Here is a 54251-nt window from a genome sequence, read left to right on the forward strand (position 1 = left end):
TCCGCCGTCTTCTGCAAAATCTTCTTCCTTTCCGAGGCATACTTGTTTATGTGCTGCCTTATGCCGGCAAGGATTTTTGACGGCGAAGTGGGCGCCCTGATTATCTTGGGGGTCCAGCCGGTTTCAAGGATTATGCGCTTCGAAGTTTCGCCGCCCTTGCCAATGACCAGGCCGGGCTTTATCGATTCTATGACGACCTCGGAGAACGCATCCGTGAAAGTTATGTCCTTTATCTGCGCGTCCTCGGGCACGATTTCAATGATTTTTTTCTTCGCCTGCTCGGGCTCAAGCAAAAGGCTCTTGTCCGTCCTGATGTTGACCCTCTTTTTCAGCTCGAACGCGAGCTTTGCGACAAAATTCTCGTCCTCGAAAAAGGCCTTCGGGTTTGTCGTGTAAATGGCGACTTCCGGCCCCTCCATCTCGATCTTCTTGACCTGGCACTTGTCCGGAAGGACAGCTGAAACCTTCGCCTTGATTTCATCCAAGATTTTCATGCAATATCACTGAATCGTAAAAAAGGATTTTCCTTGGGCGTTTCATGAAACCGAACCGTTTTTTGGACCGCCCAATCGTTTATGCAAAACCGATGCCAACCATGAAGGCAAATAAAATTCCTTGTTAAAATGAAAAAAGCGCTGGGTTGCCGGATTGGCTGAAACAAAAATCCTCAGGCGCCGAGCTTCGGCTGCCTGTCAAGCACCTTCAGGACTTCCGGCTGGGACAAATGCCTGACGCCTTTTGCGTCGACAACGCAAAGCGAAATCGACTTGCCGCCGGAATAAATGTCCCTTTTGGTTGCCGCCTTGACCGCCTTTGCCGCCAAGGACAAGGCCTCTTCCTCTGAAAGGTTGGACCTGTAATTCGAGTCAAGAACTGACAATGCGAGCTCCGTGCCCGAGCCTGAAACCGCGTACTTTGGCCTTTCCAGGACGCCGCCGAACGGCTCCAATTCGAAAATTTCGGGCCCGCTGTTCACGCCTGCAATCAAAAACTGTGAAATGAAAGGATAATAGCGGTTCGCATTCATGACATTCGAAAGGAACGTTGCAAGGGCCTGCGGAGTCATCTTCGCCTGCCTTTCAAGCTCGTAGCTCAAAACCTGGCTTTTCATGAAGCGCACTATGACCTGGCTGTCCCCGACACTGCCGGCGTTTGTGACTGCAATCTTGTCGCTGATCGTGTAGATTTTCGGGCTTTCCTCGTCGTAAGCCAGATGGCCCATTGACGCGCGCTGGTCCGCGCCCAGGACAACGCCCTGGCCGAAAACAATCGCGACAGTCGTGGTGCCGGTTTTAAGCTCGTTCAATTCCTGCGTCAAAGCTGACCACCAAAAAAACTGAAAAAATTCGTTTTGAGCCTACCTTAAAACGTAAAGAGTATTGCTTTCACAAATGTTTAAAAAGCTACGCGTTTTCCGGGCCAGCGGTGCAGTTTGCCCTGCAGCCGCAGGCAGGCCCGGCCGGCAGATTTGTCAGATGTCCTCGTTGCTTTCGCTTGCCGGCTTTTTCTGCCTGGGCTTTTGCGCGGCTTTGGCGCGGGGGCTTTCTTCTGCCTGAGCAGGCGTTGGGTTTGCTTCCTTGCCTGCCGCGCCGGAGATTTCTTCGCTTCCTGCCCCGCTTTCACTTGCGCCTTTGCCTTCGCCTTTTTCCTCTTTGGGCATTTCCGAGAACTTCACGGCTTCGAGCGCGGGACAGCTTTTTTCCACGAGCTTGGAGAACAAAACCTTGAAGGGTTCGAATGCCTTGCTGAAGCGCTGGGACAATTGCACTTCCACTCCGCCGCCCTTGATTGAAAGCGTTTTCTCCTTTTCCGGCACGCCGGAAAAATATTTTTCAAATAGCGATTCCACTTTTTTCCCGTCGCCGGCGATTTTTTCCCTGACCTCGACTTCGTATTCTATTTCCTTGCCTGCCAATGGGCTGTTGAAGTCAACCCTGACGCGCCCGCCTGAAACGCTCTGGACGCGCCCCTGCCTGCCGTTCATTTCAATTACAAGGCCCTTCACCGGGTTGATTTTCCTTGAAATGAATTCTTTTGTGGAAATTATCCCGATTAGTTCCTGGCTCCTTTCGCCGAAAGATTCCCTGGGTGAAAGCGTGAAGGATTTTTTTTCGCCCGCCGACAATGATTTGATGTGCTGTTCCAGGGCGGGAAAGACTTCCTTTGCGCCCAAAACTATCGGAAAGGGCTTGTACTGCCTTTCTTTCTCGAAAAAGCCGTGCTCTTTTGCGACGCTTTCAAGAGTCGAATCGAATACCTCGCCGCCCTTCACCTTTGACGTGAGGTTGATCAGAAGAACGTCGTTGTCGTTGAAAACCATAAAAAAATCACCTTAAAGGCAGACAACAAAGCCGGGCACGGAAAACCCGTTCCAGCAAAAACTTTTAATTTTGTTGGCTAAGCTATTCTTGTCTGGCAAACTATTTTAAGGTTGATTTTTTGGCAAAACCCGGAAAGAAGAGGATAAGCTGGGCGCAGGCGGGCGCGCTTTTCGTCATAGTCTTCATGGTGGGCTCGACGATCGCGTTCGGCGTGCTGTCCAGCGACGACAGCGGCAACGGCAACACGCCGCAGGACGGCCCGCAGCCAAGCCAGCAGCAAACCACAATAGCCTACGAGGCGGACAATGTTGACGCTTCAATCCAGCAATTGCTTCCATCCGTGCGGATTGTGGGCAAGACACAGGACTATGATTTCGCGAAAATCGACAAGGCGGTTTATGCCGTTGCCGGAGTGAAAAAGGTGCAGTCAGGCTACCAGCCGAACGCCGACACGAACGGCGGGTATTACCTTGCCGACATTTCTTTCAGCCCCGACTACAACGTCGGATTCATTGCGGAGCAATTGCAGGAAAAAAGCGGCCTGGATGGCCTGGAAGTCTACTCCTACGCCATAGTCGAAGTGCCGAAAAAGGTTGGGCTGCAGAACAAGGCCTTGAACATTTCAAAGGAATACGAGTTTTCCGTGCAGAGGCTCACGGGCCTTGTCGGCACTAGTTCCATGCCATTGGACAAGATCAAGATGCTGTTGAGCGTTTCCCTGTCCGGAGAAAAGCTTGTCAATGCGACTGCGATTGAAACCGAAAACTCTTCAGCACAGCCGGTTGCACATTCCACAAAAGCAAGCCTGCAGGTTTCAGGCCTTGAAAACGAGATTGTCTTTTCAGGCGAATACGCGCTTCCATCCGGCATCACTGAAAAGGACCTCAACTCCGCGCTTTCCGGCATAGCCGACGTCAACGCAGTTTCAATCTACCTTTCACAGCCGGCTCCTCTGGGCATTGAAATCTTTGCGGATGAAAACAGCCTGGAAGGCATTGCACAGGACGTGAACGCACTGCTTATTTCGGATTATGCGGTCAGCGCGGAAATATCGGTTGACTTGAACGCTGTCACGGTTTCAGTCGGAGCGGAAGAGGCAGGCCTGCAAAAAATAGCCGAAGGCGTGAACAAAATGCTTTCGGCAAAGTATCCAGGCGCCGAGCCTGAAACCCAATACCCCAAAGTGCTGCTTGAGGGCAGCCTGAGCCTTGAAACCGGAAAGGCTGAAACCGCTGCAAGCCAGGCGAAAAGCCTGCTTGAAGGCAAAGGCGTTTCAGTGAAAAGCCTTTTCAGGCTCGCCCGGCTGTCCGCCCAAACCATTGAAAGCGAAGGCATAGTGTATGCCAACGATTCGGGCTTCATTCCCGCGCTCGTGAAGCCGGAGAGAAAGGAAAACGAAACCGTTGGGTTTGAAGTCTCGTTCTATTCGGTGCGCGGCAAGGCAGTGTATGCGAACGCTGTCGAAGCCGGCCAAGTCCTGACCACAGCAGGCAGCCAATAAGCCAATAACTTCGTTGTTTGACGAAAAAAAGCATTGTAATGGGCGTTGGCTTTAAATATTGCTTTTCGGATGATGGCTATACACTAAACCGCTTTTTGCGGTCTGGAGGTTGAAAAAATGGCTTCATTGGAAGAAATCGGGACATGGGCTTTCATTCTCGGCGTAGTGATAGCGGTTCTTGCCGGCGCAGCGGTCAGCTTTACAGCCGTCAACGGCACAGTAATCGCGTACGTCGTCGGCGCCCTGGTAGTCCTGGGATTAGTCGTCGGCTTCCTGAACATCACCGACAAGGAAACAAACAAGTTCCTCATAGCAGCGGTTTCCCTGGTAATCGTTTCAGGCCTCGGAAGCAGCCTGTTGTCGCAGGTCCAGATAATCGGAGCTGCATTGGGCAATATCCTCGGCAACATCCTTACTTTCGTTGTGCCGGCGGTAGTTGTCGTGGCATTGAAGTCAATCCATGACATAGCCTCCTCAAAGTAAACTAATACAGCGGGGGCGAAGAGCCCTCTTTTTTCTTCTTTTTTCATTTCCTTTTTCTGGCAATCGCCGAAACCAAGACAAACGCATTAAAAGCGTCGCACGAAAAATTCCGGCATGATTGACGACGCAATGCTCTGCAGGATTTCGCTTGTCGTTGCGCTTGCAGGGATCGCCTTCCTTTTCGCGCTCGACTTTCTTGACAGCCAAAATTATTCGACAATCACCCAAGCCGAAGGCATTGCCGGCGCAAAAGCCTGGGTGAAGGCAAAAGCCGCATGGACGAAAGAGCAGGGCAATTCGACATTCTTCGGCCTTGAGGACAGTGAAGGCGGCAGGATTACGGCAACAATCTTTCGGCCAAGCGCGGAGGAAAAAGAACTGTTGAAAGGCAAAGGCGTTGTCCTTGTGAAGGGCGTTGCCAAAAAAAGCGGCAACGGCTTCATTTTCATTGCTGAGGAGATCAAGGCATGGAAACCCTGATCTGGATTCTGATCGGATGCGGGCTCGGCACGCTCACCGGCTTCGCGCCAGGCCTGCACGTGAACTCAATTGCGGTAATTGCGCTTGCATTCGGCTGGAACGATTTCAACATTGCCGCCATGGTTTGCGCAATGGCGATCGTGCACACTTTTGTGGATTTCCTGCCCAGCATTTTCCTGGGCGCGCCCGACTCGGACACGTTTCAGGCTGTCCTTCCCGGCCACAGGATGCTCTTGGAAGGAAAAGGGCTTGAGGCCGTCAGCCTGACGGTTGCGGGCGGCCTATTCGGCGGAATGATTGCTATTGCGTTGTCGCCGGTTTTTTCGGAATTCGCATTGCAGGCATTCGGCTTCCTTCCCGCAATCATTCCGTTTGCCCTCATTGCAATAATGCTTTCAATGGCGTTCGAGGAAAAAGGCAATAAAAGAAAAAACGCGCTGATTGTTCTGGCTTTGTCCGCCGCAATCGGGGTCATTGCATTGCAGGGCAGCCTGCAATTCAGCGAGCCTCTTCTTCCAATGGTTTCAGGCTTTTTCGGGGCATCTGGATTGCTTTACAGCCTCAAGGAAAAAACCATTGTGCCGGAACAGGAAAGCTTTGAAGGAAGCCTTGGCGGACAGGACGTGCAGAAAGGCTCGCTGCTCGGCATTGCGTGCGGAGCAATGGTCGCAACCATGCCCGCAATCAGCACTGCGCAGGCGGCGTTCATAGCAAAAAAAATCCGCGGAAAGTCCGGGCCAAAAGAATTCCTTGTCCTGCTGGGGTGCGCGAACACTGCCGCAATGATTCTTTCTTTTTCAACTCTGTTCGCTGTCGGAAAGGCGAGGACGGGTGCGGCGGCCGCGGTTGGCGAAATGGCCGGCGAAAGCACGGGGTTTCCGTTGAGGCTTCTGGCGGCGAGCGCCATTGCCCTTGGTGCCGGGGCAATCCTGACGCTTGCATTGGCAAAACCTTTCCTTGCATGGCTTGCAAAGGCGGACTACAAAAAAACGAATGCGTTAGTGCTTGTTTTTGTGGCAATTCTTGTCTTTGCGCTCTCAGGCTGGAAGGGAATGATTGTTTTTGCGGCTTCTGCCGCGGTCGGGGTTTTCGCAATCGCCTCCAAAACGAAAAGGAGCGCGATGATGGCATGCCTCATGATGCCAACGGTTTTAATCTATTTGAACATTTGAATTATCCGATGGCGAAATTCAGTGTGAAAAAAATGGTTGTCGAAAGCATCATTGTCGCGGCACGCAACGTTTATCCTAATGAGTTCATCGCCTTGCTCGGAGGAGACCGCGAGAAAAAGATTGTCGACGAGATTGTCGTCCTGCCGGCAGTTTTCGGAGAAATGCATTCCATTATCCGGTCCGACCTGATGCCGTTCGACAAGCGCATTCTCGGCAGCGTGCATTCGCATCCATCCGAGTATGCCGTGCCTTCCGACGCGGATTTGCAGGCGTTCGGCCATTTCGGGGAAATAAATATAATAATCGCTTTTCCCTACACTCTTGACAGCATGAAGGCTTTCGACCAGAAGGGAAAAAAGATTACAATAGAGGTTATGGCATGAGGGCAAAAACACAGAAAAGGGAACGGCTTCGTATGGAACGGGCAAATCCTGTCGACCTGCCGGAAAAACTCCATATTAACACCTACTACTTCCCGAAACTGAAACTATACAGTGCAACAATAGGCAGCGAAAAATTCCATTTTGCGCTTTTTCAAAACACAAATACTGTTGAAATTCTTGATTCGATTGGCCAGGTAATAGGCAGCATTACTTCTGCGGTTCGCGGACCGGTGGACTTTGCGGCTAATGAACGGCGCGAAATCTGGGATAGGGAACACAGGGGCAAAGGCCTCGGCTCTGCCGCCCTCAAATTGCTCGAAAACGCGATTTTTGAAAAGAATGGCGAGGCCACAACGCTGAGCGGCGGCACGGTAAAAAAATCTGTCCTGCTTATGTTTCTCAGGAACGGTTACGAGTTGAGCGATGCCGACGCCGGACTGCTTTGCCAGCACCTGTCCGTGACTTTAAGAAAGCCAGTTGCGCGGGATGGAATTGCGTCCGCTTTGAAGGACAGGCACGTACTGGAAAGTCTGCCTGCGCGTATAGGTTTTTCAAAAACAATTGTTAGGCCAAATGACTTATTTTGGGGGGAATGAATGGAACACGCTGAAATTTCTCGGAAAGTTGTTCTCATCGTCCTCGACGGCTGGGGCATCGGAAAGAAGGGAGATCCCGGCAACTGCGTGGAGCAGGCGAACATCCCCAATTTCACGAAATACTGGAATGGCTTTCCGCACTGCGAAAACGATGCGAGCGGCGAGGCTGTCGGATTGCCTGCGGGCAGCCAGGGCAATTCCGAGGTCGGGCACTTGCACATGGGCGCCGGACGCATTGTATGGCAGCCTTTTGAAATGATTAACCGGAAGATCCGGAGCGAAGAGTTTTTCAAAAACCCTGCCCTGAAAAAGGCCATGGAAAATGCGCGGAAGAAAAACTCGAAACTGCATTTGATGGGATTGTGCTCCGATGAAGGGGTGCATGCGCACGTCAACCATTTGCTTGCACTGCTGGAAATGGCGAAACGCGAAAAGGTTCCGGGTGAAAAGGTTTTCGTGCACTTTTTTTCGGATGGAAGGGACGTGCCGGAGAAAAGCGCGGAAAAGTATGCCAAAGCTATTGAGGAAAAATGCGCGCAGCTTGGCTTTGGCGAAATCGCAAGCGTTTGCGGCCGCTACTATTCTATGGACAGAGACAACAACTGGGACAGGACACAGAAGGCGTTCGAACTGCTGACGGAAGGCAGGGGCAAGACCGCCAAAAGCGCATTGCAGGCAATCCGAAATGCGTATGCGGATAACGTGAAAACAGACTATTATATTGAGCCGACCGCAATTGTTGCCGGGAACGGAAAGCCGAAGGCGGTTGTCGGAGACAATGACAGCATCATCTTTTTCAATTTCCGCACGGATAGGGTGAGGCAGCTGACAAAGGCGTTTGTCTCGGGAAATTTTGATTTGTTTGAAAGGAAAAAAGCGCCAAAGGTTTTTTTCGCGTGCTTCGGCTCAAGTGACAAGAGCGTGAAAGTGGACACGGCATTTTCCGAAACGCATGTGAAAAATTGCCTCGGCGAAGTGCTTGCAAAAAAAGGCTTGAAACAGCTGCGCATGGCTGAAACGGAAAAGTACGCACACGTCACATACTTTTTCAATGCGCAAGTTGAAGCGCCCTTCAAGGGCGAGGAACGGCTGCTTGTGCCCTCCGCCAAAGTGCCGAGCTATGATTTGAAACCGGAAATGTCCGCAGCGGAAATAGCAGAGAATGCGTCGGGGGAAATTGCCAAAAAAGAGTTTGCCTTTGTTCTCATAAATTTCGCCAACGGCGACCTGGTCGGCCACAGCGCTGTAATTCCTGCAGTCGTGAAAGGCATTGAAGCCATGGACAAAGCGCTTGGCGTGGTTGTTGAAACCTGCCTTGCAAACGGTTACACTGCAATAATCACGGCCGACCATGGCAGCGCGGAGGAAAAGCTGTACCCTGACGGCACGCCAAAGCCGTCGCACAGCACAAACAGGGTGCCGTTCATTGCCGTTTCAAATGACAAAAGCCTTGCAGGCGCAAAATTCCTGTCCGGCGGGCAGAAGGACGTCGCGCCGACGGTGCTGGAAATAATGGGTTTGCCGAAGCCGGCTGAGATGACAGGCAGAAGCCTTTTGCGGAAAATATAAAAATAAAACAGCTGGGTATCGAGCAACGCGAGCTTCCCGTGTAGGGGGCCCCCCTCACAACCCCGAATGTTTAATGCGAAAATAAAGCAGATGGGTACTGAGCAATAGCGAAGTACCCGTCGTCGAACCCGGCGGACGAAACCGCCGCGCACCAGCCGGGCGCGACGGCTGCGGAGACATTTTAATATAGGGATTTGTTTCATAATATAGGGTTTTTATCATGCGGCAGAAAGGGCAGCTGAGCCTTGACTATATCCTTGCGTTCCTTGTCCTCATTGTCTTTGTCATAGGCTTCCAGGCGCTGTCAAGGGAGATAACCAAAAACCAGCAGGTTTCAGGCCTCATAAACCAGGAAACGATTATCGGGAACAACGTTGCGCATCTCATGGCTTCGGCAAAGGCCTTGTCGGGAAACGACGGTCTTGTAATCGAATACTACGTTCCGGCTCTGCAGGTTGCAGGCGCGGGCGGAGTTGGATGCGACATAACGATTGCCGGCGGCCAGATAACCATCACTCCGGCAATTGGCGCTTTCGGGCTCAATGAAACGGACGCAATGAAGCGCATTACATTTTCTCCGCCAGGCGGAATAAATTTTCCGTCAAATGCCAAATGCGGGGAAAAGATTTCAATAACGAAAACGTGAGTTGGAAAAATGCAGAAAGGCCAGATTGCATCGCTTGATTTCCTGATCGGGCTGTCACTCGTCATTCTTGCGACCGGCCTCATGCTGCGGTTCATGGAATTCCAGGGATACGACTTGAAGGAAAGCGTTGCCTCCGCCGAACTTCGCGGAGTAGCGGAAACCGCTTCGGATTTGCTTGTAAGCAATCCCGACTGGAACTGCAAAATAACCAGTGCTGTTGGGGGCGCAACGCTCTTGTCTTTGAGCAATTGCCTGACAAACCAGAGCAAAAGCACCATAAACGACAAAACCAAGCTCGGCATTTCTTCAGGCTATGGCTGCAGCATAACCGACGATGCAGGAAATTACTTTTTGGCGTCGGCCTGCAAGGATGCCGTGCCATCGAACGCGCCCGATGTCGCAAGCGTGGATAGGGAAATAAACCTAGTTGCAATCAATGGCACGTTGAACGTGCCAAAGGCGGCGATTGAAAACTGCATGTCCGGCGCGGACACGGCAACCTGTGCGCCCAAGACTTTGAGGGTGAAAGTTTGGCGCGCTTGAACCAGAAAGGCGTTTTTTCCGCGCTCATAGCGGTTGTAGCGGTTGTCCTGCTCGTTTCCACGATTTACAATTCGCAGGCGCTTGGAAGGCAGGCAAATCAGGCGATTAGCAGGCAGAACATCCTGCCGGCAAACGCGCAATTGCAGCAGACCGTGTTCCTGCTTGACAAGGCGGCAGGCGACGCATTGGCCGACCAGGCATACCAGCATCTTGTTGCACAGGGCGGAACCCAGTGCTACAGCCCCAACTTTCCGTCGCCGTTGTATGAGACGAGAGTCAGGGATTACTTCACCAATGTTTTTGCACAGACCGGCAGCGGAATAGAATGCAAGATTGATTCATTGGAATTTGACGGAAATCCGGCCGGCACGGACAGCCTTGGCACGCCATCCTTGCACCCAGGCAGCTGCGAGGCCGGCAACAAGTGCACTTCGTTCATAAGGATAAGCCCGGTCGTGTCATGCGAAATCAGGAATACCGGCTTCAGGGCGCGGGTTTCAAAGAACGCGGTTTTCGAGAAAGAGCTGTTGTATTACAAGGAAGGCGCGGACTGCAAAATCGAAGTCTTGGACTTGCAGAGCGGCCTGCTTGACGTACTGCCATGAAAAGCCGCTGAATCAAACTTCTTTTTTGCGCGCACTGCTTTCCGTTAAAAGCTTTTGGGAAACCAAAATATCCTATGCAATTGTCCATTGCGAAGAAACGGATTGCCGTCATCGACTATGATAAATGCGACCCCGTCAAATGCGGCGGCTATTACTGCGAAAGGGTCTGCCCGGTCAACAGGACGGACAAGAAATGCATTTACCATGAAGGCAAGGAAAAGCCGCTCATCTCGGAAGAGCTTTGCATTGGCTGCATGATTTGCGTGAAGGCCTGCCCTTTCGGCGCGATTTCAATAATCAACCTTTCAATCGACCCCGGATATGTTTTGCACCAGTTCGGCCAGAACCTTTTCAGGATCCACGGCGTCGCCCTGCCTAAGCAGGGGAAGGTTGTCGGCCTGCTGGGAAGGAACGGCACGGGCAAGACGACCATAACGAAAATTTTGTCCGGACAGGTCGTGCCCAACCTCGGCGCATATGACGGCGATGGAAGCTGGGAAACCGTTCTGGAGTTTTTCCGCGGAAAGGAGATAAGGGAATTTTTTGAAGGGGTCAGCGCCGGGAGCGCGAGGGTTTCAATCAAGCCGCAGAACGTCGAGGCGATTCCGAAGAATTTCAGGGGCAGCGTGCAGGAACTGCTCGAAAAGGTTGACGGAAAAAATGCCGTTCAGGAAATCTCCGGCCGCCTTGGATTGAATGGCATCCTCGCCAGGCCGATTTCCAAGGTTTCGGGCGGCGAACTCCAGAAGGTCGCGATTGCCGCGGCAGCGCTCAAGGACGCAGACCTGTATTTTTTCGACGAACCCTCGTCGTATCTTGACATCCGCGAAAGGCTGAAGGTCGCGGAGTTCATTTCGGAAATCGCTGAAAGCGGAAAGTCTGTCATGGTTGTCGAGCACGATCTTATCATCATGGATTTCCTGACGGATTTCGTGCATTTGATGTACGGCGCGCCGGGCGTTTACGGAATGCTGTCGCAGATCAAGAATTCGCGCGAGGGCATAAACGATTACCTTGAAGGTTACAGCCGCGAGGAAAACTACAGGTTTCGCGACAAGCCCATAAAGTTTGACGTGAAGGGCGCCAAGGAAATGAAAAGGCTTGAACTGCTCGCCGAATGGCCGGAGCTGGAAAAAAGGCTTGACGGGTTTGAATTGAAGGTCGAGGCGAACCGCATCAACAAAAACGAAGTTGTTGGAGTGTTGGGGCCGAACGGCATCGGAAAAAGCACTTTTGCGAAAATGCTTGTCTCGGAAATAAGGCCGGACAACACCGGGCTTGATGTGAAGCGGACCATTTCGTACAAGCCGCAGTACATTGCGATGGAATCGGATAAGACCGTGCTGGAGCTCTTCAAGGAAAACGGCGCCGAAATATCTGATCCGGACATAAAGAGCACCATCACCTCCCCTTTGGGCGTCGACGAACTCCTGGAAAAAAGCGTTTCAACGCTTTCAGGCGGGGAAATGCAGCGCGTTGCCATTGCATTGTGCCTTGCAAGAAAATCCGATTTGATTCTGATGGACGAGCCTTCCGCGCACCTGGACATCGAGCAGAGGCTGAACGTTGCAAAGGTAATAAGGAACATTGTCGAGGGAAAAGGCGTTGCCGCGCTCATCATAGACCACGATCTTCTGTTCCTGGACTACATTTCCGACAGGCTCATGGTTTTTTCCGGCGAACCATCGAAGAAGGGCCTTTGCCAGGGGCCGTTTCCGATGGAGAAGGGCATGAATCTTTTGCTCAAGGAGCTTGACATTACTCTCAGAAGGGATGAAAGGACGAAAAGGCCGCGCATCAACAAGCGCGATTCGGTCAAGGACAGGGAGCAGAAGAAAAGCGGAAAATACTATTATGAGTGAAATGGTTCGGCGACGGAAAGTGAATTTGAATGAAAGTCCTGAAAGCAGACCAGAAGCTCGGATTGCTTGAAATCGTGCCGGAAGTGCCTGACGATTTGTGGCATCTTGAACGGATAATCGAGAAAGGCGACGTTGTTTCCGGCGAAACCGACCGCAAGATAAAGGGAAACGAGGGCGAGCAGGCAAAGCGCGTAAAGCTTTTTGTTGAACTGGAAGTCGAAGGCGCCGAATTCCACAAATTTTCCGGCCTGCTGAGGGTCAACGGCACAATTGTTGCCGGAAAGCCCGAGGAATTCATAGAACAGAAAGCGCACCAGAGCCTGGACCTTGAGCTTGGAAAAAAAATTTCCGTGAAAAAGAAGAGCCTCAAGGCATATCAGCTTGAACGCCTCAAAAAGGCGCAGAAGGCCACGCGCGGAAGCGTCCTGCTGGTTGTATTGGACGATGAAAGCGCAAGCTTTGCCGTGCTCAAGGAATTTTCACTTGAGGAGAAAGCTTCCATACGCGGAAGCAGGAAAGGCAAACAGCTTGAAGGCGAGGAAGGCGAAGAAGCCTTTTTCTCGGAGATACTTGAAAAGGCAAAGCAGTCCGGCCTTGAAAAAATCGTGTTCGCCGGCCCGGGCTTCACAAAGGACAAGCTGAAGGCGTTTCTTGCAGGAAAAGGCGAACTGAAGCCGACGCATTTTTTTGAGCCCTCCAACAGCGTTGGAAGGACCGGCCTCAACGAGCTTCTGAAAAGCGACGCATTGCAGAAAATCGTGCAGGAAATGCAGGTTTTGAAGGACGCAAGGCTGCTGGAAAAGATTCTCGCGGAACTCGGAAAGAACAGCGGCATGGCCTGCTACGGCCTGAAGGAAATAAGCGGGGCGGTTGATGCCGGAGCGGTTGAAATTCTTCTCGTCTCCGACAAAATGCTTCTTTCAAACAGGGAGAAGGCAGAAGCGCTCATGGACAAGGCGGAAAAAAGCAGGTCCGAAGCGCACATTGTGAGTTCGGAAACCGAAGCCGGGAAAAAGCTGGACTCTTTCGGCGGAAGCCTGGCATTGCTGCGCTACAGGCTGAACTATTGAATATTGAAGGCAGATCGGAAAAAACCAGGCGAAAAAAGTCAGTCCGCCCTGAACTCAAGCCATTCAACGTTTCCCGATTCGACGAGGTCTTTGATGCGCTTTTGCTCCAGGCTCAGCTGCGAGGAAGCCGCCTTGAATTCCACAAAAACAATCCTGTCGTCAAGGAATGCTATGCCGTCAACCGGCTGGCCGAGAAACCTGAATTTCGAAGCGTCGTATGGAAATTTTTCCGACAATGGAATCCACTGCTCGGACAGCATTCCGTAGCGCACGGATTGCGAGCCCTTCTCGAAGGCAAGCCTTGAAACCCGCTGTTCAAGTTCCTGCGAGCGCCTGAAAAAAAGGAACGTGGCAACCGCAAGCACGATGGCCAGGACTGCAAGGAAAACTTCAAGCATGCAGAAAATTAGGGCGGCGCGGTTAATAATTTTTTAGTAGGCAGATGCCGGCCCAACCCGAAAACATTCATGTCAGGCGCATGCCCTGCTTTGCCTTCGAATACTTTGCAAGCAAATCCGAGCCAAGCACGGAGCAGACAAAAAAGACCTTGTTTGAGAGGGCGAGCCTTTCCGCAAGGCCTGCGCTGGCAAGCGAGCCGATAATCTGTTCCAGGTCATCAGGGTCGATTTCCGGAAAGCTTGACTGGAGATCAAAAATGGTTTTGGCGTTGCCTTCAATGAGTTTCAGGATGCGCAGGTGCAGCACGGATTTCGAGAAGACCGCCACCTCCGGGTGTTCCTCCAAAAAAAGGATGAACTCCTTTTCCGCGTCCATGCAAAAGATAGGTGCGGCAAATATTTTAAGGTTTGCCGGGGCAAATTGTTTCATGGACAGGAAACGGCTCGCCGCGCTTGTGGCCGAGAGCATAGACTCCGGCTCAGTCTCCACCAGGGACGGAATCAACCGCCTGAAAGCCAGGCTGGGCAAAAAAAGCCTCAAAGAACTGCCAAGCAACCCGGACCTCCTGGCTTTGGTTGAAAAGCCCAGCGTTAAGGCAAGGCAACTTCTCGGCGCAAAGCCGACCAGGACCATTTCAGGGGTTGCGGCTGTCGCAATAATGACAAGGCCGAAGGACTGCGCGCATGGCACGTGCATTTTCTGCCCAGGCGGGGAGAACAGCTTTTTCGGAAACGTGCCAAAAAGCTACACCGGAAACGAACCCGCGACAATGAGGGCAATTGCAAACAGCTTCGACCCATACCTGCAGGTGAAAAGCAGGCTGATGCAATACGTTTTGACCGGCCACAGCCCGCAGAAAATCGAACTCATCGTCATGGGCGGAACATTCCCAAGCTTTGATTGGAATTACCAGAAAGGCTTTGTTGCAGGCGCGTTCAGGGCAATGAACGATTTTTCCAGGGAATTTTTTTCGCATGGAAAGCTGGAATTTGAAAAAGCCGTGCAGGCGCAGGGCAAAAAAATTGCTGCGCCCGAAAATACCGGCACCGGCCTTGAAGCAGAAAAAGAGGACAACGAGCATGCGAATGTGAAATGCGTTGCGCTCTGCATTGAAACAAAGCCGGACTGGTGCATGGAACCGCACATAGACCGGATGCTTGAACTTGGCACTACGCGGGTCGAACTCGGCGTACAGAGCCTTGACGACAAGGTTTTGAAATTTGCGAACCGCGGCCACACTGCCAGGGAAAGCGTGGAAGCCACGCGGCTGTTGAAGGATTCCGGCCTCAAGGTTACGTATCACATGATGCCGGGCCTGCCCCTGTCAAGCCGCGAAAATGACCTCGCCGATTTCCGCGAACTGTTCGAAAACCCGGATTTCCGGCCGGATGCGCTGAAAATTTATCCGTGCATGGTCATGCCTGGAACTCCGCTTGAAAGGCTGTGGAAGGAAGGAAAATTCACGCCGCTTTCAAATGAGGATGCCGCGGAAATAATCGCGGAGGGAAAGCGCTTTGTTCCGAAATGGTGCCGCATCCAGCGGATTCAGCGTGACATTCCAAGCAAGCTTGCGGTTGCCGGAAAATTCGACAACAACCTGAGGCAGGTCGTCGAAAAGAAAACGCGCGAAAAGGCAATTGAATGCCAGTGCATTCGTTGCAGGGAAATCGGCTTGAAGGCGAGGGACGGGAAAATCGACGAAGAAAAACTCAAACCGGAAATCGTTATTGAAGAATACGAGGCAAGCAACGGAAAAGAATTCTTCATTTCATTCGAGGACGAAAAGCAGAGCGCATTGCTCGGCTTTTGCAGGCTCAGGCTTCCGTCCAGGCCGTTCAGGAAGGAACTTCAGGGCGAAACCGCGGTTGTAAGGGAACTGCACGTTTTCGGAAAAGCCGCGGCATTGGGGGAAACCAACGAAGGCGGGGTACAGCACCACGGAATAGGCAAGGCCCTGCTTGCGAAAGCGGAGGAAATCGCTTTCGATGAATCCGGCAAAAAAAGGCTGTGCGTGATTTCAGGGATTGGAGCGCGCGAATACTATTACCGGCTCGGATACGAAAAACTCGGCGCGTTTGTTGTCAAGGATTCTGCTGGCCGCACGCTAATTCAAGACAAAAGCGACAGCACTGAATTCAGCAGGTAAGGCGAAATCATTGTCGGCGAAAAGAACGGGAACCCGAACAATGGGGCGGAAAACTTGCTCTGCAAGGTGGAAGAAACCGACAGGTTGGACTGGAATTCCTTCTGCGAGCCGTTCAGCCCGGATTTTACCATGAACCTGAAATTCCTTTCGCCGTAAGTCCTCGGCAGAACCTCAAGCGAGAGTTCCCTTGACTGCTTCGGCCCGATTTCAAGCTTTTGCGGTTTGAGCCAATAGCTTGGAAGCGTTGAAAAAACCGAAACATTGTGCGAGGCAATCGACTCGTTGACCGCTACAAGCCGGTATGAAAGCTTTTCGCCTACGACCGCCTTGCGGTTGAGGTCCCTTATGCTTATAGTGAGCAGGCTGCGCCGGACAAAAAATTTCGCGGTGAAAGGCATTGAGTCCTGCGTGGAATGCATCTCGAAGCCTATCAGCTGGGTGCTTTCCGGCGCGTCCGCGGGCACCAGGAGCTTTGCGGAAATGGCGTCCGCATTGGAACCCGGCAAAAAACCCCAGCCGTCAGGCAGGGTTGCATCGTCAACAGCAATGCTTTCCCAGCCGAAGCCCTCGCCCGACTTCTTTTTGAAAAACAGTTCGGCTGTTTCGCCCGGCGCAATGCTGCCGATTTCGGCGATGCTGCCAGCACCAATGGTTTTCTCGGCGGGGCTCACAAGGTATGCCGCGGCGAAAACGTCAGAGCCCAGCATCAAAAGGATTCCGAGCAAAATTAGCTTTTTTAACATTGCCACCAAGTATAGTTGTTTGAAAAGAAGAATTTAAAGGTTATTCGCATGCGGATCCTGGCCTTGTCGGACGTGCACCAGCGCACTCAAAACCTGAAGGCTTTGCTGGAAAAAGCCGGAAAAGGCTTTGACGCCGTGATTGTGGCGGGAGACCTGACAAACTACGGCGAAAAAAGGCACGCGGAAGAGGTTCTGGGCCTGCTTGCCGGCCATGAAAACGTTTTTGCGGTTCCCGGAAACCTTGACACCTTGCAGGTCATTGATGCCATAACAGGAAACAAAATGCAGTTGCACGCCAAAAAGGCGAAAATTGCGGGCGTTGCGTTCGTGGGCTTCGGCGGCGGAAAGGCATTCGAAGTGGGCGAGGTTCTTTTCACTGAAGAAGAGATTTTTGGCGCGCTTGAAAAACTCTGCAAAGGCGAAAAAAATTTTGTGCTCGTGACGCACCTGCCGCCGTTGGGAACCGCCCTTGACCTGACCGCAGGCGGAAAACACATAGGCTCTTCGGCGGTAAGGAAAATAATCGAAAAATTCCAGCCTGCCCTGCAACTGTGCGGCCACTGCCACGAGGCCGGCGGAAAAACCGAAACAATCGGGAAAACATTGTGCGTGAACGTCGCGGCTGTCAAGGAAGGCCAGGCAACCGCGATCGAATTGCCCAAGATTGGACTGCCAAAAACCGAAAGGATAACAATCTGAATGCGGGTTTGGATGGAAGTGACGGAAATGCAGGAAAACGCGCGTTTTGCAATGGTGAAAAGGCATCACGCCCAAACCTTCGCCAAGGCGCTCGGTGAAGGGAAAATGGATTTGCAGATGGTTTCTCTGTGCAGGTTTGTCGCGAAGACAAAAAACTTTTTCACTTCAAGCTGCTGTTCCGGGAGGATTGTCCTGCTCGAAATGCCCGAAAACGGGAAAAAATGCGAAACCGATTTCCACAGGAAATGGCATGGAAGGGTTTCCTTCAAGGAACTGTGGGATGGCGTCATGGAACAAACAGCGGGAGAACTGTGGTTCAAGCTTGACGGGTTCATACTGCACATCGGAACGGATTCGCTTGAAAACGCCCGCACAATCCTTTCCGTGATGAAGCTGGCCGGAGTCAAGCGCGGCGGCATAATGGTTGCAAAGCAGGGGAAATTCATTGTCGAAATGCAGGGCACTGAAAGCATGAGCTTTCCCGTCAAGTCGGAAAACGAAATAATCGTTGAAAAGGCTTTCATGAAAAGGATTCTCGCAAAAGCCAACAAAAAGCTCGCTAAAAATTATGCGAAGCTGAAAGCCTTCGAAAAAGCGTGCAGGAAAAACCTGAAATGACAGGAAACGCACCCTTTGTGCTTGTGGTTTGGCATGTCTGAAACGAAACGCGTTTTTTTCGCTGTCGGCATTCCTCCGGAAATCAGGGAAAAAATCGCCCGGGATTTACTGCAGGGACTGCCGCAGGGCGTGAAGCCCGTCAAAAAGGAGAACCTGCATTTCACCCTTGTTTTCGTTGGCGGCTGGCCTTCTGAAAGGACTCCGGAACTGGTTGAAGCCGGAAAAAAGGTTTCAGGAAAGGCGTTTGGCGCGGAAATTTCAGGCATCGGGCAGTTCCATTCACGCGTCCTGTGGATCGGCATTGCGAAAGGCGCGGAAGAAATGGAGGTTATTGCCGGGCAAATCGGGAAAGCCCTCGGCCTGCCCGAACAAAAGTTCAGCGCGCACCTGACAATCGCAAGGAACAAATCCTTGGGGCAAAAGGAGTTCGCAGGCATTGCGGAAAGTCTGGGCGTGAAAAAGTTTTCCGAAAAATTCCGCGTCCAGGGCTTCGAACTCATGGAATCTGAGCTTTTGCCGGACGGCCCGGAATACAAAGCCCTGCATTCGTTCAGCTTTGCCTGATGTGCTCGAAAACCTTTTTGAGGATTTCTTCCGGCTCGGTGTAGTATTGCTGGATGAAGCGCTGCACCGCATAATAGTCGGCCACGCCCGTTTCAATGAGCCACTCGATTATTTTCTGCCTGACAAGCATTTCCTGCTTGACCTCGTTTTTTGACTTGAAGGTTTTTTCCGCCAGGACTTCGACCATCCTGCTCGGCACGTCCGTCCTTTCCAGGGCATCGGATTTGCGGTCGTACTCGAAAACATTGCTCAAGAGCACCTGGTCCTGCATCCGGGATATTTCGGATATCGCCTTGACGCGCCTTATGACCCCGACTTTCGGGTTGAAGAACTTTTCAGTCACTATTGCCAAATCGAGCAGGGGCAGCATGGCCGCAGGCACGTTCATTGGCGGCGACTTGAGGCGGAGCATCATTTCCTTGGCGGAATTTGAATGCACTGTTCCAAGAATGCCCTTATGGCCTGTGTCCATTGCAACGAAAAGCGTCTGCGCCTCTTCCCCTCTCACTTCCCCAACAATGAGCCTGTCCGGGCGCATCCTGAGCGAATTCTTGAGCAGGTCATCCATTGACACTCCGGGGGTTTTTCCTATCGCGGGCCTTGCCTCCAACTGCACCCAGTTGTCCCGCTCGCCCAGGGAAATTTCAAGCGTGTCCTCGATTGAAATGATGCGGTCATTGAGCCGTATGAAGGAAGCCATGACGTTCAAGAGCGTTGTCTTTCCGCTCGAAGCGCCGCCCGTGACAAGGATGTTCATGGGCTCGATTGAAAGGCCTTCCGCCAGCGCCCAGATGAATGCCGCTGCCTCCGCCGACACAGTATTGCTTTTGACAAGGTCGACCACGGACAAGGGAATGAACGAGAATTTTCTCACTGTCAGGGAATGGCCTGCCGGGGAGACCTGGCTGAAGGTCGCGTTCGCCCTGCTCCCGTCAGGAAGCCGTGCGTCAAGCAATGGATTCGCTTCGTCAAATTGCTTGCCCGCAGAAACGGAAATCCTGCGGATGAGCGAAAAAAGTTCGGACTGCGAAAAAGATATATCGGACGTGCACATTCCATACTGCTTGTGGAAAATGAAAACGTTTCTGGAAAAACCGTTCACCATGATTTCCTCGATCATGGGGTCGGACATGAAAACCGAAATCTTGCCCAATCCCAGGGACAATCCGAAAACGTTGGCCGCGAAAAAATCCGGGTCCTTCACGAACGCGAATTCGCGGAGAAAATCGGCAAGCATCTGCCTTGCTGTTGAAAGCTCCTCTTCCGGAACAAGGGATTCGACTGCGTTGGCCGCTTCCACCTGCTGGACAACGCGCTTCAGCTTTTCGGACTGCTGCTTTGACAATTGCATTCCCGCATAACCTGAAATGTCTGCGGTGCGCGAAAAGACTTTTGCGAGAAAGCCCGCGAAATCGGATTCTTTCGCCGAAAAGCCGGGGTCAAAGGAATATTTGCTGTAAGGATATCCCCGGGCAATGGAAACATTGCCTTCGGCGAAGCGCTTTGGCACCGGCACCGGAATCAGAACCACCAACTATATATTGTTGTTAACTATATAAAATAGTTGGCGGTTTTGGAATGGAAATGGAAAAGATTTTCAGGAAAATCCTTGCAAAAGTGAAGCCCGGGCCTGGAGAAATAGCGAAAGAGACTGCCTTTGCGGAAGGCTTAGTTGACAGCATAATGAAAATGCCGGGCAAACATTTGAGGGCCGAGATTGTCGGCTCATTCGCAAGGCAAACCCATTTGCGCGGCGACAATGACATCGACATTTTCGTTATTTTCCCCCAGGCGGTCGGGCGCGCGGATTTCGAAGCCGAAGGACTGCGCATAGGCAAAGCCGTGTTCGGAAAAAACAGGTGGGTTGAAGCCTATTCCGAGCACCCTTACATCAGGGGCAGCATCAGCGGCTTTGACGTTGAAATCGTTCCAAGCTATGACATAGGCGAAGGCCAAAGCATTGTCAGCTCTGTTGACAGGAGCCCATTGCACAACCGCTTCCTCAGGGGAAAGCTCTCGGAACAGCAGAAGGACGAGGTCAGGCTGTTAAGGCAGTTTCTCAAGGGAATCGGCTGCTATGGCGCGGACATAAAGGCAAGCTCGGTTCCAGGCTACGTGACCGAACTGCTCATTCTCAAATTCGGCTCGTTCAGGGAATTCCTCAGGAATGCCTCGGAATGGCGCGAAGTCGAAGTCATCGACCTTGCAACGCACCTTGACGAAAACGCCGCCATAAAAAAATTCGGCCACCATTTCATTGTCGTCGACCCGATTGACAAAAACAGGAACGTTGCCGCGGCACTGTCAAAAAACCAGTACTGCAGGATAATCGCGGCAAGCAGGGCGTTCCTTGAAAAGCCGTCCGGAAAATTCTTTTACCCGGAAAAAACCAGGGCGTGGAGCGTTGAAAAGCTGAGGAAAAAGCTTTCGGAAATAGAGCTTGTCGCGCTGAAGCTGCCGTACCCTGAAAAAGCCCTGCCGGACGTGGTTTACGGCCAGGCCAAAAGATTCGGCAGGAAAACCGCCAACGGCCTTGAAATGCACGATTTCAGGATTTACAGGCACTCCGAATGGAGCGACGAAAAAAAACAGGCCATAATCGTTTTCGAACTGGAAAACCTGCAAATCCAGAAAACAAAAATCCATGCCGGCCCGCCAGTGACGAACGCGCCTGACAGCAAAAGGTTTCTGGCGGAGCACAGGAACTGCACTGCCGGCCCGAGAATAGTTGACGGCCGGTGGGTAGTCGAAAAAAAACGCGAATTCCACGACGCAAGAAGCCTGCTCAAAAAAATCTGTTCGGATTCGGCCAAAACCGAAAAGCCGCCGCTCAAAAAAGCATTGCAGAAAGCCGCAATCGAAAGCGAGGAGAAGCTCGTGCAGACTTTCAGGAAAAGCCCGGGCTTCGCGGAATTCCTCACGGAATGGCTGGAAGGAAAAGAGAAATTCCTCTAAGCCAAAAAGCAAAACAAAGAGCGAAGAAAAAAATCAGGCTGCCTGCGTGGCAAAATGGCGTTAGATTAAAGTCGCCGATTCCGTTTCAACTTCGCTTACACCGCTGATGTCCCGGATTTCCTGTTCAAGCTTGTCCATCAGGCCCTCGCTTTTATCCGGAATCTTGATGCCGATCCTGAAAACCGACAGGCCGAACGCGACAGGCTCTTTCCTGACTTCCTGCACCACGCCGGTCTTGACTCCTTTCAGGCCTGCCTCGACCTTGTCCGAGTCCTCAGGGCTTTCAGGGAAAACCTTGAAAACAACCATCACATTGCTGCCCATAAAAACCGCCTATGGTCCGACAAAGCCGCAGGAAGGGCAAACGTAAGGCTTGGCTGTCTGCCTTGAATGCAACGAGCGCACAATCCTTTCCTTCGAGCAGGCCGGGCACTTGAACTCTATGAAGTCGATTGTGACTTCCCTGTTGCTTGTCATGCAAACCTTCATCATTCCACGTCCGTCAAAAGTTAATAATAAAACTCTGCTCCACGCAATAATTAAAAAGCAAACCTCTGGCTTGCCAAAGCACGCCAGAACAAGGGCCTGTAGTCTAACGGACAGGACGGCCGGCTTCGGACCGCTGCCCTTTTCTTTTTCTTCGCAAGAAAAAGAAAAAGTGCAGGGCGCCCAAAAAGAAAGAAACGGGCAAACGGGAAGAGACCGGCTGATGGGGGTTCGAATCCCTCCGGGCCCGCTTTCGCGCGGGCGAAACGAAACCAAGGCGTCTTGCTTTTGCAAGACGCCGGGTAGGTATAAACATAAGTAGTGTTCCGCGAAGCGCGAACACCACGCACGGGGTTTGCAAGGGGCGAAAGCCCCTGCGTGCAAATCCCTCCGGGCCCGAACCGGCGGTTTCGTCCGCCGGGTCCGACGATGGGTACACCGCTGCGCGCTGTACCCTTCTGCTTTATTTTCGGTATTAACTGTTTCAGGGCGTGCGACGCCTAAAGCCCCCGCTTTTTAAGTTTTTTTGGCACATTCTTGTTTATGATTAAGCGCGTCCTGCTTGAAAACTGGAAAACGCATTCCAGGAGCGAACTGTTTTTCGGCCAGGGCACGAACGTGCTTGTAGGCAGGATGGGCGCCGGCAAAACGAGCGTGATGGACGCAATCTGCTTTGCCTTGTTCGGAACATTTCCCTCATTGAACTCGCGCAGGGTTTCGCTTGACGAGGTTGTAATGAACAAGCCCAACCAGATGGACTTCTGCAGGGTTGAAATGGACTTCGATTATGCAGGAAAAAGCTTTGCCGTCGAAAGGACGATAAATTTCGGGAAAAAGGCGAATGAGGCTAAATTGTTCTGCGCGGGAAAGCTTGTTGCCGGGCCGAGCGTTTCAGACGTGACCAAAAGAATCGAGGACACGATTGAACTGGATTTCGAGCTGTTTTCAAGGGCCGTCTACTCCGAGCAGAATGAACTGGACTTTTTTTTGAGGATGTCGCCTGCGCAGAGAAAGGCGAAATTCGACGAGCTTTTGGACCTGGAAAAATACGAGAATGCGCGGGCGGCGGCTTCGACCGCCTCAAGCAGGCTCAAGGCGCAGGCCAAGGACCGGCAGAGAGTAGTGGAAAAAATCGGGCAGGACGCGACCAAGGCCGACCTTGAAAGCCTCAGGAAACGGCTTGGCGAAAAAGCCGGGTTGGAGGAAAAGTATCTGGCGGAAAAGCTTTCGAAGGAATCCGAACTCGAAAAGGCGGAAAAACTTCTAGTGGAACTTGAAAAATCCGAGGCCGAGGCAAGGCAATTGAATGAGAGCCTCATCAGGGCCGTTGCCGGCCTGGAAGAGGCGAGAAAGGGAATTGAGCGCGCGAGGAAAATGCTTGCGGGCAGGAATGCCGGGGAAATCCGGAAAATCCTTGGCGAAAAAGAGGCCGTTGCGAAAGACATCGACGAAAAGGAAATTCCGGAACTTGAATCGGAGCTGAAGAACAGGTTCAACGAATCCAATGCGGTTTTCAGGAAAAGCGAGCTGTGCAGGTCGAAGATTTCCGATCTGAAAAAAAAGTCGGAAAGGCTGGCGGGGCTTGAAGCGGTCTGCCCAACGTGTTACAGGGAACTTTCGGACGGGGACCGGAAAAGCGTCATAGGCGCAAACGAAAGCGAAAAAGCCTCGCTTGAAAAGGAGCTTGCCGCGCTCGCGGGAGAGCTTGAAAAAAGCGAGGGCCGCAAAAACAAGGCCGAGGAAAATGCGAGGGCCGCAATGAAAAGGCTTTCCCTGGAAAAAGACGGAATCCGGGAAACTAAAACCCTGCTTGCCGAAGCGCTTGAACTGGAAAAAAAGGAAGCTGACTCCAGGAGTATGGAGGAAAAGGCTTCAGAATTCCGAAAGCTTGTTTCCGGACAAAAATTTTCCCCCGAAGACCTGAAGGCCGCGAGAAAAAAGGCGGGCGACTGCGATTCCGCGCTTAAGGTGATAGGCAAGGGCATTGAAAGCAACCGCGAGCTCATGAAAACCATTGAAGCTGCAATCGAAAAGGCGGAAGCCACATTGCAGGTTGCGGAAAGCATGAAACAGGAAATAGTCTCGCTTGAAAATGCGTCGCGTGATTTGTCGGTTTTTGTCAACGCGCTTTCGTCGGCGCAGGCGGAATTGAGGCAGACAATGATTGAAAGCGTCAACGAGGCCCTCGCGGATATCTGGCCCAGGGTTTACCCTTACCGTGATTATGTCGGGGCAAGGCTTGAAATCGTGGATGGAAACTATGAACTGAAGGCAAGGCATTTTTCCGGCGCTTGGACAAGGATTGACGGCATACTTTCCGGGGGGGAGAGAAGCTCGGCCGCAATCTGCGTAAGAATAGCGTTCTCTCTTGTCCTCACGCAGAATCTCGGCATCATAATCCTTGACGAGCCCACGCACAACCTCGACTCAAGCGCGGTTGAGGCCCTTACAACAATGCTGAAAACGCATCTGCCCCGGCTTGTCGGGCAGGTTTTCATCATCACACATGACAAGGAAATGGAGAAAGCGGCTTCCTCATCGCTCTATCAGCTGGACCGCGAAAAAGACTGCGCTGAAGCCACAAAAATAATTTCAGCTGAAACGCAATAGGAAGCAATGGAAGGATTCTAAAAAAAGGTTCAGGCCGCAACTGCCTTGGCCGCCGCAAGCTTTTTCTCTTCCTTTGATTTTCTTGCAAGGCCCCTTGTTATGAAGCCCGCAATCGTGTTCCTGCTGACCTGCGGAAGCCCGAAATCAAGGCCGTCGATTGCCAGCTTGTTTTTCTCAAAATCGGCGCCGAAGAGGGCAGGATACTCGTTGAGCAATACCTTTGCCTTGAATTTGAGTGCCTTTGGAACAGCTTTTCCCATCAAAAATCGCCTCAGTTGATTTCAATCTTTTTTATCTGGCCGTCAGGGTATTTTCTCAAAACCGCCAGCGGAATTACCCTGCGGTTGAACTCTTCAATCGCAATGTCCTCCATCCTGAGCACTTTTGCAGGCTTGACGAGCGGCGGTGCGCCGAGCGAAAGCTGAAGGGTGCGAGCGCCGATTATTCTCGCGGTTTCAAACCGTGTAAGCTTTTCCATCAAAAAACACCAAAAAAAGCAGGTGCAGAGAAGGGTTTGGAGAAAAACTCCAATCAAACATCTTGCAGGCAAAGGATTAAAAAGCTGTCTCAGGCGTGCCTCATGCTGTCGGTGGTTTGGGTTTTCAGGCACTCTTGCTCAGGCGAGAATCCTGACTTTGGGCTGCGGGATTTTTTGGTTCGCAGAGAAATCCTTTGCCAGGAAAAAACCGGAGTGGCCTCCGACAAATGCCTTTGACCTGCCGAGGACCGTGCGTTCCCCCTTTTCTGATGAAAACGCCTCAAACTTTGCCAGAACGGTTTCCTGCACGCCGAGCAGGGCGCGCATTATCTGCGGGGAAAAAAATTTCGCGTTATGCCATGCAAGGTACCTTGGCACTGCATCGGCCAGCGAGATTGCGGCCTCTGAAAAGGACCTGAAAAAAACGAGTCTCGGATTGGTCGTGTGAAGGAAGTCCCCGATTTTGGATTGCCGCTTTTGTTCGGCAAACGCAAGCCTTCCGGCTTCAGCCGCCTTTTCCTGCAGGCCTGCAATCTCGGCGCCCGCAAAAGAGCCGCGCTTCAGGCAGAACCATTCAAGCATTGCATTGTTTTCCGGCAGGATGCGGCCGGCACCCGATGCGTTAAGTGTTTTCGCGTCTTCAAGCGGCAGCATTTCCCTTTGCCCGAAAAAAAACGGCCCGGCTTCCGGCGCGGAGAGGAAAAATTCGCGCATCCGCTTTTCCCTGCTTTCCCTGAAAGGCGCTTTTTCGTGGAATGCGCTTGCAAACGACCTGGAAAACGGCTGGAAGAAAAAGGCGTTTGACAGGAACTCGGTTTCGGCAAAAGAGCTTGGCAGGACATTGCGGTCGGAAAATGATTCCGGCCTGCAGCAGCCGCAGTTCAGGGTTTCAAAGCCGATGTTGAAAAACGACCGGTGGAAAAAAGCAGGCCACACCGAGGAAAAATCAAGCTCTGAACCCGGACCGCCGTTATGGGCAAAGCCATTTTTTGGCAACGCAGACCTGTCATGCGGAAAACTCTCGAACGCAAACCCGTTTGAAAACAAGGCATTTTCAACAAAGGTTTCCGCCAAAAGCTGGCTTGTTTCAGGCAGGCTTTCAAGGGGCACCCTTAGAAGGCTTGAAAATGCCATTTTCCTGCAAAGCGCCTCGGCAAGACCGTCACCGGCGGAGAGAAGGCCTTGAATCGTTGCTGAAACCGGTTCGGAAAACATCGGCAGGCTTGCCTCCGGAAACTCCGTCGGCAGGCTTTCAAGGGACTCCATTGCGAATGCCCGGAAAAAAGCCCAGTTTTTTTCAAGCAAAAACTGCCGCTCCGGGCCGATTACGATTGGCTTGTAGCCAAGCGAGGATTCGATTAGAGCGGAAGCCTGCTCTAAGCCGGAAAAATCCGAAAAGCTTATTTCGTTTGAAAACTCCCTTTCCTTTACCGAAAAATTCTGGATGCTCAGGACCGACAGCAGGCTTTTGAGCAGCTCCGGCGAAAACCTTTTTGGGACAAGGATTTTCGGAAAAAACCTGAAGCGCCTGGAAAAACGCTCGTTGCCGCGCCTGAACTCGGCGAAGATTTCACGCTTTTGGCCGGCGTACGCTGCGCCGGACAGGAAGGCACTGTCGGAAGGCATGAAAGAGATTTGGTTCAAGGCGCTTTTAAGTTTCTTCGGAGGAGAGTGCGCTTCCCCTGACCGCCGTCATCGCCCGGCGGGTACGTTTTGTGGCATCCGCGCTGTTGCGGGATGCCACGCATGCTTTGCGGGGTTTGCAAGGGGTGCAACCCCTGCACTCGCTTTGCTCGCATAGCGCTGCGCGCTGTTGCGCGATGGTTCGACGTGGCCTGAACTACGGCGCCTACACCAGCGTCGAAACAAACAGCATCGTGACGCCGATTGCGGCTGTGATTGTCGTAACGATCAGCGAGTCGACGTCAAGCCGGCCCTGGAACTTCACTATCAGGAAAAAAAGCGCTGCCGAAGAAAAAATTATTCCGCCAAGAATGAGAAGGTATGAAATGAGCTTGTTCCTTGAACCGACGCCGCGCAGTTTCATTTCGTCTATGTCCTGCTGGGTGTTTGCGACGACCTCGCCGAGGTCGTTGAGCTTGTTGCGCACCTTGTCGCTCAGCTCGGTCGTCTTCATCGCGGTTTCCTCTATTTTCTGCCTGAAATTGTCGTTTTCCCTTTTCGTTTCCAGCCTGAGCTTTTCGATTTCTTCCTGCGCAGACTTCTGGACCTTTGAAAACGATTTCCCGCCCTGTTCCTCGGACTTTTCCTCGACCGCCCTTGAAATGAAATCCTTCTGGTTTTCCAGTTCGTCGCGCACAATGCGCGAAATTTCGCCTTTCAGCAATGCAAAAGTGTCGGCCTGGCCGAGGAGCAGGAGCCTTTTCGCCTTTTCCGGTTCCACGCCAAGCTGCCTGAGCGTAGAAATTATCTTTTCCTCCGGCTCGTTCGCCTCGACCATTTCCTGGATTATGGCGATTATGCTGGCTTCCCTGTCGGTTTTCGGCTTTTTTTCGGGCATTACTCGGTCACGTTTATAGTGCGCTTGAACGATTCACTAACATTCTCTGCATTGAGGTTAAAAAAGATTTCGAAGGCCCCCGCCTTTTTCGGCGTGAACAAAAAATCAGTTGAAACGCAGTCGCCGGCATTGAAATCCAGAACCTGCGTTCTTTGGCCGGCTTCAACCGCGGTCTCGTCGAACGACTCCGAAATGGAAATTGTTTTCGGCAGAGCGCCCTTCCTGCAGACGTCCACGACTATTTTGGCCTTGCCGCCCACAAAAAAAAGCGATTGCTGCTGGACCTTGTAGGAAATGTTCACTGCAGGGGTTTCAAAAAAAACGTCAGTGGAAGCCTCGGCATGGAACGGCGCGCTGGCAATTATAGTGACGGTGCCCAAAAAGCCTTCCAGCAGTATTTCTTCCTTCTGCCCTGGCTCAAGCACCGCAATCTTTTTCAACAGCGTTCCATCGGAAGCCGCAACCGAAACGCCGCGGATGGAATGGCCGCTTGTGTTGGCAACCGCCACAAACTTTTCATTCCCGGCGCCGGAAACCGAAATGGAGAGGCCGGGAGTGAAAAAAATAAGGAAAACGAGTATTGCGCCGAAAATCGCCAATACCACGAGAAAAAACAATGCATTCTGCTTTTTGCCTGACAGCATCAAAACCAGAAACAATTACGCTTCTTCCCTTTAAAACCTTATTTTGCCCGACTGCCACTGCATTACCAGAAACTTTGCCGCCGCAACAGAGTCGGGCCTGCCGCCGGAAAGCAGAAAGCCCTTTTTCAGGGCAAACGCCTCAAGCAATGCCTCGGCATCCGTGCCCTGCAGGCCGAAACTTTTTTCAAAAAAATCCGGCCGGGATGAAACAATAAATTCTGCAAGCTGCACTCCCGCGGTTTCGGGATCGGAAAGCTGTTCCGCGGTTTTCGCGTTCACGAGCATGAGCCTGAACTCGTCGTTTTCGTCGAACGGGATTGTGCCGGGCGAATCAAACAGCAGCAGGTTTTTCGAGACGCGGACAAGCCTTTCGCCGCGCGTGAAACCGGCTTTTTTGGAAGTGCCGGCAACCCTCCTGCCGACCAGAATGTTGATAAGCGAACTCTTGCCGGTGTTCGGGTAGCCGACGACAGCGCACACGCACCGCTTTTTTTCAGCCAGGGCGAAAAGCCTGTTCCTGAGCAGGGAGATACCCTGCCGCTTTTTCGCGGAAACGAAAAAAGTTTCCGCTTCCTGTGACAGGAGTTTTTTCTGCGCTTCCGCATGGCGCTTCGAGGCAAAGTCGGATTTATTTATCACGAACAAAAGCCTTTTGCCGGAAGCCCGCACTTTTTCCTCGAGGTCCCTGTTCCGTGTCAGTTCCGGAAACCTTGCATCCAAAACTTCGAGAATTATGTCTGACGATTCGACAACCTTTGAAAGCCTCGCAAAAAAGCCGCCCTTCATAAAAAAACCCGCCGGCAAAAAACACTCAATGCAACCATCAGCAAAATTAAGATATCCTGCTCAGAGTAGTTTCAGGCTCGAAGTGAACCTGTCGATTTCGGAATCCGGAGCCGGGCCGATTGCAATGCACGTCGCTTCCCCCGCTTCAATCTGCGTCCTTCCCGCATCCTTTATCAGCGCGCACGGCAAAAGCTTTTTCGCGGACTCGAACAGCTCAAGCAGTTCATTTCTGCTTCCAACTTTGAGCACGACCTTCGCCTGGCCGGAAGCCTTCCACTCCTCGACCCAGCCCGGCTTTTTTGCCGAAGTTTTTTCGACTGCCTCAAGGCTTGCGTGCGCTACTTGGGCACAAGTTTTCCCGACACCAAGTTTCAAATCTTTTCTTACAACAATTGCCTGTTTATATTCAGTCAATTTTTTCGCCCCTTTTTCTTAAATGGTCTTTGAACCGCAAATATTTCCTATCTAAACATAAGCCATTACAATTTTTATACATCCATCTGCAAAGAATGCGTGCATTATCACCGTAAAATTCAATTTGCCACGTTCTGTCTGACGACATTTTCACATTACTTGTTCTTATTTTAATAATTTTAACCATTGTTTCCTTTAAATCTTTAATAAATTTTTCATTGCCAACAATCTTTATTTTGATTGTGTTTGGTTGGTTGAAATGAATACTTCCGTCCCCATCAAAATAACCTCTTACAAAATTAGCGAGGTATTTTTGGGGAATTTTTGGCAGCCTTATTTTTTTTGCTTTTTTTGGCCCACACCCAAGAGCTATTAAATCGGAACACATTTTTTTGCTATGCACTGAGAAGCTCAGGTAATCTCCGTGAATTTTTATTCCATGGTTACTTTTTAGGGCTTTTTTAATTTTTTCCACGATTTTTAAGTCTTTTTTATTTAGGTGCAGGCGAAATGTTCTTTTGTCAGCGGTGACATTTCCATCGCTAAACATCCAACCCAAAACATATGCAGATTCGCGAGTCCAGACGGAAAAGAAACTTTCGTCGACTTTGTTATATCTTTTTCTAATTGGCCTCGATATTCTCAATTTGTGTGCTTTATGATACACTGAAGATTTGGTTCTTCTAGGAAATAATATGTGTATGTTGTTTTTTCCGGCGTAGTGTTCCTTCAGCATCTGAAGTTCTTTTTGTGCCCAGAAAAGACGGGGCGTTGTCAACCCAAATGCATGGAGCTTTCGCTGAATTGTGGTTTTGCTCACATTATTTTCTTTCGCTATTTCCAAGTAATTCTTGTGTTTAAGCTGCTCTTCCAAATATTCTTTTGAATTATAAAATTTCACAATAAGATACTGTGTCAATCAGTTTAAACTATGGTATAATCTTTCCTTTACCCAAAATTGAAGCCCGGGATAATAATGTCTAAGCCGCAGTTTAAAAACCTGCATTTGTGCATGGCGGAATCGTCAAACACGAAAAAAGAATGAGATTACTCGGCCTTTCACAACAGTGATGCCCCAGAATCCAAAGATTCTGGGCACGTCGCAAAATCCAAGATTTTGCAACGAAGGCCTTAGTTTCGGACCCGGCGTTGCGAGCAACGCGAGCCAGCGGCACTTTACGTGCCGCGCGCACCAGACGGGCGTGACGTCTCGGCGGACGAAACCGCCGGCTTAAGCCACGTTCGGCTGCGCTTCGGCTTCGGTTGACAGCTGCTGGATTACCGGCCGCATGATTTCTGAATCGTCTTCCGCGGCAGGCTGGTCTGAAGCCTGTTCTGATTCGGCTTCAGCCGGTTCCGGCTGCTCGAAGCCTGGCTGTACGCCTTTCAGGCGCAAAGTCTTTGTGATGCCATTCGAACCCCACAAATAAGTGAAAGAAGTGCCCTCGTTTTTTGTTATCCAAACGCGCCTGTTGCCCGGATGTTCGTGGCCTTTCAAAGTCAGAAGGTTGCTGAATTCAACCAGCGCCTTTGAATCGTCAAGCTTTACAAGAGTGAAAACTGACGGCGACCCGTCTACTCCCGGCAAAAGTTCGCCGAAAGCCTTGCCCTGCTCGACTTCGACCTCGTTCTCGTCAACCTTCTTGTCGAAAGGCGGGCTCCACCTGCTCTGCACGTTCCTAAGCTCAAAAATCGCTTTCATGATCTCACCAAAAAAAGTTGTAAGAAGATAAGTCGTTTCTGGTTAAAAATCTTTGTCTGGAAAAACCGGTTTGCCGGCCAAGCATTTCACGGGAAACCCGCCTGCCCAGCATTTTAAAGCAGTTTTTCCCATTGTTTTGCCGATGACAATCAATTCGGTTATCGACGAGGCCGTTTCCGGCATACATGCAATGGATGCAAGGCGGAAAATCTTTTCAGAAAAGCTGCTGCTTTTGAAGGATGAAGACCTTGCCCCGCTGAACGACAGGGAATTGCTCGAAGACAGGCTCATCCTTCCGGTGCGCAATGCGCAGGCGTTTTCGAAAAAGGTTGCGGGCGTGGATTCGGGGTTTGCGGACAAGCGCCTGTTCTCGTTCGACCTGATTCTTGTGCGCGCGGTCGCGGTCTGCTTTGCATATGACAACGGAAAGCTCGCTTCCGCGCAATATTTGCCAAATTATTTTTCTTTTCCGACGCCGTTGCTGAACAATGCCGCGCTGGACAACGACGAGTTCCAGGTCAGCAGGTCGTTGCAGAGGCTGCTCGAGGAAGTGAGGCTTGCGAAAAGGGCGATTGCGGAATTCAGGCCGGACTATTGTTTTCTGGATGGCAGCGTGATTCCGCAGTACGTCGAGTCTCGGCAGGACTCGCAGGTGAAGGCATTTTACCATGAAACCCTGGCGGAGTTCCAGCAGTTGTATTCCGAAGCAGAGAAAGCGGGCTGCCAGATTGTCGGCTGCGTCGAGGACAGCCGCGGCAGCCAGCTGCGCACAATCCTGCAGAAAAGCGTCCTGCCGAAAGTGCCGGTGTGCAATCCCGCTCTGCTGGATGAAACATATGATTCCGTGCTATTGGATTACCTTTTGAAAAAAGGCGAGCGGAGCTTTGCATTCAATTATTCGGCGCACGCAAAAGAGCACCCCATCCTGAAGGATTTCGACGAGAAGTGGGCGAAGCAGGTGCACGTTTTTTACCTGAAGCCTGTTGACTTCGACAGGCCGCTGAGAGTGGAGTTCTTGTCGAACAAAAAAGGGCCTGAATTCGCAGGGCACGTTGATGAGATTGCGCAGGCCGTGCGCTTCCTCTCCGGCTTCCACAAGGAATACGCTTATCCAAGCGTCCTGATAGAAGCCGATTTCAGGGCGCGCCTGAACAACGCTGAAATCGAAACCGTTTACGAAAAAATCGTGGACAAGCTCAGCAGGCACTTGAAACTCAGGCTGAGAAGGAACAGCAGGCCATTTTGACAAAGTGATAAAAATGCCGAACAGAATACACCAAACTCAGCCGCGGAGAAGAGTGGAAAGCCTGCGGAGAAGCGCGTCAAGGTTTTCCAGAAACCTTGCCAATGTTCCGCCGGAAAAAAGGGCGGCAGTGACAAAAAGATATTGGAAAAACAAGGAAAGCGGGCAGTGAAAATGCGCGGTAAAAACAACTGGTTTCGTGCGGCCGGCATGGGTTGCGCTTTATGGCAACGAGGATTTTATTAAACGTTTCAGGGAAAAGTTGAAAGGAAAAGCAAAATCGGAAAAGAAGTGAAAAAGCGTGGCTGATGAAAGGGAAATCGGAACCGTGATTTCAAGCTTTGAGGGCCCGTCGCCTAACCTTGTCGATTTTGTCGTCACGCACGGAATCGTGCATCGCGGCCAGTTTGTCGAACTCGATTACAGCGAAGGAACGATGGTCTGCCTTGTCAACGACGTGATAAAGACAAACCGCTATTTCGAGCGAGCCGACTCGGTCAAGGAATTTGAAAGCTCGGGCACGAAAATGCTTGAACAGTTTCCGATCGGGGAATGGGAATACCTTCTCGCAAAGACACGGCCATTGGGGGTTTTCGCGGACGGAATGATCAAAAGGCCGAGTTATCCGCCAAGCCCAGGCACTAAAGTCAGGATTTCTGACAGGGAAAATCTCAAAAAATTCCTCGGGTTTGATTTGCAGTCCGGCCTTGAAATCGGTTCGGTGGAATACCACGACCTGCCCGTCAAGCTGAATCTGAGCGGCCTCCTCAAAAAGCACCTTGCTGTTTTGGCCATGAGCGGCAGCGGCAAGTCGTATGGTGTTTCCGTCCTGCTCGAGGAACTGCTTTCGCGCAAAAAAGAATTCGGCCGCATCGCGACAATCGTCATGGACCCGCACGGCGAATACAGCTCGTTTGCCGAGCCCGTGAAAGAAAAGGGCTTTGAGGATTTTTCCTCAGTGACCAGGCTTGTGAAAGCCAGGAACATCCAGATTGGCGTGCCGAGGCTGGACGTGAACCTGATTTCAGGAATCATTCCCGGTTTGAGCCACGCGCAAAAACGCGACCTTGGAAGGGTTTTGTCCCAGCTCAAGCAGGAAATGCGCGATGGCCTCGGCCCATTCGACCTTGCAATGGTGCGCTTGAAAATTGCCAGGGACAGTGAAATAAAGGAAGCCACGAAAGCCGCACTCGTAGGCTGGGTTGACGGTTTGGAAGATTTGCATCTTTTCGGCAAAACCGACAATCCCGGAGTGGCAGAGCTTGCCAAACCCGGAACGCTTACAATCGTTGACCTGTCAGACATTGTTGACCTGAAAAAAAAGCAGGTCATTGTCGGCTATTTTGCGAGAAAGCTTTTCCACGAAAGGCGCGAAAAAGCCATTCCGCCGTTTTTGTTCATTCTGGAAGAAGCGCACCAATTCTGTCCGGAAAAGGCTTCGGAGGAAAAGGCTGTAGCGCGCGGCATCATCCGAACCATTGCACGCGAAGGAAGGAAATTCGGCGCTTCGCTGTGCCTGATTTCGCAGAGGCCCGTGCAATTGGACACTACCACGCTGTCGCAGTGCAACACTCACATAATTTTGCGCATAACCAACCCATATGATTTGAAGCACATCGGCGAAACCTCCGAGGGCATCGACGCCAGAACCCAGTCAATGATTTCCTCTCTCAGGGTCGGTGAAGGGATTATCGTCGGCGAAGCAGTCAGCTTTCCGGTTTTCTTCAAGTTCCGGAAACGCAGGAGCGCGCCAAGCCGGCACGAGTTTTCATTGGAGCAGGCCGCAATCGACTTTGAAAACAGCGAAGGCAAAAACCGCGAGGAAGCGGAAAGCTTTTTGTAAAAAAAAAGAGTAAGCTTACTCGGCGTTGCGAGCAACGCGAGCCAGCGGCACTTTACGTGCCGCACGCACTAGACGGGCGTGACGTCTCGGCGGACGAAACCGCCGCCGGGAAAACTTTTGATAAAAGTTTTATCAAAAGTCACCCGGCCGGCAGAGGGGCTGAGCCTTGCGAAGCCCCTCAACGTCGCACCAACCGGGCGATGACGGTTGCGACCACCGGGAGTCGAACCCGGACCTGAACCTGATTGCAGCCCTGCGCCTCCAAAAAAGAAAATTTTTTTCTTTTGTGGGAAAACACCTTTTTCTTTTTCAAAAAAGAAAAAGGGCCCTGGCAAGGTCCAATCCTAACCGCTAGACCATGGTCGCTTGCAGGATTACTTTTTTGAAATCAAGCCTTTTAAAACAATCCCCAAAGCTATTAGGACCGCGATTCCGCCCGCAAGCATCAGCGTTTCATCTGAAACAATGCCTTTCAGGTTCGGAAGGCTTGAAACGCTTATTATGCCACCCGGGCTGTTCCCGCCCTGCAGGCTATTGCCGCCTTGCTCCGGCGTTTCGGGCTTTTCCTGCGGGGGCGGCGCGATTGTTTCCTGCAAAATTATCTCCTTTGAGTACTCAAGGCCGTTTCCCGCAACTGAAACTTCGAACCGCTTTGTCTGCGGCAATGGCAGGCGCATGGAAAACGTTTTTTCTGCCAGGCCTGGAACGGTTTCGGGTTGCGGCGATTCAAGCAGGCCCGGAATTGCGATTGAAACCGGCTCGTCCGCCGTTCCCTTGTTTGCAACGGAAATGTTCAGGTAAAGGACGCCGGATTTTACGATCGGGATCACCTGTGTTACCTGGAGCTTCTGGCCTTCAGGGCCTGAGCCTGGAAAGACCTTGAGGCTGCGCGTTATTTCGCTGCCCGTGGAAAAAATCTTGAATTCGCCTTCAAGGTACTGGTTTTCCTGCAACGGGGTGTCGGTGCGCAGCTTCCATTCCACTGTTTTGGTTTCATTCGGCTTGAATGAAAGGGTCTGGCTTTTCTTTTCGGTTTCAAAGTCTTTTGGCAGGACAAGTTCCAATGGAACGATGTTATAGGTTGAAAGCAGGTTTGTGACCTGTGCCTGCAATGTTGTCCATTCTCCGGTGTCCATTTCAAGGCCGGGAACCTCGACGCCGAGAACGTTTTCAAACCGCTTTATGCTGTTGACCTTGACGTCGATGGTTTTTTCCCCGAGACTGACCTTTGCGGTTTCCGGGAACGAGATTCTGTCAGCCGCCTCGCTCGGATCGGAAAAAACGCCCATTGTTATGTGTGTGCCGTCGACCAAGCCGACTTCGCCGTAAGTCGAGTCGACCTGCACCCAGCCCGCGCTTGGACTGAAAACCTCGTTCCACGCATGGTTGGCCCATTTTGCGGCGGAATAGGAAACGCCGACCGCAAACCTTGTGGGAATGTTTCTTGCGCGCAGCATCCCCGCCGACAAGGTTGCGAACTCGTCGCACACGCCGCGCCTTGATTCAAGGACCTGCAAAGTAGAATAGGTTTCAGGATAGTAGGCCCAGTCGTAGGTAACGTAATTGTGCGCCCAGTCCGCTATGTCCTTGACTGTTTCAATCCACGAATTTGAGTTGAAGTCGTTGAATGCGATTGTCCTTACGGCGGAGTCGTTCGATTCGACGTGTTGCGTCGGCTGAACGAATTCCGGATAGCGGCTTATTGGCAGGCCCAAATCATAGTCGCTGAGGCCGGAAATGTTTGCCTGCGTTTCAATGTTCGCCTTAATCGAATAGGAAAAGCCGCCTGTTTCGTAAAGCTCGAAAACCGCGAACCTGTTCCCGTACTTGTCATTCTCATATGTCGGGTAAACCCTGTTGCCGTTGATTTCCACGAATTCCTGTATGCTGTTAATCGACTGGTGCCCGGATTCCGAGAACGTGAGCAGTTTCACTATGACTTTTCCGTTCTGCGGCAGGCTGCCGGCAACAGAGCCGTTTGCGCTGATTGAAACGTCGGCATTCACGCCTTGAATGTTAGTCGGAAAATCGCCTATTTCCTGCGCAGACAATGCAGGAAGCAGGGCAAAAACCGCAAGCAGTAAAAAGGCCGTTTTTTGCATGGGAAAGAATAGGCACTGCAGGTTAATAATTTTTTTTGCAGAAAAAAAGAGCGTTGCGGGGGGCTACTTTCTCAGGATTCTGGATTCAATGCCCTCGTTTGCCGCCTTGTACTTTTCAATCGACTCGACCGCATCCTTAAGCCACATGGAGTTGCGGATGCTTTTTTCGCCTTCAAGGCGGTGTTTCAATTCAGCGATTATTTCGTCAAGCTGGAGGCGCATAAAAAAACCGTTTTAAAAAAACCTTTCTGACAGATTTTTCCCTGAATGGTTTTAAAAACAGAATCAAAGAGTCGCCTGGGCTCCCGCGACAATCGTCAATGGCAGGCCGGATTTCATGGCCTTCACAAGCGAAATCGAGTGCGCTTTCTGGCTCCTGTTGAACTGCTCCGGCTTCAAAAACTTCCAGCCCTTGTGCGGAATCTTCCAGCCCACGAAAAAGTCCGTGCCCGCCCGCTCGGACCAGGAGGCAAGCTCCGCCATCTGCTGGTTGGAAATGTTCAGGTAATTGCCCTTCCAGGCCTTGCACTCTATGGCAAGCTGTTTTCCGGGCCTCAGGGCAACTATGTCTGGCGCTGGAAGGCTGGATTTGCCCGATCCGGCTATCCTGACGACAGAAAAACCCAGGGCATAGAAAAGCTGGTTGAGTTCGCGTTCGGCGCTAGCACCCTTGTCATACCTCGCCATTTTCAGCCCCGGTAAACATTAATAAGCCTTCACATTTATAAGTGTTTTAGAATTTCATAAGCGGTGCCGGAATCGGGCCTTTTTTGGCTTGGATTTTGCACTTTTTTGGAAGCTTGATGGTTGAAAATTTTGTTTTGAAAATAAGGGTTGTCCCGAACGCGGAAAAATTCGCGGTCGGGGACTTTGACCCCTGGACCGGCGCGCTCAAAGTTTGGGCTGCAGCCCCTCCTGACAAAGGAAAGGCAAACGCCGAAATCGTAAAAGAACTTGAAAAATTTTTTGAAGCAAAGGCAACAATTGTAAGCGGGGAAAAAGCCAGGACAAAAGAAATCCTCATCGAAAAACCGAAGGATTTTGTCCTCGCAAGGCTCGCGAACTTCCAAAAATAGGCAATGCAAATTCCAGGAATTTGCCTGATTCTAGCGGCCGAAAAAAATTGACGGAAGTGGTTTGCAAATGGCAAAAACTTACATAAACAACGTAAAGTACATGATAAAGGCCAAGTTTGAGATAAACGGCGTCGTGGACAAGCATGACATCATCGGCGCGGTTTTCGGCCAGTCCGAAGGCCTTATCGGCGACGACCTCGATTTGAGGGAACTGCAGAAGAACGGCAAAATCGGCAGGATTGAAATCAACAGCACCACTGTTGAAGGAAAAACCGCCGGCGAACTTTTTGTTCCAAGCTCGATGGACATGGTCAAGACAAGCATCCTTGCGGCCGCAATTGAAACTGTTGAAAAGGTCGGCCCCTGGGAGTCGAAATTCGAGATTCTCACGATTGACGACACTCGCAGCGCGAAACGCAAGGAAATAATCGAAAGGTCGAAGGAACTGCTGAAAAAGCTGAACATGACATTACCGCAGGCGCAGGAGCTCGCGGAAGAGATAAAGGAGGACGTCTGGGCAGCCGACATAGTTTCTTACGGCACGGACAACCTTTCAGCCGGCCCCGACATTGACAGTTCAAACGAAATAATCCTGGTCGAAGGCAGGGCGGATGTCCTGAATCTTTTGCGCAACCAGGTGAGAAACGTGATTGCGGTCGAAGGCTCCACAGTAAGCCCGACAATAATAGAGCTGTGCTCGAAAAAAAGCATCACGGTTTTCTTTGACGGCGACCGGGGCGGGCTGTTGAACCTGAGAAGGCTCCAGCAGTCGGCGAAAGTCGACTTTGTCGCAAAGGCGCCGGAAGGCAAGGAAGTCGAAGAGCTCACGAGAAAGGAAATCGTCATGGCGCTCCGCAAAAAAATTCCGATAAGCGAAATGAACCTCGGTCCAGAGCAGCCTTCAACAGGCTTTGAGGAAAGGTCCTTTGACAGGCCAATGCGCTCCGACATGCATGGCGGCATGAGAAGCAGGGGTCCTGGAAGGTTTTCACCGCGCCCACAGCACGGGCCGAGAACAGGCGGCTTCGGCGGAAGACCTCCGTTTGAGCCGAGGCAGGGCTTCGGCGGAAGGCCAAGCAGGTTTTCCTCACGCCCACAGAGAGGCGGCGGAAGGCCGGGCGCGCCGAGAATGAGAATGTCTTTCTCGCGCACAACCGAAGCGCCCGAGAAAAGGGAAATACCGGCAAACCTGCCGCCGGAAGCGGCGGAATTCTCCGATGCAATGCGCGAAATAAAGGATTCCTTGAAGGCAAGGCTCCTGGACTCGCAGAAAAACGCGATCGCGGAAGTGCCTGTAAGGGATTTGCTGAAGACAATCAAATCCGAAAAGGGCATTGACACGGTCATTTTCGACGGTGTCGTGACCAAAAGGCTTGTTGACGAGGCAGTGAAAAGCGGGGTCAAAACCATTGTCGGCGTTAAAAAGGGCAGCGTTCCGGAAACACCGGAAATCAAAATCATAACGCTGTCTTAAAAAAAACGGCAAAGGTTTTCAAAAAAAAAGATTGAAAAAAAATAGGTTGGGCGGATTTTCCGCCCCTTTTTCTTATTTTCTTTTTTTCGGCCACTCGCGCTTTTTAACGTCGCGCAAGTCAGCGACAGTTTCTTCAATCGGAATTGTCAGGCTGCCTGTGCGGTAAAGCAGGAGGCCAAGGATTACCGCCGCGCCCCAGAACAAGAGGTTTGCAATCGGCCCCAAAAAGATTTCAAGCAATTGCCTGGTCGTTATTTCGCCTGCACCGGGCTTCAAGTGGATGCCGGTTATCTTGTAAATGCTGTCCTGGCACTCCAAAACCGTTTCCTTTGTCGTCGCCTTGTCAATGCAGTCCTTTGTCACGTCCCAGGAATCGAACATTACAGCCGTTGCCCTGAAAAACATCAGGACCGCGGCAAACAGTATGAATGCGCCAATAAGTTTCGGCAGGTGCACGTCCCTGCCGCCAAATCTCAACAAAATAACCCGCTTCATAAAATAACACTCCGCCGGTCAGAAAACCTAAATAATAAACGCTTTCAGTATTTAAACTTTTGTTGCCCAAACTTCATCATGCCACGGCACAGTGCGCGCGAAATGGAACGCAGGACCGGATGGGAGTTCAAAAGGGACGGATTCAACCTGCGCCAAGAGGCAGACAAGGAGACTCACAGAACCGGCGCCCTGCATTATGCGAGGGGCCGTGCTTTGGAAGCCTACACCATTTACAAGCGCGCTTTCGGCGTTCCCGAAATGATTCCGGACAGGCAAAAAGATTTCATCGGCATAGTCGAAAGCCGCGACGGGAAGAGAAAAACGTATTGGTATATCGACCGGCGCGGGCAAAACAGCGAATGATGAAATGCCCTGCAAGCGCTTTTAATAACCTTTTTCCCGAAAAAATCGTTTGAGGGCCCGTGGTCCAGCGGTTACGACGACGCCTTTACAAGGCGTAAGTCGGCGGTTCGATCCCGCCCGGGCCCAAGCAGCCGATTTCGTCCGCAGCCGTCACGTCCGGCGGGTACGAACCAAGGCTTATCATGGCAAAATCGCGATTTTGCCATGTGCCCGGAATCTTGGGATTCCGGTGCATGCTGCTGCAATAAGCCGAGTAAGCAGTACCAAAAATTAGATTGCAAGAGGCCGAAGCCCCCCCCATTGCATTTGAAACAAACCGCTTATCTTTTTCTTGCAGGCGTTTTCTGCGCCGGGCGGCTGTATCTTCTGGGCGCCGGCCTTGCGGGCCTGTCTGAAATAGGCTCTATTTTCCATGCGGGCTGCCGGACTGCCTGCTGAGCATTTCTTGGCGGGGAAAGTTCCCTGTAAATGCCGACGTGAAAGAATGTTTCGATGAGAATCTGTGCGGGCAGGACAATTAGGCCGGCGATTGTGGATAATGCCATTGTTGCGAGCATTGCATTGATGGAAGCCGGGCTGGCATACATGAAGCCGGCAGGCGCCTTTGCGACCAGGTCAAGGACGAATGCCGCAACGAACAGCGGCACGAAAACTATTATGCCGGAAATTAAAATGTTGAGGACGTTGCCCCGTGTAATTTTCCACGACTGCTTAAGCGAGGACATTATGCCGGCGTTGGTTTCAAAAAAAATCGGCACCGCCACTGAAAGCCTGTATGAATTGTAAATTATTACTGCAACGTAAACCAGGAGGCCCACAAACCCGGTTATTATCATGAGAGTTGCGATCAGGCCGGCTGTTTTCGCAAAAATTATTCCCGCGACAAACAGCACCAGGGAGACGCCCAGAATAGCCAGGAGCTTGGGCTTGAAAAGCGAAAAAAGCGCCACAAAACCCTCCGCAATCGAGAGCAGCAAAAACCTGAGAACCTTTGACTTGGAAACAATGTCATGCCGGTAACCGGCTTTTGACATGCCGAAAACCACTGCCTTGGCCTGGATGAAAAACATCAGGGCAATATATGCAATGTAGATTATGATGCCGCCGACGATGATTGCCGGCAATGCGGACAAAAATCCTGCCGTGGCACTGAGGGCGTCGCCCGAAAGCAGCGACATTACCGCGGGACCCGCCGCAAGGAAAATGAGGCCGCCCAAAAGGGTGTAAAACGCCAGTGCCAGGCAGATTGTTGCGGCAAAAAACTTCACGCTGCGCTTTTCTTTCAGCCAGCTGTAGGAAAACTTCAAAACCTGTTCGAACTGCATTCTCGGGTCACCGTCAAAAGAAGCGGTTAAGTATTATTTAATCTTAATCTTTGCCGAAATTTTTTTCCAGACCTCATCCGACACTTCTGCAATGGACTTGATTTTCTTGCCGGACTCCATGCAGTCCACTACGAGCCAGTTTTCCTTTTCAGCAAGGCGCAGGTAAATCCTGCGGACGCGCTCCATGTACGAAAAGTTCAGTTCATGCAAGTCCTTTTTCTTGTCCTTCATCAGCTTCCTCGACATAGAAGCCGGAACGTCAAGCAGTACAGTGAGGTCGGGCTTGGGAAACCTGCCTTCCACGTTTTTCGCCCATTCAATGAATTCCGCCTGCTTTTTTTCGTCAGTGTACTTTGCGCTCTGGTACGCGAGGTTCGAGGCCACAAACCTGTCCAGGACGACCATTTTTCCCGCTTCGAGTTCCTTGCGGATTTTTGCGGACGCGGAATACTTGTCAATAGAGTAAAGCATCATGCACACTTCCGGCGCCATCCTGTAAGGGTTGCCGAAGCCGCCATTAAGGTATTTTGAAATCAGCGAGCCGAAAAATGTCTTGTAGCGCGGAAACGCCATGAAAACGCCTGGAACGTTTTTTTTGCGCAGGCGCCTGAAAAAAAGCCTCGACTGCGAGGACTTCCCCGAACCGTCAATTCCCTCGAAAACTATGAGTTTGCCCTTCAAAACCAGCCACCGGAACGGGAAGATAACTGACAAAGAGGTTAATAAAATTTTCCGCCGAAAAAGTTGTTGGCGTTCCGGCTGGCTGGGTTCCATCAGAACCTACACCGGCCGGAAAGCGTTCCGAGCGAAGCGAGGCAGCCCGATGAAGCGAAGCGAATCGGGCGTCGGACTCGGCGGACGAAATCGCCGAGCGCCTGTAGCGTAGTGGTAGCGTTCGACCCTTCCAAAACTTTTTTAGAAAAAAAGTTTGCAAAAAAGTCGAGGTGAGGTCGCGGCCCGGGTTCGACTCCCGGCGGGCGCATTGGCCCATCGAGCAAAGCGAGATGGGCCTATTGCCGTGAATTTTGATAAAACTTTTATCAAAAGTTTTCCCGACGGGCGCAACTAAAAAATTGGTTCTGATGGCTTCGAAGAAATTGTCCGTGCAAAAAATCGCGTTGGAGCGCATTTACCGCCTGTTCGAGCTGGCGGAAAAGGAACTGGAAAAGCCTTCCGGCGGAAGGTCGAAAAGGTATGTGCAACTGGCATTGAAAATCCGGGACAGGAACAGGGCAAGGCTGCCGGTTGAATTGAAGGCAAGGTTCTGCAAAAAATGCAAGGCATTTCTGATGCCGGGAAAAAACTGCACTGTGCGGGTTTCAGGAAAAATGGTTGTTGTTTCATGCCTCGGCTGTGGTAGCATAAAAAAGATGGGCGCCAAGGAAAAGAAGGCAAAAGTGGTGGAACGGAGTTGAAAGTGGTTTTGTATGGCGGGCAAAAAAGCGGGCAATGAACTGAAGGCGGAAATGCAGATCGGGAAGAACGGCATTTCCAAGGCGCTTGTCGAAGAGCTGAAAGCACGGCTTGCGAAAAGGCGTTTTGTCAAGGTCAAGGTCCTGGCGGCGCTCAAGGCAAACAGGAAGCTCCTGGCGGAAAAGATTGCCTTGGAAGTGAATGCAAGCGTCGAGGAAGTCAAGGGCAGCACTGTCGTGTTCCACGCGCATGCAAGGGAAGAGGGCAGGGGCCGTTGAGCATAAGTGGTGCCGCAACAGCGGCACCACCAAGGGGGCGTGCGAGGGGCGTCAGCCCTGCTAACAAAGCTTTTTAAAGGTTTTATCCGAGAGAAACGTATAATCGGCTTCTAATTTTGGAAGCTTCGGGCAATGCCCGTAAAGCAAATGCTTCGAAAGAAGCGAAAATGGTGATGATTTTTGGGAGTCTTTGATGTTCCGGCCGGAAGGCTGATAGAGGAAGTTGCCAAGTCCTTGAAGGAAAACAATTACCCTAAACCGGAGTGGACGGAGTTCGTCAAGACCGGCATGAACAGGGAGAGGGCGCCTGACAGCCCCGACTGGTGGTATTACAGGAGCGCTTCCGTATTGTACAGGATTTTCAAGGAAGGCAACCTCGGAACAGGAAGACTGCGCACTTATTACGGCGGAAGGAAAAACCGCGGCGTGAAGCCGGAACACGTTTACAAGGCTTCGGGCAAGATTATCCGCTCCACATTGCAGGAGCTTGAAAAGCAGGGTTTTGTGAAAAAGGCGAAGGTCGGCAGGGTCATTGCCCCGAAGGGACAGAAGCTTTTGAACGACAATGCGAAAGCGATTGCCGGCATCTGGAAGAAAGAGATTGAGGATAAAAGGCTTGCCGGGCTTGTGGAAAAGAAGAGGCAGCCGAGAGCCGGAAGCGCGATGAGGGAAGAGCTCAGGAAGGCCGGTGCTGAAAAGAAGCCTGCGGAAAAGGAAAAGTTCAAAAAGAAAAAGAAGGAGAAAAGGGACGACGACAGCTCCTGAATGAAATTCCGCGCTTATGGATGAATTGGAGGATGCGAGGAAAAGGAAGTTTGAGGAATTGCAGAGAAGGCATGCCGAAATTGCGCAGGAGTCGCAAAGGCAGGCCGAAGCCGACGCGCAGATAAGCGCGGTCCTCAAAAAGTTCCTGACCGAAGACGCAATGGAAAGGCTTGGCAATGTCAGGCTTGTCAACAGGCAGCTGTATGACGCGGCCTGCCAGGCGATAATTTACATTGTGCAGAACGGTTTGGACGGAAAAATTGACGGTTTGCAGGTGAAAGCGATTCTGGAAAGGCTTTCACGTAAAAGGGAAATGAAAATAACGAGAAAGTGATGTTTGTGGCAAAGAACAAGACTGAAGAATTCAAGGGTTTCCTGATTGCCAAAAGGAAAAAAATCGGGCCCGGCCTGACGAACGCGCCTGTCTGGGTTATGCAGAAAGCCGGGAAGAGGATTTGGAACCCCAAGCAGAAAAGGCACTGGAAGGAAACAGATTTCGGCGACGAGTTCAGGAAAACCGAGAAAAAGCTGAAAGCCCGCAAAAAGAAGAGAAAGATGGGGCAGAAAAAGATGGCCAAGAGAGGCCTTGTCAAGAAGCTGAGGGTGAACAGGGATGCCTAAAAAGGAAAAAAAGGATTCAGCCAGGGAAGTTGAAAGGAATTTCACGGTCAACCTTTCCAAGGTCAAAAGGCAGACCAGGCCGAAGCGGGCGAACAAGGCTGTTTCCGAAATACGCGTGTTCATTGCAAGGCACATGAAGGTTGGCGTTGAAAACGTGAAGGTTTCACAGAAGCTGAACGAACTGCTGTGGTCGCACGGCAGGGAGAAGGCAACAAGGAAAGTCAGGGTCAAGGCCTTGAGCGACGGAAAACAGGCAGGCGTTTACCTCGAAGACGAAAAGATAGAGAAAAAGGAAAAGAAGGCCAAAGAGGAAAAGGAAGAGAAGGCCGAGGCAACGGAAGAGCAGAAAAAAGCCGAAGAGGAAAAGGAACGCAAGAAGGAAGAGAAAAAGCTTATCGAACAGCAGGCGGACCGGCAGGCAAAGAAAAAGAATTGACTGTGAAAAAGGAGCCGCGGCGAGGGGTTGCCCGGCCGATGTTCTATAATATTATCGCGTGAGTTTCTTGGAAATAGACAAAAAGAACATCAGGGGTTCGCCTTACGTCGGGATTTTCTGTGTCGTGACCGAAAAATTCGGATTGTTCCCGAAAACCATTGACCGGCACGAGATTGAAAAACTCTCTGATTTTTTCGGCGTTGAAGCCATTCCCGCAACCATTGCCGGCACATCGCTCTTGGGCGTGCTTGCAACAGCGAACAGCCACGGCATAGTTGTTTCCGGCGTCGCGGAAGAAAAAGAGATTTCAGAGCTTGAAGGCCTGGGCCTGAACGTCGCGGTTGTCGACAACATTGCCGCTGTCGGAAACCTTGTCAGGGCAAACGACAATGGCGGGGTGTGCGCGAAAATCTTTTCCAAGGAAGCGAAAAGCGGCATGGAAACGGCTTTGAAGGTTGAACTCAGGGCGATGAAAATAGCCGACACCGACCTGGCCGGAAGCTGCATTGTCGCAACAAACAGGGGCTTTCTTGCAAACCCAGGCGTTTCAAAGGAAAGCTTTGCCGAACTCAGGAAAATTTTCGGGGTTGACGGCGCGCTGACGACCGCGAATTACGGCGATGCCTGCGTCGGCAACTCGATTGTTGCGAACAGCAGGGCAGCCATTGTCGGCGAACAGACAAGCGGCTTCGAGCTTTTGAGGATTGACGAGGGCCTGATGGGCAGATGAGGCAAACAAAGCAATTTAAGTTTTTGCAGGAAAAAGAACTATGGCAAGGTGAAACAATGGCGGATGAAAAAGTTTTCGAGGCAAAAGGAATTATTGTTGAAAAGGGCGTTGAGAAGCCTTTCACTAAAAGGGTCGGGGCGGCAAACGAAAAATTCGCAAAGGAGAAAATCCTCTCCGCTTTCGGCTCCAGGCACAGGCTGAAGAGAAGGATGGTAAAAATCACAAGCATTGCCGTGGCAAAGGAAAAGGCGAAAAGGCAATGAGCGCAAAAAAAGCAAAACAGGAACCGCCGCAGGAAAACAAGGCTGACGGCCAGCAGAAGGAAATAAGGCTGACCGGCGAACAGATACTGCTGCAGTACAATGACACGCGGGCAAGGCTTGAAACCGTGCAGTCGAGGATTAGGGCGCTGGCGGGGATGAGGCAGGACATGCTTTTGGCGAGCACCGCGCTCAAGGCAATCAGCTCGGCTGAAGAAGGCGAAAAAATACTTGTAGCGCTTGGAGCAGGCATTTACATCGAAGCGGAAGCCAAAAACGTGAAAAAGGCCAAAAAACTGCTTGCCGGCAACGTCATGGTTGACGATGACGCCGAAGCAACCATTAAAAGCGTGCAGGAAGAGCTTGAAAAGACCGGACGGACGATGCAGGAACTGCAGCGCGAGGAACAGGGCCTTGGCCAGAACCTGAATGCTTTGGCCCAGATAATCCAGAGAACACAGGAACTTGCAAGAAGGCAGATGCAAGGCCAGCAATAAAAGGCTTTTCCAACCCAATTCTTTCCGTCATTCATTTCTGTTATTATGGGTGTCGGCATGTTTGGTCTGCTCAGGAAAAAGCTTGAAGGCTTCACGCAGAAGCTCAAGGAAAAAGTCTTCGAAAGGCACGAAAGCAGGCCAGAGCCTGTTCCGGAAGCCATAGAGGAAAAGCCAGCCCCACAAGAAAAGGCGCTGCCCGTTCCGGAAGAAAAGGCGCCTGAAATTGCGCTGGAAAAATCAATCGAAATCCGGGAGGAGCCTGAAAAAATCCGCGCAACACCCGCCGCCGAAAAAACTGTTTTTGAACAAAAGCCTGACAAAGCGGAAGAAAAAATCCCGGAACGAGAAGAAGCCTTGCATGCAAAGCCGAAAGCCGTTGCAGAAATTCAGGAAAAACGCATAGAACACCCGAAACCCGTTAGTGTCAGAGAAAAAGAAACGCAGGATGCCATGGCAAAAAAAATGCCCAGCCATGAAGCGCACGCCATTCCCGGAACTCTGGAAGAAGAGCTTGCGGAGCCGGCTGAGGAACTGCACGAAGCGGCTGAACCGCACGATATCAAAGGCCGCGAACTCCAAGCCAAGGTTTCGCTCGGCGGAAAGCTGAAAAGTTTTTTCACGGGCACGGTGACTGTTTCGGAAAAGGAAATTTCCGGCCTGCTTGAAGATCTGGAGCTTGCACTGCTGGAAGCGGATGTCGAGCCTGACACTGCGGAAAGGGTTTGCGCCGGAATAAAAAAAGAGCTGTCCGGAAAAAAAATCGACGGGAACAGGTTTGAGGAAGCGATAAAAGCAGAGATAAGGAAAAGCCTGCTTGAAACCATGGCGGCGGAAAGCATCGACATTTGCGCCATGGCAAAATCAAAGGCGGAAAAGCCGTTCGTCATTCTTTTTTTGGGCCCCAACGGAGCCGGGAAAACAACGACGATTGCGAAAATCGCGCACTATCTGAAAAAGCGCGGCCTGGAAAGCATTCTGGCGGCATCCGACACTTTCAGGGCCGCGTCGATAGAGCAGATCGGCGTGCACGCTGAAAGGCTTGGATTGCGCGTTGTAAAACACAATTACGGCTCCGACCCTGCGGCAGTGGCATTCGATGCAGTGCAGGCGGCTAAGGCTAAAGGCATTCCGGTTGTTCTCGTGGATTCAGCCGGAAGGCAGGAAACAAACAAGAACCTGATGAAGGAAATAGAAAAAATCGTGCGCGTAGTCAAGCCGGATTTGAAGCTGTTTGTCGGCGAGGCCTTGGCAGGGCATTCGCTCATAGAGCAGGCAAGGGAGTTCGACAAAACTGTCGGGCTTGACGGTTTCGTGCTGACAAAAATCGATACTGATGCAAAGGGCGGCACCACGATTTCCCTGATTTACAATCTAAAAAAGCCGGTCGTGTTCATCGGCACGGGCCAGGGCTATGATGATATGCTAGAGTTCAGGCCGGAATTCATAGTGGACAGGGCAGTGGCATAAAAAAAGGTTAATCTGATTTGAGCAAAAACCTGCTGTAAACGAATGCCGCAAGAATTGCCCCGGCAACCGGGCCGATCCAGTAAACCGCCTGGTTTTCAAGGAAGCCTGACGCCATGGCCGGGCCGAAAGCGCGCGCAGGATTCATCGCAGCACCAGTCAGGACGCCGCCTGCAAGAATGTCGAAGACAAGAACCAGGCCGATTGCCGCGCCATAAACGCCTGCCGGGGCGCGCCTGTCAACCGCAACCCCGAAAACCGTGAAGACAAGGAAAAACGTGAGGATTGCCTCAACGGCAATGCCAGCAAAAACCGAAACGCCCGAACCAAGCGCGGGCGTGCCCAGATGCAGTGAACCCGGCGCTGACGGAAAGACAATGGAAAGGAAAAAGCCCGCAAGCAAAGCGCCGCAAACCTGGGAAAAAATGTAAAACAACGCCTTTTTCGGCTTTATCTGGCGGCCGGCAAGCAGGCCAATCGTGACTGCAGGGTTTATGTGTCCGCCTGAAACATGGCCGGTCGCATAAACCATTGCCATCAGGACAAGACCATGCGCCAACGCAATGCCGAGCAGGCCGGCCTGGCCGCCGGAAGCATTGTCTGCGAGAACGGCTCCGGCGCCTATGAAAACAAGGGCAAAAGTGCCGATTGATTCTGCCAGAAAAGCCGGAAAATCGCCCAAGCCAACCACGCCAAAAGAAACAAGAATAATATATGAAACACAATTCATATTAAAAATGTTGTTCGGGGAAGGCTTATATTGAGCGAAACCGCCAAATATCAGTTAATGCAAACTTGTGCAAAAAAATTTGGAGATGATGCAAGATGGCCTTTGAATTACCGAAACTCGATTACGCGTTCGACGCGCTTGAACCGCACATCGACGCGAAAACAATGGAAATCCATTTCACGAAACACCACCAGGCATACGTTGACAAGCTCAACGCTGCAGTGAAGGGCACTGAATGGGAGAACAAAAAAATCGATGACATCCTCTGGAACATCAGCAAGGTGCCCGAAAGCATCAGGACGGCTGTAAGGAACCACGGCGGCGGGCACGCAAACCACTCGCTGTTCTGGAAAGTCATGGCTCCGAACGCCGGCGGAAAGCCGGGCGGAGAGCTTGCAAAGGAAATCGACAAGGCTTTCGGCTCGTTCGACAAGTTCAAGGAAACTTTTTCGAACGCCGCGGCAACAAGGTTTGGAAGCGGCTGGGCATGGCTTGTTGCAAGCAACGGAAAGCTCGAGGTTTACAGCACGGCTAACCAGGACTCGCCCTTGATGGAAGGCAGGAAGCCAGTGCTCGGCCTTGACGTGTGGGAACATAGTTATTATTTAAAGTACCAAAATAGAAGGACCGACTATATCAATGCATTCTGGAACATTGTGAACTGGAAACAAGTAAACGAGAATTATCAAAGTGCAACGCAGTAGGTGCATTAGCACCTCTGCCGAGCCAATTTTGAACGTAGCAAATTTTTTCTGGCTTTAGCTTGCACGTGCCAATATTTTCAAAGAATGTTCGCACGAACGATTTCTTATATATTCTAAGATGATAGATTTTTTTCCTTGGCGAGCCATCCTTGCCGACAAACGATTTTTGTATGGAATATCGTGAGATTATTTGAAGCTGTTCTTCAAGTAGCTTTCGGATAATTTCTAGAATATTGTAATTCGTGTTACACAAATCCAAACAAATTTTTGGTGTCTTCCGCGACTTCTCTTTTATGACTTTAACGCACCCCTCAGCATCAAAAAAACCCTCAATCAATTGTAGTGCATTCAGCCTACAGTCTCCGTCACCCAACATAAGAAATAATTTGTCAAAATCTTTACGAATTTGCTTGAACAAAAAGAAAAGTTCGACGTTTCCAACCACTACAAACCAAGTGTTATTAGATCTGTTGATATAGCCTTTGACCGGCCGGCCAATACAGGCTGAAATTTTGCCGGCGTATTTTTTTATGAAATCCTCTTCCCCTATAACGCCCACCTTATGCCCGACTTGTTTCCAAGAATAAACATATCCATCTCCGATAAGGGCACCCAATATATAAAATAATTCAGGACAGTGCTTGAGTCTTTTTTTACCAAAAGGCGACGATGTACCATGATACCAAGCATAAAGGCTTCCGACAGTTATTCCGTATCTAGTACTAATTATTGAAAATATTTCTTTTCTGGGAAGACCGCTTTCTTTTAATACCATAAATGCATTGAAGGCTTCCACTCTTAGACCAGATTCTATTATAGTCATCTCTCTCAAAAAGAGCATATTGTTGGCTCTTTAAAAAGGAAAATCATGGTGCGTTGCCGTTGAATCAAATCTAAACCATTTTTCTTTTTTTCTTCCTGAAATGTCTTTCATGCAAGAGTTGCTTGGCCGGATCGGGCGCCTGAAAAGCGCGGATGAGAGGCGGACTATTGAATCGAGGATGCTTGAGTTTGAGGAAACCGGAAAGCAAAACGAAAAGGTTTTTTCCGAACTCTGCTTCTGCCTGCTGACCGCAAATTTCAATGCCGAGCGCAGCATAAAAATCCAGAATGAAATTGGTGACGGCTTTTTGAAATTGCCAGCGGACGCTCTGGCCCAAAGGCTGAAGGAGCTTGGCCACAGGTTTCCGAACGCGCGCGCAAAATTCATTTTCGAGGCAAGAAAACACGCGCCGGGCCTGAAAGAAAAAATCGAGTCGTTTTCCGATGATGCCGGGGCAAGGCAGTGGCTTGCCGGGAATGTGAAGGGCCTCGGCTACAAGGAGGCGAGCCATTTCCTGCGCAACACCGGCAGGAAAAACGTCGCAATAATTGATTTTCACATTGTTGACCTGCTGGCAAGGCACGGCCTCATTGAAAAGCCGAAATCAAAGTCGATTCCTGCGAAAAAATACGTCGAAATCGAAAAGGTGCTTGAAGGCGTGTGCAAAAAAACCGGCCTGAGCCAGGCCGAGCTTGACCTCTACTTGTGGTATCTTGAAACAGGAAAAATTTTGAAATAAAAATCGCAATAGCAATTACATTTCCCGCAACCTTTGGATGCGGGATTCAATAGAAGGGTGCGTTTCAAACAGGTTGTTCAATGCGCTGGCATGCTCTTTCAGCGGGTTTATGATGTAAAGGTGCTCGGTCGCCTTGTTCGCTGCCTCCAAAGGCTCCGTGTCCTTTGAGATTTTTTCAAGCGCGCTCGCCAAAGCGCCGGGGTTTTTCGTGAGCAAGGCAGAGGAAGAATCAGCAAGGTATTCCCTGTTGCGCGAGATTGCAAGCTTTATTAGCGTCGCAATCAGCGGCGAAAGGATTGCCAGGGCGATTGCGACAACCGCCAGGACCAGGCCGAAATTGCCCCTGTCCTCGCGGTGCCTGCCGAAAATGCTTATGCGCAGGAGAAAGTCCGACAGCAGGGCGGTAAGGCCGACCATGACGACAGTGTACATCATTATGCGCGTGTCAGAGTTTTTGATGTGCGACATTTCGTGGCCGATGACGCCTTCAAGTTCCGCACGGTTGAGTTTCTGCAGCAAGCCGGCCGTGACAACAATGGCTGCATGCTCCGGGTCCCTGCCGGTCGCAAAGGCGTTCGGCGCTGTGTCGTCGATGATGTAACATTTTATCGGCGAACTCAGGCCAATGCCGACCGAAAGCTCTTCAACTATGTTGTAAAGCTGGGGCAGTTCCTTTTTCGTTACGGGCCTTGCCTGCGAAATGGACAGGACGAGGCTGTCGGAATAATAATAGGAAAAATATGCGGAGCCCACTGCTATGGCCAAGGCGAAGGGAATTGCAAACGCGCCCAGGCCCGTGTAGAGCGCGAAAATGTAAACCAAAAACATTACAAAGAAAATGAAGAAAAAGAACAGGAACAGGGTTTTACGCCTGTTCCCTTCAACCTGCTCGTAAACGCCCGCCAAAGGAAACCACCCGGTTCAGAATTTGACTTTGGGCGCTTCCCTTGCTCCTGCTTCCGCCTCGAAGAAATCCTTTTTGGCGAAACCGAACATTCCCGCTATGACATTGCTTGGAAACTGCTGGATTGCGTTGTTGTACAGCAGGACAGCGTCATTGTAGAACTGTCTCGCGTACGCGATCTTCGACTCGGTGCTTGAAAGCTCTTCCTGCAACTGCTGGAAGTTTTCGCTCGCCCTCAACTGCGGATAAGCTTCTGCGACGGCGAAAAGGCTTTTGAGCGCGCCGGTCAGCATGTTTTCCGCCTGCGCCCTGCCCGAAACACCGGTTGCGTTGGCGACCGCGGCCCTTGCCTTGGTCACTTCAGTGAAAACGTCCTTCTCGTGCTTGGCATAGCCCTTGACCGATTCGATGAGGTTCGGAATGAGGTCAAACCGCCTCTTCAACTGCACGTCAATCTGGCTCCACGCATTCTCAACGCGGTTCCTGTTGCCTATCAGGCCGTTGTAGACGAGAATCAGGCCGAGAACCAGGATGACAATTATTCCAAGAAGAATCCATTCAATCATAAAGAAAACGCACCCCCGCGGTTAGTAAATTAGCCACGATTTGTTTTAATAAATTAACCTGCTATCAGTCCCTGTTCGGGTTTATGCTGCCATCAAGAATGCCTTTGAGCGTTTCCAGGTTGGGCTCGACATGCCTGCCGCGCTCTTGTACAATATATGATATGCCATTAAGCAGGGATTGAACCGTGATTCTTCCACGGCCAAAATTCCCGGGCAGGTATTGCTGGAGAAAAGCCGCGTCCAAAGAGGTTATTCGGCCAGCCTGCCTTGCCCTGTTGACTTCGTCAAGAACCACCTGCAGCTGCGCTTTTCGCAATTGCACGCGGGCCTGCGACTGCCCTGCATCAGCATAATAATCGCGCAATTGGCGGTATTGTTCCAACTCTTCCGGCTTCCTTTGTTCAACTTCTTTCGGAACCGTTTCGTAGCGCCGGACACCCAAGTCAGCTGCAAGCTGTGCCAGGCTCATTTGCCGGGCATGCTCTAGCCAGTTGACCAATTCAACTGATGACAGGCCGTTTTCGCGGCGGACAGCATCCAAAAGAATTCCAATCGCGGCTGGTGGAATGTACCTGCGCTTTGCTGCTTCAATAATGGTAGCCTCACCAGTGACAGCCCTGTACAAATCCTTTGCCGAAGCCGTCTGAAGCTGATTGCCTATCAGGCCTTTTTCTTGTGCCAAGGCAATAGCGTTTAGGGTCGGCGGAATGCCCTCCAATGGATTGCCATCTGAATCAAATGGAATAGTTCCGCCTAAATGTCTCCTCAATGATTGCAAGGCCGCCACTTCCACTGTTTCCGTTGCAGCCGCCTTCAAGCCTTCGCGCTCTTCCGGACGCCTGTTAGAGTTTTCGGCAGCCGCGAAAAGGACATTATTCCTGAAAAAAAGCAGTGCGTCAATATATTCCCCTGCGCCCATCCTGCGGCCCATTCTGCCATTCCCCATCCGGTAGCTTTGCATTTTCAGCAGATATTCCCTGAGCCTGTCCCGGACATCCGGCTGAAGTGCTACTCCAAGTGATTTTCTGCGGGGCTTCCCGCTTGGCTTCGGACCGCGCGTTCCGGTAAGCGCGCTCAAAATGTTGCTGTAAAGCCAGTCGGATACAATGCCCAATTCGCCATGCAACTGGTATTTTGCCGGCCTTGCGGCTGCAGGCAAATTCGCAAAGTCCTTTTCGCCTGTTCCAAGCTGTTTCCATCTGGCGGCCTCTGCGGGTGTCCTAGGGGGCCTGCGTCCTGCCTCCGTCCGCTCCGCCTCCAAAGCCGCCCGCCGGGAAGCAAGGCGCAATTCAAGCTGCACGCGGTTTGGTTCAACGCGGCTGCGCAGCCCGGCTGTCCTTTGCCGGTTGGCAGATACAGTGGCATCACGGGAAACTGGTTTTGGTGCCAGAGGGCTTAAGCGGTTTCTTCTGGCATTCCTTCGCACAGCAGTACGCCTTCTGTTTGGGCCGATTGCGAAACGTCTGCGCGGGCGCATAATCAAAAACCATCAAAAGAATAGAATAAGCGCGTTAAAAGTAAATAAATCTTTGCGGGAAAAAACTTCGCTTTGGCCGGCCCACCGGCGGCCGGCAAAGCCAGCCCGTTCGTTAAACAACTATTTTTCCGCGGTTATCTGCCATGCTCCGCGCGGGTAGCCGAAAACCGTCGGCGTTCTGCCATATTCTTTCGGGTAAAGCGGCCTTGCGGTTATTTTTCCATGCCCGAATGCGCTCTGCCTCAACAGCCATTCGATGAAATCCGATTCACCCTCTCCCACCATGAGCATGAGCTTGCCTCCGCGGCAAAGCTTTTTGTGGCAAATGTTGAAAACGCGCAAAGTGTATTCCATGTGGTCCACGACCGGCTGGCTATCCTCGCCTTCCGGCCCGTAATAGCCCAAGGCAAACTCGGAGCTTATGATTGAAGCAGCGCCATCCTTGAGCCGCTTCAGGCCGGACTCGAAATCGCCGTGAAACTGGTGCCAGTTGGGCGGGCGGTGGTCGCCGGGATTGATCAGGTCAACCCCTATGAATGTCGCATTAGGAAATCTTTCCGAGCGCTTTTTTGTTTTGTATGCGACCGCTTCCTCGTCAAATCCCACGTTGCCGAGATGCACGACAAGCGGCCTCCGCCTTTTCGGGCGCGCGATTTCAGGCATGCAAAATAATCGTTCTCGCGGCTTTTAATGGTTGCGATTTTTTGGCTTATTCCATTTGATTTAAAGCTTTTGCAGGGCAGATTCTTGTGATTGCGATGTCTTTGGGCGAAAAGCTTGCCGGCGCAATGGAAACCCTGAGGCGCGCGGCAACATTGGACAAGGATGCCATAAAGGAGGCTGTCAAGGAGATTCAGCGCGCGCTCATTTCCTCTGACGTGGAAGTTTCGCTTGTCCTCGAACTGAGCAAAAAGATCGAGGCAGAGG

General features: G+C 51.4%; 67 protein-coding genes and 4 tRNA genes (2 of these 71 only partly in view). 40 read left to right on the forward strand and 31 right to left on the reverse strand.

Going from position 1 to position 54251, the window contains the following annotated elements; all coding sequences use genetic code 11:
• The 3 genes from HY394_06225 to HY394_06235 form a co-directional block, all read right to left on the reverse strand.
• A protein-coding gene (locus HY394_06225) for a beta-CASP ribonuclease aCPSF1 (GenBank protein MBI4053603.1) crosses the window boundary here: on the reverse strand, nt 1-494 show its beginning. 1399 nt of this gene lie to the left of the window's left edge; only the first 494 of its 1893 coding nucleotides appear in the window; its start codon is at nt 492-494; the stop codon falls past the left edge of the window.
• A gap of 173 nt (nt 495-667) precedes the next feature.
• The gene (locus tag HY394_06230) at nt 668-1318 is read right to left on the reverse strand and encodes a proteasome subunit beta (GenBank protein ID MBI4053604.1); all 651 of its coding nucleotides are present in this window, start codon (nt 1316-1318) and stop codon (nt 668-670) included.
• A 153-nt stretch (nt 1319-1471) separates the two neighbouring features.
• A complete protein-coding gene (locus HY394_06235; protein ID MBI4053605.1) occupies nt 1472-2320 on the reverse strand; it encodes a peptidylprolyl isomerase in 849 nt (282 codons plus the stop codon).
• Between the two features lie 119 nt (nt 2321-2439).
• Between HY394_06235 and HY394_06240 the strand changes: the two genes are divergently transcribed.
• From HY394_06240 to HY394_06295, 12 genes are all read left to right on the forward strand, one after another.
• Complete coding sequence (locus HY394_06240) at nt 2440-3822, forward strand: hypothetical protein (GenBank protein MBI4053606.1); 1383 nt, start codon at nt 2440-2442, stop codon at nt 3820-3822.
• 117 nt (nt 3823-3939) lie between these two features.
• Complete coding sequence (locus HY394_06245; GenBank protein ID MBI4053607.1) at nt 3940-4305, forward strand: hypothetical protein; 366 nt, start codon at nt 3940-3942, stop codon at nt 4303-4305.
• A gap of 114 nt (nt 4306-4419) precedes the next feature.
• Nucleotides 4420-4785: a hypothetical protein gene (locus tag HY394_06250; protein ID MBI4053608.1), complete on the forward strand. Its 366-nt coding sequence runs from the start codon at nt 4420-4422 to the stop codon at nt 4783-4785.
• On the forward strand, nt 4773-5957 hold the full coding sequence (locus tag HY394_06255; protein ID MBI4053609.1) for a tripartite tricarboxylate transporter permease: 1185 nt from the start codon (nt 4773-4775) through the stop codon (nt 5955-5957). The genes HY394_06250 and HY394_06255 overlap by 13 nt, the downstream gene beginning before the upstream one ends.
• A gap of 8 nt (nt 5958-5965) precedes the next feature.
• Nucleotides 5966-6340 carry a Mov34/MPN/PAD-1 family protein gene (locus HY394_06260; GenBank protein ID MBI4053610.1) on the forward strand — a complete coding sequence of 125 codons (375 nt, stop codon included), beginning with the start codon at nt 5966-5968 and terminating at the stop codon, nt 6338-6340.
• Nucleotides 6337-6936, forward strand: a complete 600-nt coding sequence (locus HY394_06265) for a hypothetical protein (GenBank protein ID MBI4053611.1) — start codon at nt 6337-6339, stop codon at nt 6934-6936. The genes HY394_06260 and HY394_06265 overlap by 4 nt, the downstream gene beginning before the upstream one ends.
• Nucleotides 6937-8505 carry a 2,3-bisphosphoglycerate-independent phosphoglycerate mutase gene (locus HY394_06270; GenBank protein MBI4053612.1) on the forward strand — a complete coding sequence of 523 codons (1569 nt, stop codon included), beginning with the start codon at nt 6937-6939 and terminating at the stop codon, nt 8503-8505.
• Nucleotides 8506-8725: 220 nt separating this feature from the next.
• Nucleotides 8726-9151, forward strand: a complete 426-nt coding sequence (locus HY394_06275) for a hypothetical protein (GenBank protein MBI4053613.1) — start codon at nt 8726-8728, stop codon at nt 9149-9151.
• Nucleotides 9152-9160: 9 nt separating this feature from the next.
• The gene (locus HY394_06280; protein MBI4053614.1) at nt 9161-9694 is read left to right on the forward strand and encodes a hypothetical protein; all 534 of its coding nucleotides are present in this window, start codon (nt 9161-9163) and stop codon (nt 9692-9694) included.
• The gene (locus HY394_06285) at nt 9682-10299 is read left to right on the forward strand and encodes a hypothetical protein (GenBank protein ID MBI4053615.1); all 618 of its coding nucleotides are present in this window, start codon (nt 9682-9684) and stop codon (nt 10297-10299) included. Before HY394_06280 ends, HY394_06285 begins: the two co-directional genes overlap by 13 nt.
• A gap of 74 nt (nt 10300-10373) precedes the next feature.
• Nucleotides 10374-12161, forward strand: a complete 1788-nt coding sequence (locus tag HY394_06290) for a ribosome biogenesis/translation initiation ATPase RLI (GenBank protein MBI4053616.1) — start codon at nt 10374-10376, stop codon at nt 12159-12161.
• Nucleotides 12162-12190: 29 nt separating this feature from the next.
• Nucleotides 12191-13231 (forward strand): mRNA surveillance protein pelota, encoded by a 1041-nt coding sequence (locus HY394_06295; protein ID MBI4053617.1) that lies wholly within the window; start codon nt 12191-12193, stop codon nt 13229-13231.
• Between the two features lie 38 nt (nt 13232-13269).
• Here HY394_06295 and HY394_06300 read toward each other — a convergent pair whose 3' ends face one another.
• Nucleotides 13270-13629 carry an endonuclease gene (locus HY394_06300; GenBank protein ID MBI4053618.1) on the reverse strand — a complete coding sequence of 120 codons (360 nt, stop codon included), beginning with the start codon at nt 13627-13629 and terminating at the stop codon, nt 13270-13272.
• 67 nt (nt 13630-13696) lie between these two features.
• Nucleotides 13697-14005 (reverse strand): hypothetical protein, encoded by a 309-nt coding sequence (locus HY394_06305; protein ID MBI4053619.1) that lies wholly within the window; start codon nt 14003-14005, stop codon nt 13697-13699.
• Between the two features lie 52 nt (nt 14006-14057).
• Here HY394_06305 and HY394_06310 point away from each other — a divergent pair, with 52 nt between their 5' ends.
• Entirely contained in the window at nt 14058-15776 is a 1719-nt protein-coding gene (locus HY394_06310; GenBank protein MBI4053620.1) for a tRNA uridine(34) 5-carboxymethylaminomethyl modification radical SAM/GNAT enzyme Elp3, read from the forward strand.
• On the opposite strand, the gene HY394_06315 is transcribed toward HY394_06310, so the two are convergent.
• A complete protein-coding gene (locus tag HY394_06315) occupies nt 15740-16519 on the reverse strand; it encodes a hypothetical protein (GenBank protein MBI4053621.1) in 780 nt (259 codons plus the stop codon). The genes HY394_06310 and HY394_06315 overlap by 37 nt on opposite strands.
• Nucleotides 16520-16567: 48 nt before the next feature.
• Between HY394_06315 and HY394_06320 the strand changes: the two genes are divergently transcribed.
• The 3 genes from HY394_06320 to thpR are packed head-to-tail and all read left to right on the forward strand — an operon-like array spanning nt 16568 to nt 18400.
• A complete protein-coding gene (locus HY394_06320; GenBank protein MBI4053622.1) occupies nt 16568-17218 on the forward strand; it encodes a metallophosphoesterase family protein in 651 nt (216 codons plus the stop codon).
• 12 nt (nt 17219-17230) lie between these two features.
• Nucleotides 17231-17836, forward strand: a complete 606-nt coding sequence (locus HY394_06325; GenBank protein ID MBI4053623.1) for a hypothetical protein — start codon at nt 17231-17233, stop codon at nt 17834-17836.
• A 33-nt stretch (nt 17837-17869) separates the two neighbouring features.
• A complete protein-coding gene (gene thpR / locus HY394_06330; protein ID MBI4053624.1) occupies nt 17870-18400 on the forward strand; it encodes an RNA 2',3'-cyclic phosphodiesterase in 531 nt (176 codons plus the stop codon).
• On the opposite strand, the gene HY394_06335 is transcribed toward thpR, so the two are convergent.
• Nucleotides 18387-19931 (reverse strand): CpaF family protein, encoded by a 1545-nt coding sequence (locus tag HY394_06335; protein ID MBI4053625.1) that lies wholly within the window; start codon nt 19929-19931, stop codon nt 18387-18389. The two genes, thpR and HY394_06335, sit on opposite strands and share 14 nt — an antisense overlap.
• Nucleotides 19932-19978: 47 nt before the next feature.
• Between HY394_06335 and cca the strand changes: the two genes are divergently transcribed.
• Nucleotides 19979-21355, forward strand: a complete 1377-nt coding sequence (gene cca, locus HY394_06340; GenBank protein ID MBI4053626.1) for a CCA tRNA nucleotidyltransferase — start codon at nt 19979-19981, stop codon at nt 21353-21355.
• 60 nt (nt 21356-21415) lie between these two features.
• On the opposite strand, the gene ef1B is transcribed toward cca, so the two are convergent.
• Complete coding sequence (gene ef1B / locus HY394_06345) at nt 21416-21679, reverse strand: elongation factor 1-beta (protein MBI4053627.1); 264 nt, start codon at nt 21677-21679, stop codon at nt 21416-21418.
• Between the two features lie 9 nt (nt 21680-21688).
• On the reverse strand, nt 21689-21847 hold the full coding sequence (locus HY394_06350) for an RNA-binding protein (protein MBI4053628.1): 159 nt from the start codon (nt 21845-21847) through the stop codon (nt 21689-21691).
• 89 nt (nt 21848-21936) lie between these two features.
• Between HY394_06350 and HY394_06355 the strand changes: the two genes are divergently transcribed.
• Both HY394_06355 and HY394_06360 read left to right on the forward strand, forming a co-directional pair.
• Nucleotides 21937-22091 (forward strand) — tRNA-Arg (locus tag HY394_06355).
• Nucleotides 22092-22384: 293 nt separating this feature from the next.
• Nucleotides 22385-24451, forward strand: coding sequence for an AAA family ATPase (locus HY394_06360; protein ID MBI4053629.1), 2067 nt, complete (start codon nt 22385-22387; stop codon nt 24449-24451).
• Nucleotides 24452-24480: 29 nt separating this feature from the next.
• Here HY394_06360 and HY394_06365 read toward each other — a convergent pair whose 3' ends face one another.
• The 9 genes from HY394_06365 to HY394_06405 form a co-directional block, all read right to left on the reverse strand.
• Nucleotides 24481-24711 carry a 30S ribosomal protein S17e gene (locus HY394_06365; GenBank protein ID MBI4053630.1) on the reverse strand — a complete coding sequence of 77 codons (231 nt, stop codon included), beginning with the start codon at nt 24709-24711 and terminating at the stop codon, nt 24481-24483.
• An 11-nt stretch (nt 24712-24722) separates the two neighbouring features.
• On the reverse strand, nt 24723-24929 hold the full coding sequence (locus tag HY394_06370) for a DNA-directed RNA polymerase subunit K (protein MBI4053631.1): 207 nt from the start codon (nt 24927-24929) through the stop codon (nt 24723-24725).
• A gap of 138 nt (nt 24930-25067) precedes the next feature.
• Entirely contained in the window at nt 25068-26555 is a 1488-nt protein-coding gene (locus tag HY394_06375) for a hypothetical protein (GenBank protein ID MBI4053632.1), read from the reverse strand.
• 223 nt (nt 26556-26778) lie between these two features.
• On the reverse strand, nt 26779-27450 hold the full coding sequence (locus HY394_06380) for a hypothetical protein (protein ID MBI4053633.1): 672 nt from the start codon (nt 27448-27450) through the stop codon (nt 26779-26781).
• A complete protein-coding gene (locus tag HY394_06385; protein ID MBI4053634.1) occupies nt 27450-28109 on the reverse strand; it encodes a hypothetical protein in 660 nt (219 codons plus the stop codon). The genes HY394_06380 and HY394_06385 overlap by 1 nt, the downstream gene beginning before the upstream one ends.
• Before the next feature lie 15 nt (nt 28110-28124).
• Nucleotides 28125-28880, reverse strand: coding sequence for a 50S ribosome-binding GTPase (locus tag HY394_06390; protein MBI4053635.1), 756 nt, complete (start codon nt 28878-28880; stop codon nt 28125-28127).
• Between the two features lie 60 nt (nt 28881-28940).
• Nucleotides 28941-29294, reverse strand: coding sequence for a peptidyl-tRNA hydrolase (locus HY394_06395; GenBank protein ID MBI4053636.1), 354 nt, complete (start codon nt 29292-29294; stop codon nt 28941-28943).
• On the reverse strand, nt 29287-30213 hold the full coding sequence (locus HY394_06400; protein ID MBI4053637.1) for a hypothetical protein: 927 nt from the start codon (nt 30211-30213) through the stop codon (nt 29287-29289). The genes HY394_06395 and HY394_06400 overlap by 8 nt, the downstream gene beginning before the upstream one ends.
• A 312-nt stretch (nt 30214-30525) precedes the next feature.
• Nucleotides 30526-30996: a hypothetical protein gene (locus HY394_06405; GenBank protein MBI4053638.1), complete on the reverse strand. Its 471-nt coding sequence runs from the start codon at nt 30994-30996 to the stop codon at nt 30526-30528.
• A 142-nt stretch (nt 30997-31138) separates the two neighbouring features.
• Between HY394_06405 and HY394_06410 the strand changes: the two genes are divergently transcribed.
• The 3 genes from HY394_06410 to HY394_06420 all read left to right on the forward strand — a co-directional run bounded on the left by HY394_06410 (nt 31139) and on the right by HY394_06420 (nt 34082).
• Nucleotides 31139-32242, forward strand: a complete 1104-nt coding sequence (locus HY394_06410; GenBank protein MBI4053639.1) for a DNA double-strand break repair nuclease NurA — start codon at nt 31139-31141, stop codon at nt 32240-32242.
• 13 nt (nt 32243-32255) lie between these two features.
• Entirely contained in the window at nt 32256-32411 is a 156-nt protein-coding gene (locus HY394_06415) for a hypothetical protein (protein ID MBI4053640.1), read from the forward strand.
• A 129-nt stretch (nt 32412-32540) separates the two neighbouring features.
• A complete protein-coding gene (locus HY394_06420) occupies nt 32541-34082 on the forward strand; it encodes an ATP-binding protein (GenBank protein MBI4053641.1) in 1542 nt (513 codons plus the stop codon).
• A 208-nt stretch (nt 34083-34290) separates the two neighbouring features.
• Here the strand turns inward: HY394_06420 and HY394_06425 are convergent.
• From HY394_06425 to HY394_06440, 4 genes are all read right to left on the reverse strand, one after another.
• Nucleotides 34291-34448: transfer RNA gene (locus tag HY394_06425), tRNA-Gly, on the reverse strand.
• A gap of 8 nt (nt 34449-34456) precedes the next feature.
• Nucleotides 34457-36184, reverse strand: coding sequence for a transglutaminase domain-containing protein (locus HY394_06430; protein MBI4053642.1), 1728 nt, complete (start codon nt 36182-36184; stop codon nt 34457-34459).
• 63 nt (nt 36185-36247) lie between these two features.
• The gene (locus tag HY394_06435) at nt 36248-36406 is read right to left on the reverse strand and encodes a hypothetical protein (protein MBI4053643.1); all 159 of its coding nucleotides are present in this window, start codon (nt 36404-36406) and stop codon (nt 36248-36250) included.
• 63 nt (nt 36407-36469) lie between these two features.
• Nucleotides 36470-36871, reverse strand: a complete 402-nt coding sequence (locus tag HY394_06440) for a hypothetical protein (GenBank protein ID MBI4053644.1) — start codon at nt 36869-36871, stop codon at nt 36470-36472.
• A gap of 116 nt (nt 36872-36987) precedes the next feature.
• Between HY394_06440 and HY394_06445 the strand changes: the two genes are divergently transcribed.
• Together HY394_06445 and HY394_06450 are read left to right on the forward strand one after the other, a co-directional pair.
• Nucleotides 36988-37260 (forward strand): YggU family protein, encoded by a 273-nt coding sequence (locus HY394_06445; GenBank protein MBI4053645.1) that lies wholly within the window; start codon nt 36988-36990, stop codon nt 37258-37260.
• Between the two features lie 67 nt (nt 37261-37327).
• Nucleotides 37328-38734, forward strand: coding sequence for a DNA primase (locus HY394_06450; protein ID MBI4053646.1), 1407 nt, complete (start codon nt 37328-37330; stop codon nt 38732-38734).
• Nucleotides 38735-38806: 72 nt separating this feature from the next.
• On the opposite strand, the gene HY394_06455 is transcribed toward HY394_06450, so the two are convergent.
• Complete coding sequence (locus HY394_06455; protein MBI4053647.1) at nt 38807-39229, reverse strand: hypothetical protein; 423 nt, start codon at nt 39227-39229, stop codon at nt 38807-38809.
• 78 nt (nt 39230-39307) lie between these two features.
• Here HY394_06455 and HY394_06460 point away from each other — a divergent pair, with 78 nt between their 5' ends.
• The gene (locus tag HY394_06460) at nt 39308-39592 is read left to right on the forward strand and encodes a hypothetical protein (protein MBI4053648.1); all 285 of its coding nucleotides are present in this window, start codon (nt 39308-39310) and stop codon (nt 39590-39592) included.
• Nucleotides 39593-39645: 53 nt separating this feature from the next.
• Nucleotides 39646-39718: transfer RNA gene (locus tag HY394_06465), tRNA-Val, on the forward strand.
• Between the two features lie 194 nt (nt 39719-39912).
• Here the strand turns inward: HY394_06465 and HY394_06470 are convergent.
• Nucleotides 39913-40917, reverse strand: coding sequence for a hypothetical protein (locus tag HY394_06470; protein ID MBI4053649.1), 1005 nt, complete (start codon nt 40915-40917; stop codon nt 39913-39915).
• A 33-nt stretch (nt 40918-40950) separates the two neighbouring features.
• Complete coding sequence (tmk, locus tag HY394_06475; GenBank protein MBI4053650.1) at nt 40951-41631, reverse strand: dTMP kinase; 681 nt, start codon at nt 41629-41631, stop codon at nt 40951-40953.
• Nucleotides 41632-41788: 157 nt separating this feature from the next.
• On the opposite strand from tmk, the gene HY394_06480 reads away from it, so the two are divergent.
• The 11 genes from HY394_06480 to ftsY all read left to right on the forward strand — a co-directional run bounded on the left by HY394_06480 (nt 41789) and on the right by ftsY (nt 47384).
• Nucleotides 41789-41899, forward strand: a tRNA-Gly gene (locus tag HY394_06480).
• A 100-nt stretch (nt 41900-41999) separates the two neighbouring features.
• Nucleotides 42000-42332 carry a ribonuclease P gene (locus HY394_06485; GenBank protein ID MBI4053651.1) on the forward strand — a complete coding sequence of 111 codons (333 nt, stop codon included), beginning with the start codon at nt 42000-42002 and terminating at the stop codon, nt 42330-42332.
• 12 nt (nt 42333-42344) lie between these two features.
• Nucleotides 42345-42608, forward strand: a complete 264-nt coding sequence (locus tag HY394_06490; GenBank protein MBI4053652.1) for a YhbY family RNA-binding protein — start codon at nt 42345-42347, stop codon at nt 42606-42608.
• A 180-nt stretch (nt 42609-42788) separates the two neighbouring features.
• Nucleotides 42789-43373: a 30S ribosomal protein S19e gene (locus tag HY394_06495; GenBank protein MBI4053653.1), complete on the forward strand. Its 585-nt coding sequence runs from the start codon at nt 42789-42791 to the stop codon at nt 43371-43373.
• Nucleotides 43374-43389: 16 nt separating this feature from the next.
• Entirely contained in the window at nt 43390-43707 is a 318-nt protein-coding gene (locus tag HY394_06500) for a hypothetical protein (protein ID MBI4053654.1), read from the forward strand.
• 5 nt (nt 43708-43712) lie between these two features.
• Nucleotides 43713-43994 carry a hypothetical protein gene (locus HY394_06505; GenBank protein ID MBI4053655.1) on the forward strand — a complete coding sequence of 94 codons (282 nt, stop codon included), beginning with the start codon at nt 43713-43715 and terminating at the stop codon, nt 43992-43994.
• The gene (locus tag HY394_06510) at nt 43987-44430 is read left to right on the forward strand and encodes a 50S ribosomal protein L31e (GenBank protein ID MBI4053656.1); all 444 of its coding nucleotides are present in this window, start codon (nt 43987-43989) and stop codon (nt 44428-44430) included. Before HY394_06505 ends, HY394_06510 begins: the two co-directional genes overlap by 8 nt.
• A 67-nt stretch (nt 44431-44497) precedes the next feature.
• Nucleotides 44498-45160, forward strand: coding sequence for a translation initiation factor IF-6 (locus HY394_06515; GenBank protein MBI4053657.1), 663 nt, complete (start codon nt 44498-44500; stop codon nt 45158-45160).
• 56 nt (nt 45161-45216) lie between these two features.
• Entirely contained in the window at nt 45217-45423 is a 207-nt protein-coding gene (locus HY394_06520) for a 50S ribosomal protein L18a (GenBank protein MBI4053658.1), read from the forward strand.
• On the forward strand, nt 45420-45917 hold the full coding sequence (locus HY394_06525) for a hypothetical protein (GenBank protein ID MBI4053659.1): 498 nt from the start codon (nt 45420-45422) through the stop codon (nt 45915-45917). The genes HY394_06520 and HY394_06525 overlap by 4 nt, the downstream gene beginning before the upstream one ends.
• Nucleotides 45918-46379: 462 nt before the next feature.
• Nucleotides 46380-47384, forward strand: a complete 1005-nt coding sequence (gene ftsY / locus HY394_06530) for a signal recognition particle-docking protein FtsY (GenBank protein MBI4053660.1) — start codon at nt 46380-46382, stop codon at nt 47382-47384.
• Between the two features lie 7 nt (nt 47385-47391).
• Here the strand turns inward: ftsY and HY394_06535 are convergent, their stop codons facing one another.
• Nucleotides 47392-48111, reverse strand: a complete 720-nt coding sequence (locus tag HY394_06535) for an MIP family channel protein (GenBank protein ID MBI4053661.1) — start codon at nt 48109-48111, stop codon at nt 47392-47394.
• A 95-nt stretch (nt 48112-48206) separates the two neighbouring features.
• Here HY394_06535 and HY394_06540 point away from each other — a divergent pair, with 95 nt between their 5' ends.
• Nucleotides 48207-48815, forward strand: coding sequence for a superoxide dismutase (locus HY394_06540; protein ID MBI4053662.1), 609 nt, complete (start codon nt 48207-48209; stop codon nt 48813-48815).
• On the opposite strand, the gene HY394_06545 is transcribed toward HY394_06540, so the two are convergent.
• Nucleotides 48748-49647, reverse strand: a complete 900-nt coding sequence (locus HY394_06545; GenBank protein MBI4053663.1) for an LAGLIDADG family homing endonuclease — start codon at nt 49645-49647, stop codon at nt 48748-48750. The two genes, HY394_06540 and HY394_06545, sit on opposite strands and share 68 nt — an antisense overlap.
• Nucleotides 49648-49747: 100 nt before the next feature.
• Between HY394_06545 and HY394_06550 the strand changes: the two genes are divergently transcribed.
• A complete protein-coding gene (locus HY394_06550) occupies nt 49748-50377 on the forward strand; it encodes an N-glycosylase/DNA lyase (GenBank protein ID MBI4053664.1) in 630 nt (209 codons plus the stop codon).
• A gap of 15 nt (nt 50378-50392) precedes the next feature.
• On the opposite strand, the gene HY394_06555 is transcribed toward HY394_06550, so the two are convergent.
• From HY394_06555 to HY394_06570, 4 genes are all read right to left on the reverse strand, one after another.
• Nucleotides 50393-51205: a M48 family metallopeptidase gene (locus HY394_06555; GenBank protein MBI4053665.1), complete on the reverse strand. Its 813-nt coding sequence runs from the start codon at nt 51203-51205 to the stop codon at nt 50393-50395.
• A gap of 93 nt (nt 51206-51298) precedes the next feature.
• On the reverse strand, nt 51299-51847 hold the full coding sequence (locus HY394_06560) for a LemA family protein (protein ID MBI4053666.1): 549 nt from the start codon (nt 51845-51847) through the stop codon (nt 51299-51301).
• Nucleotides 51848-51911: 64 nt separating this feature from the next.
• Nucleotides 51912-53108, reverse strand: coding sequence for a hypothetical protein (locus HY394_06565; protein MBI4053667.1), 1197 nt, complete (start codon nt 53106-53108; stop codon nt 51912-51914).
• A gap of 336 nt (nt 53109-53444) precedes the next feature.
• Nucleotides 53445-53987 carry a hypothetical protein gene (locus HY394_06570; GenBank protein ID MBI4053668.1) on the reverse strand — a complete coding sequence of 181 codons (543 nt, stop codon included), beginning with the start codon at nt 53985-53987 and terminating at the stop codon, nt 53445-53447.
• 86 nt (nt 53988-54073) lie between these two features.
• Between HY394_06570 and ffh the strand changes: the two genes are divergently transcribed.
• Nucleotides 54074-54251, forward strand: the start of a protein-coding gene (ffh, locus tag HY394_06575) for a signal recognition particle protein (GenBank protein MBI4053669.1). The gene runs 1193 nt beyond the window's last position; the window shows 178 of its 1371 coding nt (coding positions 1-178); the start codon lies at nt 54074-54076; its stop codon lies beyond the right edge, outside the window.

This window comes from Candidatus Diapherotrites archaeon, assembly GCA_016205145.1.
In the GTDB taxonomy this organism is placed as follows: domain Archaea; phylum Iainarchaeota; class Iainarchaeia; order Iainarchaeales; family JACQJH01; genus JACQJH01.

Coding starts and splice junctions, on each gene's coding strand:
- HY394_06535 (MBI4053661.1), bottom strand. CDS start 48,111: ATGAATTGTGTTTCATATATTATTCTTGTTTCTTTTGGCGTGGTTGGC.
- HY394_06470 (MBI4053649.1), bottom strand. CDS start 40,917: ATGCAGTTCGAACAGGTTTTGAAGTTTTCCTACAGCTGGCTGAAAGAA.
- HY394_06290 (MBI4053616.1), top strand. CDS start 10,374: ATGCAATTGTCCATTGCGAAGAAACGGATTGCCGTCATCGACTATGAT.
- HY394_06460 (MBI4053648.1), top strand. CDS start 39,308: ATGCCACGGCACAGTGCGCGCGAAATGGAACGCAGGACCGGATGGGAG.
- HY394_06440 (MBI4053644.1), bottom strand. CDS start 36,871: ATGGCGAGGTATGACAAGGGTGCTAGCGCCGAACGCGAACTCAACCAG.
- HY394_06525 (MBI4053659.1), top strand. CDS start 45,420: ATGAGCGCAAAAAAAGCAAAACAGGAACCGCCGCAGGAAAACAAGGCT.
- HY394_06250 (MBI4053608.1), top strand. CDS start 4,420: ATGATTGACGACGCAATGCTCTGCAGGATTTCGCTTGTCGTTGCGCTT.
- HY394_06305 (MBI4053619.1), bottom strand. CDS start 14,005: ATGGACGCGGAAAAGGAGTTCATCCTTTTTTTGGAGGAACACCCGGAG.
- HY394_06485 (MBI4053651.1), top strand. CDS start 42,000: ATGGCTTCGAAGAAATTGTCCGTGCAAAAAATCGCGTTGGAGCGCATT.
- HY394_06390 (MBI4053635.1), bottom strand. CDS start 28,880: ATGAAGGGCGGCTTTTTTGCGAGGCTTTCAAAGGTTGTCGAATCGTCA.
- HY394_06365 (MBI4053630.1), bottom strand. CDS start 24,711: ATGGGAAAAGCTGTTCCAAAGGCACTCAAATTCAAGGCAAAGGTATTG.
- HY394_06255 (MBI4053609.1), top strand. CDS start 4,773: ATGGAAACCCTGATCTGGATTCTGATCGGATGCGGGCTCGGCACGCTC.
- HY394_06235 (MBI4053605.1), bottom strand. CDS start 2,320: ATGGTTTTCAACGACAACGACGTTCTTCTGATCAACCTCACGTCAAAG.
- HY394_06430 (MBI4053642.1), bottom strand. CDS start 36,184: ATGCAAAAAACGGCCTTTTTACTGCTTGCGGTTTTTGCCCTGCTTCCT.
- HY394_06500 (MBI4053654.1), top strand. CDS start 43,390: ATGGATGAATTGGAGGATGCGAGGAAAAGGAAGTTTGAGGAATTGCAG.
- HY394_06415 (MBI4053640.1), top strand. CDS start 32,256: ATGCCGAACAGAATACACCAAACTCAGCCGCGGAGAAGAGTGGAAAGC.
- HY394_06280 (MBI4053614.1), top strand. CDS start 9,161: ATGCAGAAAGGCCAGATTGCATCGCTTGATTTCCTGATCGGGCTGTCA.
- HY394_06560 (MBI4053666.1), bottom strand. CDS start 51,847: ATGATTGAATGGATTCTTCTTGGAATAATTGTCATCCTGGTTCTCGGC.
- HY394_06320 (MBI4053622.1), top strand. CDS start 16,568: ATGCGGATCCTGGCCTTGTCGGACGTGCACCAGCGCACTCAAAACCTG.
- HY394_06520 (MBI4053658.1), top strand. CDS start 45,217: ATGGCGGATGAAAAAGTTTTCGAGGCAAAAGGAATTATTGTTGAAAAG.
- HY394_06455 (MBI4053647.1), bottom strand. CDS start 39,229: ATGAAGCGGGTTATTTTGTTGAGATTTGGCGGCAGGGACGTGCACCTG.
- HY394_06245 (MBI4053607.1), top strand. CDS start 3,940: ATGGCTTCATTGGAAGAAATCGGGACATGGGCTTTCATTCTCGGCGTA.
- HY394_06370 (MBI4053631.1), bottom strand. CDS start 24,929: ATGGAAAAGCTTACACGGTTTGAAACCGCGAGAATAATCGGCGCTCGC.
- HY394_06450 (MBI4053646.1), top strand. CDS start 37,328: ATGGCAAAAACTTACATAAACAACGTAAAGTACATGATAAAGGCCAAG.
- HY394_06325 (MBI4053623.1), top strand. CDS start 17,231: ATGGAAGTGACGGAAATGCAGGAAAACGCGCGTTTTGCAATGGTGAAA.
- thpR (MBI4053624.1), top strand. CDS start 17,870: ATGTCTGAAACGAAACGCGTTTTTTTCGCTGTCGGCATTCCTCCGGAA.
- ef1B (MBI4053627.1), bottom strand. CDS start 21,679: ATGGGCAGCAATGTGATGGTTGTTTTCAAGGTTTTCCCTGAAAGCCCT.
- HY394_06270 (MBI4053612.1), top strand. CDS start 6,937: ATGGAACACGCTGAAATTTCTCGGAAAGTTGTTCTCATCGTCCTCGAC.
- HY394_06410 (MBI4053639.1), top strand. CDS start 31,139: ATGACAATCAATTCGGTTATCGACGAGGCCGTTTCCGGCATACATGCA.
- HY394_06315 (MBI4053621.1), bottom strand. CDS start 16,519: ATGTTAAAAAAGCTAATTTTGCTCGGAATCCTTTTGATGCTGGGCTCT.
- HY394_06510 (MBI4053656.1), top strand. CDS start 43,987: ATGCCTAAAAAGGAAAAAAAGGATTCAGCCAGGGAAGTTGAAAGGAAT.
- HY394_06310 (MBI4053620.1), top strand. CDS start 14,058: ATGGACAGGAAACGGCTCGCCGCGCTTGTGGCCGAGAGCATAGACTCC.
- HY394_06275 (MBI4053613.1), top strand. CDS start 8,726: ATGCGGCAGAAAGGGCAGCTGAGCCTTGACTATATCCTTGCGTTCCTT.
- HY394_06540 (MBI4053662.1), top strand. CDS start 48,207: ATGGCCTTTGAATTACCGAAACTCGATTACGCGTTCGACGCGCTTGAA.
- HY394_06555 (MBI4053665.1), bottom strand. CDS start 51,205: ATGTTTTTGGTTTACATTTTCGCGCTCTACACGGGCCTGGGCGCGTTT.
- HY394_06405 (MBI4053638.1), bottom strand. CDS start 30,996: ATGAAAGCGATTTTTGAGCTTAGGAACGTGCAGAGCAGGTGGAGCCCG.
- HY394_06350 (MBI4053628.1), bottom strand. CDS start 21,847: ATGATGAAGGTTTGCATGACAAGCAACAGGGAAGTCACAATCGACTTC.
- HY394_06570 (MBI4053668.1), bottom strand. CDS start 53,987: ATGCCTGAAATCGCGCGCCCGAAAAGGCGGAGGCCGCTTGTCGTGCAT.
- ftsY (MBI4053660.1), top strand. CDS start 46,380: ATGCCCAGCCATGAAGCGCACGCCATTCCCGGAACTCTGGAAGAAGAG.
- HY394_06295 (MBI4053617.1), top strand. CDS start 12,191: ATGAAAGTCCTGAAAGCAGACCAGAAGCTCGGATTGCTTGAAATCGTG.
- HY394_06435 (MBI4053643.1), bottom strand. CDS start 36,406: ATGCGCCTCCAGCTTGACGAAATAATCGCTGAATTGAAACACCGCCTT.
- HY394_06265 (MBI4053611.1), top strand. CDS start 6,337: ATGAGGGCAAAAACACAGAAAAGGGAACGGCTTCGTATGGAACGGGCA.
- HY394_06380 (MBI4053633.1), bottom strand. CDS start 27,450: ATGCCCGAAAAAAAGCCGAAAACCGACAGGGAAGCCAGCATAATCGCC.
- HY394_06300 (MBI4053618.1), bottom strand. CDS start 13,629: ATGCTTGAAGTTTTCCTTGCAGTCCTGGCCATCGTGCTTGCGGTTGCC.
- HY394_06375 (MBI4053632.1), bottom strand. CDS start 26,555: ATGCCTTCCGACAGTGCCTTCCTGTCCGGCGCAGCGTACGCCGGCCAA.
- HY394_06445 (MBI4053645.1), top strand. CDS start 36,988: ATGGTTGAAAATTTTGTTTTGAAAATAAGGGTTGTCCCGAACGCGGAA.
- HY394_06360 (MBI4053629.1), top strand. CDS start 22,385: ATGATTAAGCGCGTCCTGCTTGAAAACTGGAAAACGCATTCCAGGAGC.
- HY394_06490 (MBI4053652.1), top strand. CDS start 42,345: ATGGCGGGCAAAAAAGCGGGCAATGAACTGAAGGCGGAAATGCAGATC.
- cca (MBI4053626.1), top strand. CDS start 19,979: ATGGAAATGGAAAAGATTTTCAGGAAAATCCTTGCAAAAGTGAAGCCC.
- HY394_06550 (MBI4053664.1), top strand. CDS start 49,748: ATGCAAGAGTTGCTTGGCCGGATCGGGCGCCTGAAAAGCGCGGATGAG.
- HY394_06260 (MBI4053610.1), top strand. CDS start 5,966: ATGGCGAAATTCAGTGTGAAAAAAATGGTTGTCGAAAGCATCATTGTC.